This is a genomic window from Promicromonospora sp. NPDC050249 (genome assembly GCF_040656015.1).
GTDB lineage: Bacteria > Actinomycetota > Actinomycetes > Actinomycetales > Cellulomonadaceae > Promicromonospora.
Genome location: NZ_JBFAKY010000002.1, coordinates 172686 through 228401, shown reverse-complemented (window position 1 = coordinate 228401; position 55716 = coordinate 172686). Strand labels below are relative to the sequence as shown.

Sequence of the window (55716 nt, the reverse complement as noted above, 5' to 3'; positions counted from 1 at the left end):
TCGCGCGGCGTCGCTGTCACCGGGCGTCGTGGGAAGCGCGGCGACAGAGAGGTAGCCCTTGCCGGAGAGGTTGCTGCTCAGCACGCTGCCGGACGTCGTCCAGGACGACCCGGTCGGAGCGAACGCGACATAGTCCGCGCCACCCGTGCTGAACCCGATGCGGGCGCCGTCGCGGAGCCACACGCGGAGGTCCGACGCGCCGGTGAGGCGCGCGTCACCGCCCGTCATCTCGAACCAGGCGAGGGGGAGTCCGTGCCCGATCGTCGCCTTCATGGAGCGCGCTCCGTCGCTCCACGACGGGGTGACGGTCCAGTCGCTCCAGTCGGCGACCTCGACGACGGACGCGTTCAGTCCCGCGACGCCGACGACGAGGTCCTGGCTGTACGGGTAGTGAAACTCCCCGATACCACCGGGTGTCCCGTAGAGGGTGGGCTGCTGGGTGTACGAGAGCCCGAGGCCCCCGGGCGACGGCTTGTACGACACGGGGTGCGCGTGCAGCGGTTCGCTCATCGAGCAGTCGAACTTCTTGAAGCTCAGGGAGGACCACCAGTCGTTCGTCGGCACTGCCCCTTCGGGGGCCGAGTCGGTGATGAACGCGCGAGCGTCGGTCGCGAGCGGGGCGCATCCCTCAGGTGCCGGGCCGACCTGGTCGGTCGTGTAGCTCCCCGCACCAACGGGCGTCGGTTCGGCCGCCATCGCCGGGAAGGCGCTGATCGTGGAGAGCGTGATCACGACTGCTGCGAGCACCGCGGTGCGCGAACGTCGTCCCCGCCGGCGCGGACGGGATGTGAGCAGGTCGCCGCCGGGCGGTCGCCCTGTCCTGTCGGAATGAGCCGCCGAGCCTGTCCTGGCAGAAGGATGGAACATCGTCGTCCTCTCGGAGCCGCCCCGACATCGGGTGCTCGGCTCATCTCGTTCCCGCGTCATCGAGGGTGATGAAGGACTTGCGAAATTGCGCAATCACATCGCTTCCGGAGCAAAACAGTGGAAGCGCTCTCACACGTTGGCAGGGTGAAACCCGGTCGTCAACCAATTCTGATAAGACATCGTTTTCGTGGGGATTTGTATCGGTTCATGACGATGGAGGGGGCCGACCGTTCGGCACCGCTGGGACCGGCACGGTCAGAGTCGGTCGAACGAGGCGGCGTAGCGGAACCGTCCCGCGTACTCCGCGCGCCATGCGCTCAGGGTGCGCGCCTGGAAGTAGTCACCCCAGCCGGGGTCGGGCGCCTCGATCCCGAGGCCCCCGGCAGGCACGAACCCGAACCGGGAGTAGAGCGCCGGGTCGCCGAGGAGCACCACCACCGGTTCGCCCATCGCATCGGCCGCGCCGAGGAGCGCATGCATCAAGGCGGAACCGATCCCGCTGCCCTGGTGTGCGGGATCAACGCTGAGCGGCCCGAGCCCGAGTGCGGGCCGCTCCGCGAGGCGTCCGTGGGTGGCGATGACGTGACCGACCACCTCTGCGCCGGACCCTGATCCGGCCTCGGCGACCAGCGACAGCTCCGGCACCCACCCCGGGTCGCCGCGCAGCCATCCGACCAGGGTGGCCTCGCCGGGCACGCCGTCCGGCTCGACCGGTGGCGCGGCGTGGGCGACCCTTGCGAAGGCAGCCGCGGTGACTGCCCGGACGGCCTGGGCGTCGGACGGGCGCTCTTGTCTGATCAGCATCCGCACACTCTCGAAGGACTCCGGCCCGGGGAGCAAGACAAATTCCATGTCATGGGCTGGCCCGCTACCGGGTCCGATCGGGCGGGTGCGCCGAGCAAGCCCCGGCAGGCTGAATGATCTGCCGGTGCTGGACCTAGCTGGGGCCCTCCGGATAGGGATCGCTGACCACCAGGGCGCGCAACAGCGTCTCCGCAACCTCTCGCCGGCTCACGTTGCGGTGCAGGGAGGTGGACTCGAGGATCTTTCTGGCTTCGGACTCGCCGCAGTCGTTGGTCTGCATGATCGCGCCGATGGCGCGCTCGATCGTGATCGTGTCGGACATCTGCTGGTAGTACCCGATGGCGCCGTCCTCGAGCTCGGCAAGGCCCAGGTGCAGCCGCACCATGGCCGCCGTGATCTGCGCGTAGCCGTCGGCGGCGGTGAGCAGCTCGCCCGTCCATGGGTCTGGCGAGCGCGAGTAGAGGTTGAGGGCCACGGCGATGTGGTCGTCCACCACTGCAGGAACCGCCGCCGCCGAGACGAAGCCTTCGTGGGTCGCCTGTTTCCGCCAGGCGTCCCACGTCTCGACGTCGCCGATCATCGGGACCACGCCGGCGGTCAGCTGGTCCATGGCGTCGATGCATGGTCCGCTCCCGGCGAGGGACTCGGCCTGGTCGCACCGTGCGGCAGCGCCCGTGCTGCTGCCCGCGCGCACCGTCAGCCCGTGCTGCCGCACGGTGATGCTGACCTCGAGGTCGGAGCGGAGCACCGCGGCGGCTCGATGGGCGAGCTCGAAGGGGAACATGGAGATGCTCATCGCAAGCCTCGCATCTGAGTCCTTTGCGTTTGGACCCGCCGGATCTTTCGACTTTACGGTCGCGCTTTCCTGCTCGCGCGTGGAGATCTGCTTGACACGTCATCTATCCGGACCTAGGTTGGTTGACATGTCACGCATCGGTGGGCGCTGATAGGTGATGCGTCAACCATCGAGCTGTAGCGTGCGACCGGATCAAGAGGAGAAGACCATGTCCGAGCAGAAGATCATCGCCGTCGTCGGTGCCACGGGTTCCCAGGGGGGTGGGCTCGCCCACGCGATCCTCGCGGACCCTGACTCCGAGTTCACCGTCCGCGCGCTGACCCGGAACCCTGGCTCCGACAAGGCCCAGGAGCTCGCCGAGCTCGGTGCCGAGGTGGTTGCCGCGGATCTCGACGACGAGGCAAGTGTGGTCGCGGCTCTGGACGGCGCCTACGGGGCCTACCTCGTCACCGACTACTGGGCGCACGGCTCACCCGAGCGCGAGTACGCGCAGGCCCGCACCCTCGCCCGGGCGGCGCAGGCCACGGGCATCGAGCACGCGATCTGGTCGACGCTGGAGGACACGCGCAACTTTGTGCCGCTGGACGACGACCGGATGCCCACCCTGATGGGCGAGTACAAGGTCCCGCACTTCGACGTCAAGGGCGAGGCCAACGCCCTGTTCACGGAGGCCGGCGTCCCGACCACGTTCCTGCAGACCACGTTCTACTGGGACAGCTTCCTCGGATTCTTCCCGCCCAAGCGTCAGGAGGACGGCAGCCTCGTCCTCGCCATCGCGATGGCCGACAGCAAGCTCGCCGGGATAGCCGCCGAGGACATCGGCCGCACCGCCCACGGGATCTTCAAGCGCGGTACGGCACTCGCCGGCGAGACCGTGAGCATCGCGGGCGAGCACCTGACGGGTGCCGAGTACGCGGCGGCGTTCGCCGAGCTCCTCGGCGAGCCGGTCCACTACTACCCGGTCCCGTTTGACGGCCTTCGTTCGGCAGGCTTCCCCGGGGCGGACGACCTCGGGAACATGTTCCAGTTCTACGCCGAGTTCGCCGACGAGTTCACCGGACGCCGCGATCTGGCCAAGGTCCGCGAGCTCAACCCGCGGCTCAAGACCTTCTCCGAGTGGCTCACCGAGCACAAGGACGCGTTCGCCGGCCTCTGATGGCATCCGGCGGGACGGCCCGCCGCCTCTGCCGGCACCCGGCCGACCTCGCGAGCCGGCCGGGAGCCGCCGCCGGGTTCACGCTCACCGTGGGGCGCGAACGGTCTCACGGTCCGGTCTCGTCCCCGTGGTCGCCGTCGCCGACGGTGCGGTGCTGGGCCAGGTCCAGGCGTACCGCACGACGAGGGCGAGAACGATGAGCTCCAGGACGACGCCAAGGCCGTAGAAGTACAGCCAGAACCCGCCCGCCACGTTGAATACCGTGACGGGGACGTAGAGCAGGGCCACGACGAGATTCGTGACGCGGTTCGCCCGGGCGGGCAGTGTCATCGACAGCACGACCATGAAGATCGGGATGGCCATGAGGGTCAGTGCCGTGGTCGAGAAGGTCTGGGAGAGGTCGAACTCGAAGACCTTGCCGTCGAGGATGTCCTCGACGATGCCGGGCGTGAAGAAGCCGAGGATGTCCACGTAGGCGTACAGGAACATGAAGCTTGTCCACGCCGCGGCGAGCTTGGCTCGCACCGGGATCGGCTGGTCTTCCAGTGTGCTGGCGGGCTGACGTGTTCTCATGGTGGGCTCCGTTGTCGTGGTGTGGATCGGTGCGTCCACGATCGTCGAGCCCGGCGGCGGGCAGATCCGCCCGGAGGCCGGAGCTGCCAGGCCGATGGCAGGATCTCTCTCGTTCTTTCGGTGGATACGCCACGGCGCGCCGATCTCTAGGCTGGAGCCGTGGTCACCGTCCGGCGCTCCATCTGGCATGAGCCGCGGCCTGCTGACGTCCCACCCATCGGTCGTCTCGACGGGCTGCTGGTGGGCGTGCTTGCCGCCGCCGCGTTGGTCGAGGGCATCGTCCGGCCGGACCTGGTCTGGCGACCCCTGGTGACGGTGCTCGCCCTGGCGCTGATGCCTGCCCTGCTCTGGCGGCGGGACCGGCCGCTGATCGCCGCTCTGGTGGGGTGGGGCGTCGCCGGGCTGCTGTCGGTCGTCCAGCTGACCGCGCAGGCCGGGGACCTCGGCCTCTACTCCATGATGGCCGTGCTGATCCTCCTCTACTCCCTGGTGCGGTGGGGCTCGGGCCGGGAGATGGTCCTGGGGACAGTGTTCGTGACGGTCGTGGTCGTTCTTGGGATGTACGCCTCCTCCGCGGGCTGGGCCGATGCCTTCGGCGGGAGCGTCCTCCTGCTGTTGTTCGTCGCCCTCGCGGCAGTGTTCCGCTACCGCGCTGACCTCTGGCACCGCCAGCAGCGCGAGATCCGCAACGAGGAGCGGGTGGCGCTGGCGCGCGAGCTGCACGACACCGTGGCCCACCATGTCTCGGCCATCGCGGTGCAGGCGCAGGCCGGCGGCGTGGTCGCCGGCGTCCGGCCCGAGAAGGCTGCCGAGGTCCTGGCGGCGATCGAGTCCGAAGCGTCGCGGACCCTGGCGGAGATGAGATCCATGGTGCGGGTGCTGCGTGACGAGGAGGACGTCGCCTACGCACCACAGCTGGGCGTCGCGGACCTGCCGGGTCTGGCGCGCACCGACGCGACGCCCACCGTCGAGGTCTCGCTGGACGGTTCGTCGGTCCGGCTGGCGGGACCCATGGACGCCGCGGTCTACCGGCTCGCGCAGGAGGCCCTGACCAACGCCGTACGGCACGCCCGGAACGCGACCCGCGTGGGGATCGACGTGCGCAGGGAGGGCAAGGCCGTCCGGCTGCGGGTCAGCGACGACGGACAGACCGAGCCGGGGCCGGCCCCGGAGCCCGGGTTCGGCCTGCTGGGCATGTCCGAACGTGCCCAGCTCCTCGGCGGTTCGCTCTCCGCGGGCCCGAGGGCCGAGGGCGGCTGGGTGGTCGAGGCCGTGCTGCCGGTGGAGGCGTGGGCATGAGCATCCGTGTTGTCGTGGCCGACGACCAGGACCTGGTCAGGGCCGGGCTGGTGATGATCCTCGGTGCGCAACCCGACCTCGAGGTCGTGGGGGAGGCGGCGGACGGGCTCGCGGCGCTCGACCTGGCGACCCGGCTGCGTCCCGATGTCCTCCTCGTCGACATCCGGATGCCCGGGCTCGACGGCGTCGAGGTGACGCGGCGCCTGGCCGGGCCGGACGTGACCGACCCGATGGCAGTCGTCGTGATCACCACCTTCGACCTCGACGAGTACGTCCTCGGCGCCCTGCGCGCCGGCGCCCGCGGCTTCCTGCTCAAGGACGCCGGGCCGCAGCTGCTCGTGCAGGCCATCCACGCGGCGGCCGACGGGGAGGCACTGATCGCCCCCAACGTCACGCGCCGGCTGCTGGCGACCTTCGCCGATCAGGTGCCGGTGGTACCGGTCCAGCCCACCGACCCCCTCACCGAGCGCGAGGAAGAGGTGCTCACGCTGGTCGCACGGGGTCGGACCAACGCCGAGATCGCCACCGAGCTCTTCGTCGGCCTGAGCACGGTCAAGACCCACGTCGCGTCGTTGATGTCCAAGCTCGGCGTCCGCAACCGCGTCGAGATCGCGGTGTGGGCATACGGCACCAGACGCGTGAGAGCTGGCTAGCGGGTGCGGACCGGAGCGCTAGTTGATGCGTCAACTACGCGGTAGGCTGGACGCCATGAGCGACGACGTGCCCTGGCTGAGCGCCGAGGAGGAGCGGTCCTGGCGTACCTTCATCCGGCTGCAGCAGAGGCTCCCCAGGCATCTGACCGCGAATCTTCAGGCCCAGTCGGGCCTGTCCGGCGCCGACTTCGAGATCCTGGTCGCGCTCACCGACGTCGCCGACGGGCGCGTGCGGTTCCAGGACCTGGCCGAGGAGATCGACTGGGAGCGGAGCCGCCTGTCGCACCAGGTGGCCAGGATGATCAAGCGTGGGCTCGTGGCCCGCGAGGAGTGCGCCGAGGACGGCCGCGGCGCGTTCGTGGTGATCACCGCGCAGGGTCGCGAGGTCATCGAAGCCGCAGCGCCCAAGCACGTCGTCACGGTCCGGAGGCTGGTCGTCGACGCACTCGACCCCGCCGACCTCGCTGAGCTCGGGCGGATCTCGAGCCGCATCCTCGAACGGCTCGACGCCGAGCAGGGCTGACCGGCGAACGACTCTCAGTCGGTGGCCGCTGACCGGAGCGATCGGATCGCTGCCAGTGAGACGTCCCGCAGGGTCGCCGGGTCCTGGGCGTCGTGCCAGTGGTCGGCAGCGGCCTCCAGGGTCGCGAGGGCGGCCAGTGCATGGACCCGCGCGCGCAACCGGTCCTCGCGCCGAGCGGCGGGAAGTGCGTCGACGAGCTCCTCGGCACGTGCCCGGGCCCGGATGTGCGCGGCGCCGGCGATGGCTGGTACCTCGTTGGCGAGCCTGATCCGGGTCCGGGCATCGCGCTCCGCCTCCTCGGCGGACCCTGTCGGTAGGTGCTCCAGGACGTGCTCCAGCGCCGCCGGGATGTCCAGACCGGTGCGGATCGCCTCGATGATCGCGTTCGTCAGCTCGCTCTCCAGCGGGTCATGGAGGACGAGGTTCTCCTTGGTGACGAAGTACCGGTAGACGGTCGCCACCGAGACGTCCGAAGCGTCCGCCACGTGCTCGATGGTCACGTCGTCGAAGCCGTGCCGGTCGAAGAGGGCAAGGGCTGCCGCCTGGATGCGGCGTTCCGTCTGGCGGCGTTTGCGCGCCCGCAGCCCACCCGGTGGTGCGGTGTCGCCACGCCGTCGTCCTGCACCTACGTCCTCTGTCTTCACACCCCGCATGATACCGGCTATCTTTTGATAGTGACTTTCAGAAAGTTGATCAGCGGCCACTGTGAATCGGGCTTCGGTCCTGTCGCGGACCTGCTCGCGGGCTTCATCGACTCGGGGCGAGAGGTCGGCGCCTCGCTCGGCGTCTACCGGGCGGGGCGCCCGGTCGTGGAGATCTGGGGCGGGCACACCGACCGAGCCCGAACGCGTCCCTGGGAACGGGACACCATGACGCCCATCGCGTCCACCAGCAAGGCGCTCGCCACCTCGGCCGTGCTGCACCTCGTCGACCAGGGCGTGATCGACCTGGAGCGGCCCGTCGCCGACTACTGGCCGGAGTTCGGGCAGCAGGGCAAGGCCGAGATCCCGGTGCATCTGGTGCTCGCGCACCGCTCCGGCCTGGCGGCTCTCGACGCCTCGGTCAGCAACGACGACGCCGTCGCACTCGACGAGGTGCTGCACCGGCTCGAGCGGCAGAAGCTCTGGTGGCGGCCGGGCACGCGGCACGGCTACCACGCCGTCACCTACGGATACATCCTGAGCGGGCTGGTGCGGGCGGTGACCGGACGCACTGTCGGGCGCTACTTCGCGGACGAGATCGCGACCGCCCATGGGCTCGACCTCCACCTCGGTGTGCCCGCCGACCAGCACCACCGGGTCGCACCGATGGTCGGTCCCTCGCAGAGCCAGGCGTTCCGGTCCCTGCTCAACCCGACGTGGCTCCCGTACGCGCTGGGTGTCATGGACCGCCGGTCCGTGTCGTACCGCGCCACGTTCGGCGCCAGCGCCGCGGGCTTCGACGACCACGACGAGCTCGTCCGGTACGACGTCGAGGACGCGTCCGCCGGCGGGGTGGGCAGCGGGATCGCCCTCGCCCGCCTCTTCGCGGCGCTCATCGGGCCGGTGGACGGACGTCGGATCGTCTCCGCCGAGCTCATGAACGCCGCCCGCCAGCCGCAGGCGGTCGGGCGGGACGAGGTGCTGCGCATGCGGACCGACTGGAGCCTCGGCTTCCAGCTCCCGGGTGGCCCGATGTGGCCGAGCGTCGGCGTTCCCGGCCTGTTCGGGCACACGGGTGCGAGCGGTTCCCTCGCGTTCGCCGATCCGGAGCACGAGCTGAGCTTCGGCTACACCCCGAACTACTGGGGCGAGCTCAGCGCGGTCGGCAGGCGGGCCCGGTTCCGGTCCACCGAGCTCACCGAGGCCGTGTACGCCGCCGCCGGCATCAGGCGTTGGCCGGTGCGCTGAGCGTCTCCCGCTCGTTCCCGGAGGTCATCGGCGGCCACGTCCACGGGTGGCGGCGGCCGTTCAGCCACCCGCCGACCCAGGTCGAGCGCACCAGGACGTGGTAGCTCAGTACCAGGACCACGAAGGTGACCACCCAGGTGATGAGGAGCTTGACGACGACGGGCAGGGCCAGGTCGGCGAGCGGGATCTCGATGGCGACCAGCAGCGGCAGGTGCATCAGGTACATCCAGTACGACGCGTCGGCGAGGTACCGCAGGGCGGGCCGTTCGCCGTTCAGGTAACGGACGCACAGCCCGGTGAGCGCGTAGCACCAGGCTGCCGACGCGAGCGCCCCCAGGGGGGCGAGTGCCGCCGGGTTCTCGGTGGGGATCAGGTAGAACACCGCGGCCGACGACGGCACGGCCACCGCCAGGTGGACCCACCGGCCACGGCTCAGGCGGACCAGCGCGTCAGGCCGTGCCTGCAGCGCGTACCCGACGGCGAACGCACCGACGTACGCCACCAGCACCTCGGCCTCCGGCAAGATGCTCAGCGGCATGTGGATGCCCCCGTCCACCGGAGCGCCCTGGAGGAGGACCCCGGCGGCGTACGGCACGGCGGTCAGCAGCACGCCGGCCGGGCCGCTGAACCAGCCGCCGGCCCGCTCGGCGAGCGCGGAGGCGCGCTCGTTGCCGAGGACCCGACGCAGCACGGCTCGCCCGGCCAGGGCGATCACGTAGATCTGCAGCAGGACCACGAGGAACCACATGTGCCCGGGGTCCAGAGCCGCCAGGACGGGGTGGACCGAGCTCGGGGGTGCCTGCGGCGTCTCCTGACCGCGCACGGCAGCGCCGACGACGGCGAGGATCCCGATCGGCAGCACTGCCAACGGCCAGAACACGATCACGGGCAGCCCGATCCGCCGCAGCCGGTCGACGGCGAACGCGCGGAGCCCCTTGCGGTGCAGGATCAGCCGGGCGAAGTAGCCGGCGAGCATCATGAACAGCGACATCCGGAACAGGTGGATCACCACCACGCCCCAGTCGGCGGCCGGGGTGGTGACGCTGTCGGTGATGAGCCAGGGGGCATAGGCCATGAACGGGAGCAGCGAGTGCAGGACGATCCCGAGCAGCAGTGCGCCGCCGCGCAGTGCGTCGAGGCCGTGCACCCTGTTCGCGGATGCTGACGGGGTGGAGGCGGAGGTGGTCGCAGCGGTGGCTGTCATGCCCCGACGTTATGGCTGGGCGCGGGCGGGCCGCGTCGGCCGATCGTCGACCTCGTGGGTCATCCGAACGGATGATCTTCGGCCATCCAGCCTTGAGCGGCCCGCGGACCCGCGCCCCGGTTGCTGCTGCGTGCGGGTGGTCAGCCCCCGTCTCCAGGCCTGAAGGAGGGGCGCACCTCGTGGTCCGGGCGTGTTCACCCGTCGGCCATGGACCGGTCACGCACGTCTCGTAGCCTCGCGCCGCACCGCATTCCGAGCCGGGGAGCACACCGCAGATGTCATCCGTACGAGCACGTACCCTCCGAGGTCTCCTCGCGACCGTCGGGATCGGCGGGATCCTCGCCGGGCTCGCGATCGCACCGTCGGCCTCGGCGGCGGAGCCCGCCCTCACCCTCGACCGGGAGGCGATCGGCACCGACGGGTCGGTCACCGTCACGTTCGACGCCGGCGACGCCGTCCACGAGCGCAACTGGATAGGTATCTACCGCGACGGGGCTGTGCCCGGGGGACCGGCGTCGCTCGACTGGCGGTACGTCCCCGAGGCGACGGGTACGGTCACCTGGGGCCCGGGCGACCGGGACGGCTGGACGCGCAACGCCGCTTCGGTCGGTGCGGGTGACTACGACGTCTACCTGCTCGAGGACGACGGCTACGACGTGCTCGCCGGCCCGGTCGACCTCACCGTCGAGGCCGGCGGGACCGTGCCGCCGGCGGAGCCGAAGCCCGAGGTCGACGGGGTGAGCGAGCTCAACGTGCTCGCCTTCAACGTGTGGCACGGCGGTACGCAGATCGACGACGGTGCCCGGGAGATCGCCGACATCATCCGCGAGACCGACGTCGATGTGACGTTCCTGCCCGAGGTCGGCGATGCTCCGGCTCAGGTCGCCGCGCTGCTCGGGTACGACCACCTCAACGCCACCGACACCGGCATCGTGTCGCGCTACCCCATCCTGGACTCCAGCACCGTGGACCGGTGGTGGACCAAGGCGGTGCTCGACGTGAACGGGACCGAGGTCGTGGCGTACGGCGGGCACCTGGAGTACCGCTGGTACGCCACCTACCTGCCGCGCGGGTACGGGGGCGCGGTCGGGGGCGACTGGCCGGACGGCTGGGACACCTGGAACAAGCTGCCCGCGCCGGTCACCGACGTGGACGACATCCTGGAGGCCAACCGGCAGTCGGGCCGCCCGGTGACCGCCGCCGCTCTGGTCGAGGACATCGCGGCAGAGCGTGCCGCTGGCCGGATCGCCGTCGTCGGCGGTGACTTCAACGAACCGTCGGTGCAGGACTGGACCGAGGCGACCGCCGACCTGCAGGACCACAACGGCGTCGTCATCCCCTGGCAGACGACGCAGACGCTGCTCGACGGGGGACTGGTCGACGCCTTCCGCGAGGTCTACCCCGACCCCGTCGCCAACCCCGGCAGCACCTGGCCGTCGGACAACCCGCTCTTCCCGACGTCGGACCTCACGTGGGCGCCGGAGGCCGACGAGCGGGACCGCATCGACTACGTCTTCGTCACGCCCGACGAGCGCGTCAGCATCGACGACGCCGCCGTCGTCGGCCCGCAGTCGACGATCGTGCGCAACGAGCGCGTCGAGGACGACAGCGCCGACGTGATCCTCACGCCGGACGCGGTCTGGCCGTCCGACCACAAGGCCGTGCTCGCGTCGTTCAGCATCTGCGACGACGGCTGCGCGCCGGCCGCTCCCGTCTGGGACAGGTCGGCGGTCTACACCGCGGGTGAGGAGGTCTCGTACTCGGGCTCGACCTGGCGGGCGGCCTGGTGGGCCAGCGGCACGGAACCCGGCGCGCCCTACGGCCCGTGGCAGGAGATCGTGGAGCGCGACGGCGTCACGCAGTGGACGGCTTCCCGCATCTTCGAGGCCGGCGCGGTGGCCGCCCATGACGGCCGCACCTACGCGGCGAAGTGGTGGACCCGCAACCAGCAGCCCGGCGACCGCCACGGGCCGTGGCGGCTGGTGGACGCCGCCCGTCCCTGACCGGGCCGCCGTTCTGCTGGCGCCCTACGGGCGGCAGAACCAGATCGACGTCGTCCTCCAGCAGGCCTGGGACGACCTCCTCGACCACGGCACCGACGGCCTGCGGCTCCTTCTGAACCTGCTCACGGCGTTTCCGCCCGAGCGGCTGGCCGACGACGGCTTCGTCGCGCAGAGCGACTGGGCCGGGCGGCCCGACCCACGGACGCGACGGCGGTCCGCGGCGTTCATCGCGTCCTACCAGGACCGGCTCGCCCACCTGGCCGACGTCGCCGTCCCGTGCCTGGTCGTGGGGTTCGAGCTCGACACCGACACCTTCGCGGCCCGGGCGCGCGAGGTCGCCGACGCGATTCCCGTCGCGGAGTACCTCGAGCTGCCCGGCCTCGGCCACGCCGCTCCCGCCGCGGAGCCGCACCGGGGCTGGCCGCCCGTCCTCGGTTTTCTCGCGCGGCACCATCCGGCGCGGTGAGCTGCGTCGAGCTGACAGCCACCGGTCGCTTGGCGCGACCACGACAGGTGGCCGCGCCAAGCTCTCACTCCCAGAGGGTGACGGACAGCTGAACGCCGTAGGGATAGCCCTCACTGTCTAGGGGTAACGTGCGCTTGTTTGTCCGCAGCGGCCGAAGCCGTCGTCCGCGCCGCGCTGACCTATGCCCTGTCCGAAACGCTCGCACCAAGAGTGCTGAGAAAGGTGCGTCCGTGGTGACCAGATCCGTCGGAGCGGTCCTCTGGGTGGTCGTCGGCGCCGTCCTGATCCTCGATGCCCTGGTCGTGCTGTTCGTGAGCAGCATGCACACCGGCATCGTCGCGACCTTCGTGATCGGCGCCCTGTACGTGTTCTACGGGCTCTCCCTACCCAGAACCCGGCCGGGCGCTCGGCAGGGGCCGCCCCGGTGGCTTCGGATCTTCGTCCCGAGCCTCACCGCGCTGATGCTCCTCGTCTTCGCGGGCCTTGGGCTCTTCGGCAGGATGGACACGGCCTCGCAGGAGGAGGACGCCGTCGTCGTCCTCGGGACGGCGGTGCAGGACGGCGAGGTGACACCGGCGCTCCGCTCCCGGCTCGACGTCGCCGTCGACCACGCGAGCGCGAACACGGACGCCGTCATCGTGGTCGCCGGAGGTCTGCCGCACGGGGAGACCGTCACCGAGGCGCTCGCGATGGAGCGGTACCTGGTCAGCCGTGGCGTCGCACAGCACCGGATCATCCAGGAGGGGCGGTCGACCAGCACCTTCGAGAACTTCGTCCACGCGAAGGTTCTGCTCGACGCGCGCCTCGGGACGGAGTACACGACGGCCTTCGTCACGAGCGACTACCACGTGTACCGGGCGGCCGGGATCGCCGGGACGGCAGGGGTGCGCGCCACCCACGCGCACGCGGACACGCCGTGGTACGAGGTCCCCGTCGACTACGTGCGGGAAGCTCTGGCCATCACGAAGTTCGTCGTGACGGGGCGCTGACGGCCCGAACGAGGCGGAGGACGGCGCCGGGGACCAGCCCCGGCGCCGTCCTGAGCGCTCAGCACTTGGCGGTCAGTCGCGGTAGTAAGGCTGTACCTCTTTCTTGCTGGCGCCGATCCGCACGTTCCGGAAGTCGGACTGGAACGTCGCGCCCGGCTGGTAGTCCTTGTACATGCCGTACTTGACCCGGAAGGAGTCGTCGTAGTACTCGCCGTCGCACGCGGAATTCGGGCCGTAGCCGAAGTAGTCCTCCCGCTCGAGGATCTTCGTCTCGGTGTAGGTCGCTCCGACCTTCCTGTGCCAGACCTCGATCAGCCCCTTGGGCCCGCCGGGGCTGTAGGGCTCCACGTGGTACTTGATGACGAAGGAGTGCCACTCGCCGGGGACGAGGGGCTTGGTGGCCATCGACGTGTTGTAGTACCCCTCGGACACGCCCGGCTCGTCGCCCCGGCGCACGAACTGGAGGTTGTGACTGTTGCCGGCGCCCGACTGGATGCGCACGCCGCCGATCGGGTTCGCGGTGCACTGCCACAGCTGCATCACGTACGCACCGCTGCCGGTCACGTCGTCGACGCCCTCGGGGATGCGCATGTCGAATCCGACCCACACGTTGGTGTGGAAGGGCAGGGACCCGCGCGGCGTCGCCAGCTCCGTGCGGTCGCGGGCGCCGTCGTGCTCGATGTCCTTGTCCGTGCGGAACGTCAGCGCCCGCGTGTCCGAGGTCTCGCTCCAGGCCCCGGTGATCTGGGGTGGCTCGACCGCTCCCTGACACTTGCCCTCGTACATTCGTCCGTTCTCGAAGAGGTTGCCGCCGTCGCCGATCCCCTCACCACACTCGGTGGCCTTCAGGATCTCCCAGGTCCTACCTGGGATACCCATCGCGTAGCTGGGGACAGGGTCTGCCGCACTGTCTGCCGAGCTGTCTGCCGCGCTGGCGGGTCGTGTGGTCGTCACCGCGGCGAGGCCCAACGAGGCGGTCAGCGTTGCCGCCACGGTGAGGGCTGTCATTCGTCGAGCACGGCTACCGAGGGCCGCTCTCTGTGTCCGCGTCATTTATCCGTTATATCCGGGAACAGGTGCTCGCGGCTCCTAAAGTCCGGGCCGGGTTACTGTCCCGTCAGGCCGCGCAGCATGGACCCGAGGATCCGGGCGAGCCGCGGTTCGACGTCGACCAGGGCGTGCGAGAGCCGGGGGTCGGAGCGGTAGAGAGCGGCGACCTCAGGTCCCGGCGTGGCGATCTGGTGGAACGTGCCGGCCATCGACGTCGCGGCCGCGATCAGGTCGACGCCGTCCCGCTCCGTCAGGCCGGGCAGAGCGGTGCGGACGGCCGGCACGATCAGGCCAAGCCCCTCGCCGGTCGTGAGCTTGAACTCGCGGACCTTCTCGACCGACACGTTCCGCTCCAGGTTCAGCGGCGTCTGCGCGAGCAGGTCGCAGAACATCGGGCGGGCGGCGAGCGTCCCGGCGAAGGCCGCGGCGACGGCGTCCGGCTCGGGCTGCTCGATGGTGCGCAGCCGCTCGGCCAGCGCCGGGGCCCAGTCCCGCCAGCCCTCGGCGGTGAGCCGCAGGAAGATCTCCTCGCGCGTCTCGAAGTACCGCAGCATCGCGGACTTGTGCATGCCGACGGCCTCGGCGATGTCGGTCAGCGTGACCTCCCGGATGCCACGTTCGGCGCCGAGGCGGCGCGCGGCGTCGAGGATGGCGGCCTCGCGGACGAGCTTGGCCTCGGGGGAGCGCGCTCGCTGGAAGTCCCCGGAAGTCGTCATGGTCACATCTTAGCGCAACAGGGTTGCGCAAGTTAGGGCAACAGTGTTTTATTAAAGGCATGCAGCAGACATGGTTCATCACCGGTTCCTCCCGCGGCCTCGGCCGCTCCCTCGCTACCGCCGCGCTCGCCGCCGGCGATCGGGTGGCCGCCACCGCGCGGCGGCCCGAACAGCTCGACGATCTCGTGGCCGAGTACGGCGACCGGGTGCTCCCGCTCCGGCTCGACGTCACCGACCAGGACGCGGCCCGTGCCGCGCTCGCCGAGACCGCGGCTCGCTTCGGCCGGATCGACGTGATCGTCAACAACGCGGGCTACGCCAACGTGTCGCCCATCGAGACCACCGACGACGCCGACTTCCGCACCCAGTTCGAGACCAACTTCTGGGGCGTCTACAACGTCTCCAAGGCGGCGATCCCGCTGCTCCGCGAGCAGGGTGGCGGCCTTGTGATCCAGTTCTCGTCGACGGGCGGACGGGTCGGCGGCTCGCCCGGCATCGCGTCCTACCAGGCCGCGAAGTTCGCCATCGACGGCTTCAGCCGGGTGCTGCGCGTCGAGACGGCGCCGTTCGGCGTCAAGGTGCTCGTCGTCGAGCCGAGCGGGTTCGCCACCGACTGGGCCGGCGCCTCCATGACCGTGCACGACGCCCCTGCCGGGTACGAGTCCACCGTCGGCGCCATGAACGCGCACATGCGCCAGGGCGGTGCCGGTGCGGCCGGCGACCCCGACCGGGCCGCCCAGATCCTCGTCGCGCTGGCCAAGCGGGACGACCTGCCGGCCAACCTGCCGCTCGGTGTGAACGCCACCGAGATGTCCGTCGCGCAGGACCGCCGGCTGCTGGAGTCGGATCTCCGATGGGCTGCCGTGAGCCGCTCGGCGGATTTCGCGGAGCCGTTCCCGGTGGAGCTGCCGGCCTGACGCGGCTCGCGGGCAGGTGTCCGGCAACGCCTCACCATGACACCCGGCTCGTATGAACCACGTCACGGCCTGGAGGCGTCATGCTCCCCGCACCGGTGGACATTGAACGCTGTGTGACTCTCAACCGAAACTCATCAGACCCGTCCGACCGCTCCAACCCGGCCCGGCGCCGCCGTACCGTCTGGAGCACCGCCTCGCGGGGTATCGGCGCCGCGGGCAGCGCGCTCGCCGTCGTGCTGCTGGCCACGGCATGCACGACGGCCAGTGCGGCGGTGCCGGAACCGCCGTCGACCGCGCCGTCTGCTTCCGCCGAGGAAGCGCGCGTGCCGTCGGCTCCCACCGACACCGCTCCCGAGCCTGCGGCTCCGGCGGAGGCGTCGCCGGCTCCGTCCACCCCGATGGACGTCTCGGCCGAGCCGAGCACTGCTCCCGCGCCGGCACCCGCACCGACCATGCGTGACGAGTCGAAGCCGGAGCCCGCCGACCAGACGGAGCCTCGTCCGGTGCCGACGGTTCCCGGGGAGTCGCCGCAGCTGGCCGTCACCGGCTGAGCGACCCTGGAGGGCGGAGCGGCTCCCCGCCTCGACGGCTGGGGGCCGCTCCCACCGCTGAACGGGGCGCCGCGTCGTTGTGCGCCCCCACGGGGCCGTCAGACCACCGGATCACACCGACGGCTGCCCGTCTCGGGGGAGGCTGATCTGTGAAGACGGATCCCGTGCGGGGGTGATCTGCGCCCGCACGTTGCCGCCGTGGGCCTCGACGATCTGTCGGACGATCGCAAGTCCCAGGCTTGTCTCGCCGGTCTCACGGGTACGTGAACTCTGTCATCCGGTGAGGCACCGCTGTCCCGATGGCCAGTGCGGATCACCGTCTGGGCGGGCTTCGACTCTCGGGTCCGTCTGCCGATCGTCCTGGCCGCGACCTTCACGAAGGGCGCGAACACGATGGCCCGGTTCGCGTCACGGATGGGATCCTGTTGTCGCCCAGCATCACGGACAGCGGAGCGGATCGTGAGACACATCCCGTGCAGGAGACGACCTGCCGATCATTGGAGTGTCCGGTGACCCGCCCTCGCACGAAGAGAAGAATGCTTCGGGTCACCGGGGCGCTGATGATCGCCGCATCGATCGCCTCCTGCACGCTCGGCGGCTCTGACGAGCCTGCTCCGGACGGCGATGCTCGGACGGATGGACTCGAGCGCTTCTACGACCAGGATCTGGCCTGGGAAGAGTGTGCGGACTACGCCACGACCACGGGGGAGTCGATCATCTTCAGGCGGGCGTCCGACGCGCAGTGCGCCCGGCTCGCGGTGCCGTTGGACTACGCGAACCCAGCAGGCGAGGTGGCCTCCGTGGCGGTCGTGCGAGTCGCCGCACGCGGCGACGCGATCGGCTCCCTGGTGTTCAATCCTGGTGGTCCGGGAATGTCCGGCCTGACCGGTGGGCTCGCACTGTCTCAGGGGCTGGCGGACAGCCGGATCACTGAACGGTTCGACATCGTCGGCTTCGATCCGCGCGGGGTGGGGGCGACCCAGCCAGCGGTGGACTGCTACACCGAGGGCGGTGACGCGGACGGTGACGAGGCCTTCGAAGAGCTCGGCCGGCTCGTTCCACAGCTGACCGAGCCGGAGACCCGGGCAATCGTCGAACGCTGTGCCGACGGTTCCGGCGGGATGCACGCCCTGGCGCAGCTCGGAACGCGGACCACCGCGAAGGACATGGACGTGCTGCGGGCTGTGCTGGGGGAGGAGAAGCTCACCTTCCTGGGCCAGAGCTACGGCACGCGCCTCGGCGCTGTCTATGCCGAGGAGTTCCCTGATCGTGTTCGTGCCATGGTGCTGGACGGCGGGATCGACCCGGCCCAGGGCAAGGTAGAGCGATCGCTGGCTGCCTACGAGGGTTTCCAGGTGGCGTTCGAGGCGATGGCGGCATCCTGCGCGGACCAGGATGACTGCCCGCTCGGCACGGACCCGGCCGGATGGACCGCGGCGTTCCGGGCGATCGTCTATCCGTTGCGCGAGGACCCCGTGCCGGCGCTGGACCAGGAGCTGGGACCCGACGAAGCGATCTGGGCAGTCTCGACCGGGCTGAGAAGGCCGACGGCGTGGCCGCGCATCATCGACGGTCTCGCGGAGGTTCGCCGAGGTCGAGGTGATGAGCTCATGCAGTTGGTCTACGACTACGGCACGCGTGACGCCGACGGCACTACGCCGAATGCCCTTGAGGCGCAGGTCGCCATCAGCTGCATGGACGAGGAGCGTCTGACACCGGAAGAGGGTGCGGAACTGCGTGAGGCCGGGTACGAGCGGGCGCCTTTCCTGGATCCCGGTGTCGACGTGACCCGGGGTGTACGTGACCCGTGCGAGCACTGGCCGGTCGAGCCGGACCTCGGCATCCCGTACGCCCAGGATGTGGACGGGCTTCCGGCCACACTGGTCGTGTCGATCACGGGTGATCCGACCACACCTCACGAGGGAGCGGTCAACCTCGCCCGCACGTTGGGGAGCGCGCTGCTGACCGTGGAGGGCGATGGGCACACGGTCGTCGGCACCGGGCGAAGCCCCTGTGTGGATGAACTCGCGGCCGCGTACCTCATCGACCTGACGGTGCCTGACGACGGGGCGACCTGCACTCTGTGACCGTGAGCATAGGGGAGTCAGGCGAGGACGCAGCGGAGGTAAGAACGCCGCTGCCCGGTGGTGCCGCGCTTCATCAGGAGGCGGGCGGCCGGGGTCCATCGCCGCCGTCGTTCGCCACGCGAGCCTCGGCAAGGCTCAGGGAACGGCTTGCCGTCCGGATCCGGGGGTCATGCACCGGCAGGATCCGGCTGCCTCGAGCCAGCAACCCCTGCGCCAGCGGGATCGCCTTATCCGGGTCGTCGCTCATGGCGTGCGCGTAGGCCACACCCGCCTGGGCTGCGAACGTGTCCGGGTGGTCTGGACCAAGGGTGTGACCTCGGGCAGCCGCCACCGACTCGTAGAGCGAGACGGCTCGGGTCGTGTCTCCCGCCAGCACCAGCACGTTGGCGAGGTTATACCGCCAGGTCAGTGTCTCGGGGTGGTCGGGGCCGAGCGTGGCCTGATGATCGGCGAGTCGTGCGGTGTACGTGGTGAGCGCCCGCGTCAGCACCTGTGGTGCGATGTTGAACGACTTGTCGCCGAGCGTCGTTTCCGGCGTGAACCATTCCGGCGCCGGGCCTTGCTTGTGCCGGTAGGTCTCGATCCCGGCCACTCCGACGATGCCAAGGGCGGCCAGCCCGACCGCTACATGGGCGAGCGCACGTCGCACGGTGGTCTCGGTGACCATCTGCTCGTACGAGTCGCCCTCGGCGAAAGGCAGACCGCAGGTCTGCCCAGGGCTCATGGTGGCGCCGTCGCAGACGGCTTCGCCGGGTACGAACAGGATCCAGCCAAGGACGAGCGTCGCAGGTATCCCGGCGATCAGGGCGAGATAGGAGACGACACGGACGAGGTTCTCGGTCCGGCTCATGGGCGCGACGATAGGGGACGCGCCACGGCGCAACAAGGTCGCCCTCGCCGTGAGCGCGAACTATCGGGGCTCCAGGACGAGGACCGGGATCGTGCGGCTGGTCCTGGTCTGGTAGTCGGCGTACTGCGGGTAGGTCTCGACGGCGCGGTCCCACCACTCGGCTCGCTCTCTGCCGTGCACCTCGCGGGCGACGAAGGTTCGGGTCTCGGTGCCGTCCTGGAGCTGGATCTCGGGATGTGCCTTGATGTTGTGGTACCAGATGGGATGTTCCGCAGCTCCGCTCTTGGAGGCGACGATCGCGTAGTGCCCGTCGCGCTCGACACGCATGACCGGCGTGCGGCGCTCCTTCCCGGACTTCGCGCCGCGCATCGTGAGCAGCACGATCGGCCTGCCCTGCACGTCGATGCCCTCGGTCGTGCCTGTCTTCAGGATCTGCTCGACCTGGGTCCTGGCCCAGCCGTTGGGGTCGGACCAGGAGCTCTGTTCGGTCATTGCCGCCTCCGCATCGTTCGGTGAACCAAGGTGGTCACCGTGGGAACTCGTGTGACCACCCTCGCTCCGGATGCGACAGGATCAGTAGCCAGACGGTCGATGGTGCGTGAAACAGGCAATAATGGCTCCTGGATGACGGAAAGCGTCAGGTCGACGTGCGGTCCGGCCACAGCAGCGACACGACCGGGAGCGTCATGCGGAACAAACCAATCCAGTTCGACGAGCTCGACCGTGCGCTGGTGCATGGTCTGATCGTCGACGGGCGCGTGCCGTTCGCGCGGCTCGGATACGTGCTGGGCGTATCGGAACGAACCGTCGCGCGTCGCTACGCGAGGCTGCGCGAGGCCGGCGTCGTTCGGGTGGTGGGTTCGGTGAACCCGGTTGCGCTCGGCGGAGCGAGCTGGGTCGTGCGGGTGCGTTGCCGGCCCGGTGCGGCGAGCGAGGTGGCCCGTGCTCTCGCCCGCCGCGAGGACACCCAATGGGTACACCTGGTCTCCGGGGGCACAGAGATCACGGCGAGTCTGCACTCCTGGTCCGCCGAGGAGAGTGACGAACTCATCCTGGAGCGGCTGCAGCGCACAGCGCCCGTCGTATCGGTGACCGCGCACAACGTCTTGCACGTGTTCAGCAGCAACGGGAGCGGGTTCCGAACCTTGCACGTCCTGGATGACGAGCAAGCCGTCACCTTGAGCGCCGGCGTGCCTCGGGGTGGGGAAGCCAGCGCGGTCAGTGATGCCGACCGCCCGTTGCTGGAGGCGCTGTCCCGTGAGGGGAGGGCCTCGTACCCGGTCCTCGCTGCTGCCACCGGTTGGTCGGAATCGACGGTTGCGCGCCGGCTCGAAGCGTTGCGCGCAGGGGGTGTCCTCTTTTTTGACGTCGATCTGAACGAAAGAGCGCTGGGCTTTCACGCGCAAGCGCGACTGTGGGCCGCTGTGGCGCCGTCGCACCTGGCTGAGGTCGGCGCGGCGATCTCCGCACATCCGGAGGTCGCGTTCTGCGCGGCCACCACCGGTACGACCAACGTCCTCGCCGCTGTCGTGTGCCGGGACGGGCCAGATCTGTACCGCTACCTCACCGAGCGGGTCGGCGCACTGCCGCTGATCCGCGAGATAGAAACTGCCCCGCTCATGAGGACGATCAAACGAGCCGGGGCACTTCCCTGATCCGCTTTCAGGTCAGGGCAGGCAGCATGATCTGCTGAGGCGATGCTCACGAGTCGGCAGCCGTATGTTCCTTGTCGCCTGCTTCCAGGAGTACCCGGGCGGTTCCGACCAGGAGCGCGAGACCGGTGCCGCTGACCAGGTCGCCGCTTGACCTCGCCGGACTGCCATCACCCCAGAAGTCACACGGAGAAGTACTTCGCCTCCGGGTGGTGGAACACGAACGCATCCGTCGACTGCTCCGGATGCAGCTGCAGTTCCTCGGAAAGAGTGACCCCGACCCGCTCCGGCCGCAGCAGCTCCACCACCTTGTGCCGGTCCTCCATCTCGGGACACGCGGGATACCCCAGCGAGAACCGCGCCCCGCGGTACTCCAGCTTGAACATCCCCTCGACCCCGGCAGGTTCCTCGGCAGCGAACCCGAGCTCCGACCGCACCCGCGCATGCCAGAACTCGGCCAGCGCCTCGGTCAGCTGCACGGACAGTCCGTGCAGCTCCATGTACTCCCGGTACTTGTTGGCCTCAAAGAGCCGGCCGGTGTGCGCAGCAACGGAGTCCCCGACGGTCACCAGCTGCACCGGCAGCACATCGAACCGCCCGGTCTCCTCGACCCACTCACGTGGCCGAACAAAGTCAGCAAGACACAGGTGCCGGTCCCGACGCTGTCGCGGGAAGTGGAACCGCAGCCGTTCAGCCCCGACAGCACCACCGGACCCGCCGTCGGGCGCCCCGATCCCGGAGAGCTCCCCGTGGTGCGCCACCACGACGTCGTTCCCCTCCGACCACACCGGGAAGTACCCGTACACCACCGTCGGGTCCATGATCTGGTCCGTCAGGATGCGGTCCATCCACTCCGCGAGCCGTGGCCGCCCCTCGGTCTCGACAAGCTCTTCGTACGACGCACCGTCCGAGGACCGCCCCGGCTTGAGCCCCCACTGCCCCATGAACGTGGCCCGCTCGTCCAGGAACGCGGCGTACTCGGAGAGCTGCACGCCCTTGACGATCCGCGTGCCCCAGAACGGCGGGTCGGGCACCGGGTTGTCCGCCGCGACGTCAGACCGCGCAGGCAGCGACTCCACAGGGGTCTGCGTCACCGTCACCACCGCGTGCCGCCGCTTCTTCAGCGCCGGCAGCCCGACGTCGTCGGGCGCAGCCCCACGCGCAACGCGCACCAGGGGCTCCATGAGCCGCAGCCCCTCGAACGCGTCCTTCGCGTACCGCACGACACCAGGGAAGGCCCCGGCGAGGTCGTCCTCGACATAGGTCCGCGTCAGCGCGGCGCCGCCCAGCAGCACCGGCCACCGCTTGTCGTACCCGCGTGAGGCCAGCTCCTCCAGGTTCTCCTTCATCACCACCGTCGACTTCACCAGCAGCCCCGACATGCCGATGACGTCGGCGTCGTGCTCGATCGCGGCGTCGATCATGGCGCTCACCGGCTGCTTGATGCCGATGTTCACCACCTTGTAGCCGTTGTTCGTGAGGATGATGTCCACGAGGTTCTTGCCGATGTCGTGCACGTCGCCGCGCACCGTCGCCAGCACGATCGTGCCTTTGGTCTGGTCGCCCTCGACCTTTTCCATGTGCGGCTCCAGCAGCGCGACGGCGGCCTTCATCACCTCCGCCGACTGCAGCACGAACGGCAGCTGCATCTCGCCCTTGCCGAACAGCTCGCCGACCACCTTCATGCCTTCCAGCAGGTGGTCGTTGACGATGTCCAGCGCCTTCATGCCCGCACCGAGCACCTCGTCGAGGTCGGGCTCCAGGCCCTTGCGGGCGCCGTCGATGATGCGCCGCGCGAGCCGCTCGCCCACGGGCAGCCCCGCCAGCTCGGCGGCACGGGCATCCCGGATCGCCCCGGCGTCGACGCCCTCGAACAGGTCGAGCAGCTTCGACAGGGGGTCGTAGGTGAGGTTGCCGTCGTCGTCCCACTCGCGGCGATCCCAGACCAGGTCCAGCGCCGTCTGCCGCTGCTCGTCCGGGATCGAGGACAGCGGCAGGATCTTCGCCGCGTGCACGATCGCCGAGTCCAGCCCAGCCGCCGTCGCCTCGTGCAGGAACACCGAGTTCAGCACGGCGCGCGCCGCCGGGTTGAGCCCGAACGACACGTTGGAGACGCCGAGCGTGGTGTGCACGCCGGGGTACTTCTGGGTGATGCGCCGGATCGCCTCGATGGTCTCGATCCCGTCGCGCCGCGTCTCCTCCTGGCCCGTGGCGATGGGGAAGGTGAGGGCGTCGACGATGATGTCGTCCACGCGCATGCCCCACTCGCCCACGAGGGTGTCGATCAGCCGGGAGGCGATGGCGACCTTGTGGTCGGCGGTGCGCGCCTGTCCCTCCTCGTCGATGGTCAGCGCGACGACGGCGGCGCCGTGCTCCACGACCGCCGGCATGATCCGGCCGAACCGCGACGTCGGCCCCTCGCCGTCCTCGAAGTTCACCGAGTTGACCACACCGCGGCCGCCCAGCAGCTCCAGGCCGGCGCGGATCACCGCCGGCTCGGTGGAGTCGATGACCAGCGGGAGCGTCGAGGCGGAGGCCAGCCGGGACACGACCGCGCGCACGTCCTCCACGCCGTCGCGCCCGACGTAGTCCACGCACACGTCCAGCAGGTGCGCGCCGTCACGCGTCTGCGCCCGGGCGATGTCGACGACGTCGTCCCAGCGGCTCTCGAGCATCGCCTCGCGGAACGCCTTGGAGCCGTTCGCGTTGGTGCGCTCGCCGATCGCGAGGAAGCTCGTCTCCTGGCGCAGGTCCGTCGCGGAGTACAGCGAGGCGACGGCGTTCTCGCGCACCGGCGCGCGCTCCGCCACGGGACGCCCGCCCACGGCCTCGACCACGAGCCGCATGTGCTCCGGCGTCGTGCCGCAGCAGCCGCCCACCAGACCCAGGCCGAACTCGCGCGCGAACTGCGTGTGCGCGGCGGCGAGCTCCTCCGGGGTGAGCGGGTACGACGCGCCGTTCGGCCCCAGCACCGGCAGACCCGCGTTGGGCATGCACGCCACCGGGATCTCCGCGTGCTGCGACAGGTGCCGCAGGTGCTCGCTCATCTGCTCCGGGCCCGTGGCGCAGTTCATGCCGATGGAATCGATGCCCAGCGCCTGCAGCGCCACCAGCGCCGCGCCGATCTCCGAGCCCATGAGCATGGTCCCGGTGGTCTCAACGGTCACCGACACGATGATCGCGACCCGCTGCCCGACGTCGGCCATCGCCTGCCGGGAGCCCGTCACCGCGGCCTTGGCCTGTAGCAGGTCCTGGCTGGTCTCGATCATCAGCGCGTCCGCGCCGCCCTCGATCAGGCCGGCCGCCTGCTCCGCGAACGTGTCCCGGAGGTGCGCGTACGTGGTGTGCCCCAGCGACGGCAGCTTGGTGCCCGGGCCCATGGAGCCCAGCACCCAGCGCGGCTTGTCCGGCGTCGCGTGCGCGTTGGCGCGCTCGCGGGCGATCGCCGCACCCTTGCGGGCCAGCTCGCGGATGCGGTCGTCGATGCCGTAGTCCGACAGGTTCGACCAGTTGGCGCCGAACGTGTTCGACTCGATGGCGTCCACGCCGACCTCGAGGAACGCGTCGTGCACGCCCGCGATGATGTCCGGCCGCGAGACGGTCAGGATCTCGTTGCAGCCCTCCAGGCCCTCGTAGTCCTCAAGGGTCGGGTTCGCCGCCTGGATCATCGTGCCCATGGCGCCGTCGGCCACGACCACGCGCGTGCGCATGGCGTCCAGCAGGGCGGCGGAACGCTCGGCGAGAGCGGGCAGTTCGGCGGGCACAGCGGCGGGGAGTGCGGTCACCTCGGCAGCGTAAGCCTTGGCCCGACGCCGGTGCCGTGCGTGCCCGGCTGGCGGTATGGCGCGGGTATCGTCCCGGCCATGACGACGCACGACTACCTCGCCTCGCTGTTCTCTCTCGAGGGGCGCACCGCCGTCGTGACCGGCGGCAGCTCCGGCATCGGGCGGGCCATCGCCGAGGCCCTCGCACAGGCCGGGGCACGCACGGTGCTCGTGGCCCGCGGCGGCGAGCGGCTCGACGACGTCGCCGCCGGCCTGCGGGAACGCGGCTGCGCCGTCGAGACGGTGATCGCGGACCTCTCCACCCGCGACGGCATCCACGCCGCCGCCGACGGCATCGCCGCGGCCGCGGGGGAGCCCGACATCCTCGTCAACAGCGCTGGCATCAACCTGCGCCCGCACCTGGGCGACGTCGACCAGGAGATCTGGGACGTCACCATGACCGTCAACCTCGAGGCGCCGTTCCTGCTCGGCCAGCGGTTCGCGCCCGGCATGGCGGAGCGTGGCTTCGGCCGGCTCATCCACATCTCCTCGCAGCAGGCGCACCGCTCGTTCGTCGACAGCGGCGCCTACGGCGTCTCCAAGGGCGGCCTCGAATCCCTCGCCCGCTCCCAGTCCGAGGCCTGGTCGTCGCGCGGCGTCACCGCGAACACGCTCGTGCCCGGGTTTGTCCTCACGCCCCTGAACCAGCGCCTGCAGGACGACGCCGAACGGGTGGGGGCGCTCGCCGCCCGCACGACGGTGGGCCGCAACGGCGTGCCCGAGGACTTCGCAGGCGCCGCCGTCTTCCTCGCGAGCGGGGCGTCGGGTTACGTCACGGGCCACTCGCTGTTCGTCGACGGCGGCTTCTCGGTGCACTGAGCTCCGGTTGGCACTGAGCTCTGGCGCGCCTGACGCCCTGTGAGCACGCGGCCGGAGAATGGCTACGCGCTGGGGGTCAGTTGCTCTGAGTAGACAACGTCTACTCAGAGCAACAGACCCCGATCGCGTACGTTCTCCCCGGCCCTTCTCATGCGCAGGCCGCGTATGGCCGCAGGCACTCCTGGGCGGCACGGCTTTCAGTGCGCCGAGTGCCCCCGCCCAGAACAATGGCGGTCGTGACGACGACGCGCGGCAACCAGGCAGGACCTGCAGCACACGGACGACGGCTCGCGCGTGGCCTGGTGGTGCTCGCGCTGCTGGCAGGCGTCGCCGGGTGCGGCGACCCTGGCGGCGACGTCGAGCCGACCGGACCGGCAGAGCCGACGGAGTCGACCGGGCCGACCGAGCCGGTGGAGTCGACGGAGTCCATCCTGGGCGACGCCCTCCCGGCCGGCTCCAGCGGCGCCCTCGTCGCGGGGCGGGGTACGACGATGGACCTGTGCCAGGGCTGGGGTGACCCCGACCCGGGCTCCGGGGAGGCCCCCGGCTGCGACACCGTCTTCGACATCGGGTCGATGACCAAGCAGTTCACCGCGGCGGCGATCGTGCGGCTGGCCATGGACGGCCTGCTCGACGTCTCCGACCCGCTCGCGGACCACCTCCCGGACGTCCCGGCGGACAAGCGGTCCGTCACGATCGAGCAGCTGCTGACCCACTCCTCGGGGTTCCTGGACTCGCTCGGTTCCGACGACGAGCCGCTGACCCGCGACGCCTTCCTGCGCGAGGCGCTGGGCTCCGAGCTGCTGTCCCGGCCCGGGACGACGTACCTGTACTCGAACGTCGGCTACAGCCTGCTGACCGCCGTCGTCGAGGAGGCGTCCGGCCAGGACTACGAGGCGTACCTCGCCGAGCACCTGTTCGTACCGGCGGGCATGAGCCGCACGGGTTACCGGCTGCCGGACTGGTCGAAGGAACAGGTGGCCGCGCAGTACGACGCCGAAGGGAAGTCCCACGGCACACCGCTCGACCAGCCGTGGGCCGACGACGGTCCGTACTGGAACCTCCGGGGCAATGGCGGCCTGCTCTCCACACCCCGGGACATGTTCCGCTGGCACGTCGCGCTGCTCGGTGACGTGGTCCTGGACGAGGACGCCAAGCGGGAGCTGTTCGAGCCGCGCGTGCGCGAGGAGCCCGACGAGACGTACTACGCCTACGGCTGGGTGGTCGACGACCCGGAGGACCCGAGCATCCTGTGGCACAACGGGGGCAACGGCTGGTCCTACGGAGAGATCGCCCGCGACCCGGCGGGCGACACGTTCGTGTTCTGGGTGGCGAACCGCTCAGCGGGGGACGGCTGGGACCTGGGCGAGGACGGCGGCGGCATCACCTCCGCGCTCTTCGAGCGGCTGGCGACGACAGGGGAGACCCCGGCCGGCGGCTAGGCTCGCGCGGTGGACGTCGACCTCCCCGGGCTGGGCACGCTGATCAATGTCGGGACGATTGTCGTCGGGTCGCTGCTGGGCATGGCCGTGGGGCACCGGCTGCCCCAGCGCACCCATGCGGTGGTGACCGACATCCTCGGCCTGGTGACCCTGCTCGTCGCCGCGCTGTCGGCGATGGCGGTCACCGACGCTGCCTTCGTCGCGGCCACGGGCAGCGGCGCCCCCGTGCTGATCGTGCTCGGCTCGCTGCTGATCGGCGGCATCGCGGGCTCGCTGCTGCGGATCGAGACGCGTCTCGAGGCGCTGGCCGGCACCATCCAGGGCTGGCTGGCCCGGCGGTCCGACGGCGCGCGCACGTCCCGGCGTCCGGTGCTCGTCGACGCCACCGAGACCGGCCAGGACCACACCGCGCGCGAGCGGTTCATCGAGGGATGGCTCACCGCGTCACTGCTGTTCTGCGTCGGGCCGCTCGCGATCCTCGGGTCGCTGTCCGACGGCCTCGGCCGCGGCATCGACCAGCTCCTGCTGAAGTCCGTCCTCGACGGCTTCGCGGCGCTCGCGTTCGCGTCGTCGTTCGGTGTCGGGGTGCTGCTGTCCGCTGTGTCGGTGGCCGTCGTGCAGGGGCTGGTGACGCTGGCCGGTGTGCTGCTCGGGTCGGTGCTGCCCGACGCCCACATCGCCGCCCTGACGGCGACGGGCGGCCTGATGCTGGTGGGCATCGGCCTGCGGCTGCTGCACGTCAAGCAGATCCCGGTCGGCGACCTGCTGCCCGCCCTTCTCGTGGCACCCCTGCTGACCCAGCTCGTGATCGTGCTGCGCTGACCACCCGCAAAATCCCGTGCCGGGTGCGGGCCGGTCGCCTAGCGTGGCTGTATGTCCACGAACCCGTCCGGCCTGTCCGCCGTGCCTGACCCGGTGACCGGTCCGACGATCGCCGAACGCGCCGCCGCACCCCGCACCCTGCCCGTCCCGACGGCGGGCGGTCTGACCTGGCGCCCCTGGACGCGCGCGGACGTACCCGCGCTCACGGAGCTCATGAACGCCGTCGAGAAGGCAGACGGCCGCGACTGGTTCATCTCGCCCGGCGAGGTCGAGGAGCTGTTCGACGCGCCCGTGTTCGACGCCGCCGCCGACACCCTCGTGGGCCTGGACGCCGACGGCACGATGCTCGCCCACGGATCCGTCGAGCGGTACCCCACCGCCGGCGTCAGCCTCCTGCGCGCCGCCGTCACCGGGGGAGTGCACCCCACCCGCCGCGGCGAGGGCATCGGCACCGAGCTGCTCGCCTGGGGCACGGGCCGTGCGCGGCAGGCGCTCGCGGCGTCGGGCACCGACCCTGAGCTGGCCGGCCTGCCCGGCCGGATCACCGCGCACGTCTGCGACGTCGACCCGCCCGAGCGGCACGACCTGCTGCGCGCCGCGGGGTACGAGCCGATGCGGTACTACGCCAACCTGCTGCGCGACCTGAGCGCGCCCGTGCCCGCGATCGGGCTGGAGCCGCCGCTGCGGCTGGTGCCGTGGTCCGACGCGCTCGAGGACGCGACCCGGCTGGCCCGCAACGACGCGTTCCGGGACCACTGGGGCAGCCAGCCGCGCACGCCCGAGTCGTGGCGGGCCCACCGCAGCGCGTTCGCGCCGCAGTGGTCGTTCGTCGTGATCGACGAGTCGGTCCGCTACGAGGGGTCCGAGCAGGAGCGGCCCGGCGACACGACGGTGCCGCCGGGCACGCCGTACGTCGTCGGGCTGCACCGGGGCGAGCGGTACGAGCACGACTGGGAGTCGCAGGGCTACACGGCGGGCTACACGGGGCTGCTCGGCGTGCGCCGCGCGTACCGCGGGCGCCGCATCGCCGCCGCCCTGCTCACGCACGCGATGCACGTCTACGCCGCCGACGGCATGCAGCGCGCCGAGCTGGACGTCGACACCGACAACCCGACGGGTGCGCCCGCCCTGTACGCCCGGCTGGGCTACACGAAGAGCGACGGCTCCACCCTGCACACGATCGAACTCTGAGGACCACCATGAGCACCGAGACCCCCACCATCACCCCGATCGCCGAGCGCGCCGCGGCGCCGGCGACCCTGACGATCCCCACGGCAGGCGGCCTGACCTGGCGCGCCGCCACCCGCGAGGACGCCCCCACCTGGCTCGCGCTGCGCAACCTCATCTCCCGGGCCGACGCCGAGCCGTACGTCGAGACCCTGGAGGAGATCGAGGAGATCTTCGAGGGCGCGTGGCGCGACATGACGGCGGACTCGCTGCTCGGGTTCGATCCCGACGGAACCCTCGTCGCCTGGGCCCAGGTGGACAGCCCGCCCGGCGACGTGACGACGGTCCGCGCGTTCTGCTGGGGCGGGGTGCACCCCGACCGCCGCGGTGAGGGCATCGGCCGCGAGCTGCTGGCCTGGGGAACGGGCCGTGCCCGGCAGATGCTCGCGGCGTCGCGCAAGGACGTGCCCGGCCGCATCGGCGTGTTCGCCGAGGACGACGCGCCCGCGTCCAGGCACCGGCTCTACGAGCGGGCCGGGTTCGGCGTGCGCCGCTACTACTCCGACCTGGCGCGCCCGCTCACCGGGCCGGACGCCGCACCAGTGCCCGAGGTCGAGCTGACCGGCTCGCTGCGGCTCGTGCCCTGGTCGGAGGACCTCGCCGAGGCCACCCGCCTGGCGCACAACGACGCGTTCCGCGACCACTGGGGCAGCCAGCCCCAGACCCGGGAGCAGTGGGCGCAGCGCGCCGGCTTCGCTCCGGAGTGGTCGTTCCTGGTCATCGACGAGGCGCCCGACGTCGACGCGCTGCTCGCCGACCCCGACACCGACGCAGACACCGCCGCGGCGCTCCGGGCCGGCGAGCCGCTGGTGGTGGGCTACGAGCTCGCTGCCCGGTACACCGAGGACTTCGAGGTGCGCGGGTACTCGTTCGGGTACACGGACATGCTCGGCGCGCGGCGTGCCTACCGGGGCCGCAAGATCGCCCTCGCGACGCTCGCCGCAGGTATGCGCGCGTTCGCCGCCGAGGGTATGCAGTACGCGGCGCTCGACGTCGACACGGCCAACCCGAGCGGCGCTCACGGGCTGTACGCGAGCCTCGGCTACGTCAAGACGACGGGCTCCCGCATGTACTCGATAGAGCTCTGAGGCACCCCGCCCGCTGGTGGAGCCCACCGGTGGGCGGGGCAGGCAGGTTACTTCGCCAGGCGTTGGCGGCGGGTCTCGTAGAGGATCACCGTCGCCGCGTTCGCCGCGTTGAGCGAGCTCGCCGAGCCCGTCATCGGGATGCTCAGCGTCACGTCCGCTGCGTCGAGCCAGGCGCGGGTCAGGCCGTCGTTCTCGCTGCCGACCAGGAGCAGGACCGGCTGGGTGAGGTCGTACGCGGACACGTCGGCGTCGCCGTGCTCGTCGGTGGCTACCACCACCAGGGGCAGGCCTGCGGCGCGCCGCGCGGTCACCCACTCCATGACCTCGGCGGACGACGGCGCCCGCACCACGGGCGTCGCGAAGAACGAGCCGGTCGTGGCCCGCACCGACTTGGGGTCGTAGGCGTCGGCGGCGTGCCCGGTGGTGATGACGCAGTCGGCCCCGAACGCGTCGGCCGACCGGATCACCGCGCCGATGTTGCCCGGCTGGGTGGGGCGGTCGAACACGACGCCGAGGAAGTCGGGCCCGGCCACTATCCGGTCCAGGTCGTCGGGCCGCATCGCGACGACGGCGAGCAGCTCGACCTCGTCCTTCTCGGCGAGCTCGGCGAGCAGGTCCGGTGCCATCTTGACGTGCTCGACGTGGGGGTGGGCCGCGAGCACGCCCCGGGCCCACTGCGAGAGGTGGCGCTCGGCGTCGTACAGGAGGGAGCGGACCTCCCAGCCGTGCTCGACGGCCATGGTGATGGGCCGCACGCCCTGCACGATGAACTCGGCGGCGCGGTGCCGCTTGTTGCGGTTGGTGAGCAGCGTCTGCAGCTGCTGGAAGCGTGCGTTGCGCGAGGAGATCCGTATGGCCACGCCCCCATCCAACACTGTTTCCCGGTCAGCGCCGCAGCAGCCGCCCCATCGCGGCCCGCCCGCGCTCGGAGCTGAACAGCTGCGCGGACGTCGTCACGGCACGATCCACGTTCGCGTCGAACCGGGTGAGCACGTCCGCGTTGAGCAGCTCCTTGGTGGCGGTGAGCCCCTGCGGGTCGGCGGCCGCGAGCTCGGCGAGCACCGTGTCGACCTCCCGGTCCAGCGCGTCCAGCGGCACGGACTCGGTCACCAGGCCCCAGGCGGCGGCCTCTGCGGCGGTGAACGGCGCGCCGGTCAGGAACGTGCGCGACGCCGCCCGCGGCGTCATCCGCGGCAGCACCGCCAGCGAGATGACGGCGGGCGCCAGCGCGAGGCGGGCCTCGGTGAAGGCGTAGGTGATGTGGTCGGCGCTGATCGCGACGTCGCACGCGGCGACCAGCCCGATCCCGCCCGCCCGTACGGGCCCGTGCACGCGCGCCACCACGGGTTTCGGCAGCGCGAGGATCGTGCGCAGCAGCTCGGCGAGCCGCCGCGCGGAGTCGGTCATGCCGTCGCGCAGGGCCTCGGTGAGGTCGGCGCCCGAGCAGAACGCGGGGCCCTCGGCGGCCAGGACCACCGCGTGGACGTCGTCGTACGCGGCGCGGTTCAGGGCGGCCCGGAGCTGGTCGAGCAGGGCGTGCGAGAGGGCGTTGCGGCGCTCCTGGCTGTCGAGCGTGATCCGGGCGTAGGACGCGGTCCGGTCGTCCGGCAGGTCGAGCGCTACGACGTCGTAGGTGACCTGGCTCTGGTCGGGCATAGGAAGTCCTCCGGTGGGCCTGGCGCGATGAGGTTAATGGTGGTTAACCTCTGTGGCATGCCTAACATGCATACCTCACCAGAGAACCCGGGGCACACCAAGCTCCGGGACGCGGTACGGGAGTTCGCCGACCGCGAGATCGCGCCCCACATCGGCCGATGGGACAGGGAGAGTCGCCTGCCCGTCGAGCTGGTGCACCAGATGGGACAGCTGGGCCTGTTCGGCCTGACCGCCCCTGAGGAATACGGCGGGTCCGACCTCGGGCTCACCGGGCTCAGCATCGCCGTCGAGGAGATCGGCCGCGTGGACCAGTCTGTAGGCATCACGCTCGGGGCCGGGGTCGGCCTCGGGGTGGGATCGCTGCTGGCCTACGGCACCGACGAGCAGAAGAACAGGTGGCTGCCCGACCTCGTGGCCGGCCGCACCCTCGGCGCCTTCGGCCTCACCGAACCCGGCGCGGGCAGCGACGCCAACGCCATGTCCACGACCGCCGAGCTCACGGGCGGCGAGTGGGTCGTCAACGGCGCCAAGCAGTTCATCACCAACTCCGGCACCCCGATCACCAGCGTCTGCACCGTCGCGGCGCGCACGGGCACCCTGCCCGACGGCCGGCCGGAGCTCAGCGCCATCATCGTCCCCACCGACACCCCGGGATTCGTCGTCGAACCCCTGCACGACAAGATGAGCTGGCGCGCCGTCGACACCCACGCCCTGCGGTTCGAGGACGTGCGCGTCCCGGAGGCCTACCTGCTCGGCGAGCGGGGCAACGGCTTCAAGCAGCTCATGATCTGCCTCAACACGGGCCGGGTCGCCGTCGCGGCCCTGGCCACCGGCTGCATCCAGGCCATGCTGGACCTCACGGTGGAGCACGCCGGTGTGCGCCCCACGTTCGGTGGTCCGATCGGCCGCAAGCAGGGCGTCGCCTTCCAGATCGCGGACATCGAGGTGATGCTCCAGGCGAGCCGGGCGCTCACGTACCGGGCCGCCGCGCTCAAGGACGAGGGTGCGCCGCTCGACGAGTTCCGGCGGGCGTCGTCCGTCGCCAAGCTCTACGCCACGGAGTCCGCCGTGACGGCCACGCGCATCGCGGCGCAGGTGTTCGGCGGCTACGGCGTCATGGAGGACGGCCCGATCGCCCGCTTCTACCGCGACGCCAAGGTCCTGGAGATCGGCGAGGGCACGTCAGAGCTCCAGCGCATGCTCATAGCGAGAGGCCTGGGCCTCCCGGTCGAGTAACCCGTCCGAGGAGACCGCTGAGTGCTGGATGTCTGCCCTCTCGAACCGTACGAGAGGGCAGACATCCAGCACTCAACGGTCCCGGAGGAGGGCCGAGCGGGCCATGCTCGTGAGGAGAGCGTGCATGGCCGGCCGCCCTATGCGGGCGCTGTGCGGGGTCGAGTTGAGGAGGCCGAACGCCGCCTGGACCGCCGCCCGTGCCTGCGGGGCCGACAGGTCCGGACGCAGCGGCGTCAGCGCGTCGCACCACACGTCGACGTAGGCGAGCTGCCGCTTGCGGACCTGGGCCTGCGCCTCCGCCCCGAGCGCGGCCCACTCCCGCTCCTGCACGACGATCAGCGCCGGGTTGTCGAGCGCGAAGTCCGCGTGCCGGGCGATCAGGGCCTCCAGCGCGGCCTCGGCCGCCGCGGCCCCGCCCCCCGCTGCCTCGGCAGCCCCGGGCTCGACGGGCCGGGCCCCGGCAACCCCCGGTTGCCCGACGGCGGAGCGCGCCCCGCCGTCGGACAGCAGCTCACGCGCGCCCGCCAGCAGCTGGTCGGAAGCGTGCAGCAGGCACTGCCCGAGGATGTCCTCCTTGCCCGCGAAATGCTTGTACAGGGCGGGCCCGGAGACGCCGACGGCCGCGCCGATGTCCCCCATGGAGACGCCGTGGAAGCCACGGGCGGCGAACAGGTCGGCTGCCGTCCTCAGGATCTGCTGCCTGCGCGGGGTCACGGGAGGCAGTCTATGAGCGGGCCCCCGCGAGCTGTTCCGTCAGAGCGGCCGGCAGCAGCGCCGCATGCGCGGCGAGCAGCTCGTCGGTCATCTCGCGGATCTGCTCCAGCGTGCAGTGCGCGGACGTGAGCGGGTCCAGCGCGACGGCGTGGTGCACGTGCTCGACGTCGCCGGTCAGCGCCGCGCGGACCGCGAGCGTCTGCACGTTGGTGTTCGTGCGGTTGATCGCCGCGAGCTGGGGCGGCAGGTCGCCGAACGACGTCGGCTGCACGCCGCTGGCGTCGACCAGGCAGGCGACCTCGACGCACGCGTCGTCGGGCAGGTTGGTGATGACCCGTCCCGCGTTGGGCACGTTGCCGTACACGACCGCGGGCACCCCCGTGACCACGGCGTTCACGATGGAGGCCCCGTACTCGACGGACGGGCTCAGGTCCGCCTTGAGGCGTTCGAGCTGCTCGTCGACGTCGCCCTGCTCGTCGTGCGCGGCGCAGATCTCGAAGTAGTCCCACCGCTCCGGGATGTACTCCTTGATGGTGGCGGCGTCCTTGCGGAAGTACGGCACGTACTCCGACGCGTGGTGGCTGGACTCCGTCTCGAAGTACCCGAAGTGGTTCATCAGCGAGGTGCGTACCTGCTCGTTGCCGCCCTCGTAGTTGCTGGCGGCCAGCGCCGCCTCGGAGTGGTCGCCGTCGTCGGACAGCAGGTCGGACGCCGCGCGGGCGCGCTGGTGGCGCTCCTTCATCACCTCGCGCAGGCGCGGGTAGAGGTCCTCGGTGCCGTGCCGGAAGTCGACGATCCACGCCTGGTGGTTGATGCCGGCGCAGCGGAAGGACACCTCGTCGTACGGCACGCCCAGCGTGCGCGCGAGCATCCTGGTGGTGCCCTGCACGCTGTGGCACAGGCCCACGGTGCGCAGCCCGAGCGCGTTGAGGTACGCGGTGGCCATGGCCATCGGGTTGGCGTAGTTGATGAACTGGGCGTCCGGGCACACGTCGAGGGCATCGGCGGCGATGGCCTGGTAGGCGGGCACGGAACGCAGGAACCGGAAGACACCGCCCGGGCCGACGGTGTCCCCGACCGGCTGGTCGACGCCGTAGCGCCGCGGGATCTCGACGTCGTGCCGGTAGGACTCCACGCCGCCCACCTGGAACGTGATGATCACGAAGTCGGCGTCGCGCAGGGCCTCGCGCCGGTCGGTGGTCTGCTCGACCACCGTGGGCAGGCCGTGATGGGCCACGAGCTCCCGGGTGGCGGTCGCCACCCGGTCGAGGCGTCCGGCATCGAGGTCCATGAGGCTGAGGGTGGCGCCGCGCAGCGCCGGGAAGCTGAGCAGGTCGCCGATGAGGCGCAGCGGGAAGACGAAGCCGCCGGCGCCGATGATGGTGATCTTCGGGGAATGAGCCATGCTGCGACGCTAGGTCAGAGGATGGCGGTCAGACCTCCGGCTGCGTGGCCCGGCTCTCCGGGATCCTCCGGTCCGCGCCGCGGTGGTGCGGGGCCCTATGCTCCCGCTCATGGCGCTCGCGGACGACGAGGTGGAGCTGAACGAACCCGCCCTGTGGGTGCAGCGGGGCACGCCGCCGGTGATGATGCGGCCGCACCGGCACGACGACCTGGAGCTCAACCTGGTGCACGCCGGCCGGCTCGAGTACCTCTTCGGCGGCTCGTTCCTGCGGGTCGAGGCGGGCGAGGTGGCGCTGTTCTGGGGTGGGACCCCGCACCAGCTCGTCGAGCCCGGTGCGCCCGCGACCGACGTGTCGTGGGTGCACATCCCGCTCACCGAGGTGCTGAGCTGGGCGCTGCCCACGGAGCAGATGGCGGTCCTGCTGCGGGCGCGGCCCGTCGTCGTGCCGGCGTCTGCCCTGGTGCGGGACGTCGGAGCCCTCTTCGAGAGCTGGCACCTCGACGTCCTGGACAGCGGGTACGGCACCGTCGTCATGCTGGAGGCCCAGGCGTTCGTGCGGCGGGTCCTGACCCGTGCGGCGCAGGACGACGCGGAGGTTCGGACCACGCCGTACACGCCGGACCCACGGGCCGGGGCCGCGGGGCGTGCTGCCGCGATGGCCCAGTTCGTGGCCGAGCACTACCGGTCGCCGATCACCGCTGCCGACGTGGCCCGCGCCGTCCACCTGAGCCCCAGCCACGCGATGACGCTCTTCAAGCGGGTCGTCGGCACGACGGTCGGCACGTACATCGCGCGGTGCCGCGTCGCGGAGGCGCAGCGGCTGCTCATCACGTCGGACCGCACCACCGCCGAGATCGCGCACGCGTCCGGGTTCACCGCGCAGAGCAGCTTCTACGACACCTTCCGGCAGGTGTGCGGCACCGCGCCGGGCGACTACCGCCGCACCTTTCGCTGAGACTTTCACCGAGCGCGTGCCAGCCGATCCGCGCGCCAGGGGTTAACGATCATTAACCAGCGGACTATGCTGCGACACGTGGCCATCAACACCGCCGTTGGAACGGACCTCCGCACCCTCACCGCGCAGCTGCGCGACCGCCTCGCGCGCGTGCGCGAGGGCGGCTCGACCGCGGCGCGCGAGAAGCACACGGCCCGCGGCAAGCTGCTCGCCCGCGACCGGGTGGACCGCCTGCTCGACCCCGGGTCCGCGTTCCTGGAGATCGGGGCGCTCGCGGCCTACGACATGTACGGCGGCGAGTGGGCGGTGCCGAGCGCCGGCATCGTCACCGGGATCGGGCGGGTGGCGGGGCGCGAGTGCGTGATCGTCGCCAACGACGCCACCGTCAAGGGCGGCACGTACTACCCGGTGACGGTGAAGAAGCACCTGCGCGCGCAGCAGATAGCCGCCGAGAACCACCTGCCCTGCATCTATCTGGTGGACTCCGGCGGCGCGTACCTGCCGATGCAGGACGAGGTGTTCCCCGACCGGGAGCACTTCGGGCGCATCTTCTACAACCAGGCGAACCTGTCCGCCCGCGGTATCCCGCAGGTCGCGGCGGTCATGGGCTCGTGCACCGCGGGCGGTGCGTACGTGCCCGCGATGAGCGACGAGGCGGTCATCGTCCGCGACGAGGGCACCATCTTCCTCGGCGGCCCGCCCCTGGTGCAGGCCGCCACGGGCGAGATCGTGACGGCGGAGGAGCTCGGCGGCGGCCTGGTGCACACCACGACGTCTGGCGTCGCGGACCACCTGGCCGACGACGACGCGCACGCCCTGCGCATCGTCCGCGAGATCATCGGCACGACCACCGGCGCGGCACGGGTCCCGAGCCTGGAGCGGGTGGTGCCCGAGGAACCGGAGCTCGACCCCGACGGCCTGTACGACGTGCCCGCCGATCCCCGGACGCCCTACGACGTGCGCGACGTGATCCGCCGCATCGTCGACGGCTCGCAGCTCACCGAGTTCAAGGCCCGGTACGGCGAGACGCTGGTGTGCGCCTTCGCCCGTATCGACGGGTACCAGGTCGGGATCATCGCGAACAACGGCATCCTGTTCTCCGAGTCGGCGCTCAAGGGCGCGCACTTCGTGCAACTCTGCGACCAGCGGCGCATCCCGCTGGTGTTCCTGCAGAACATCGCCGGGTTCATGGTCGGAAAGGAGTACGAGCACCGCGGCATCGCGAAGGACGGCGCCAAGCTCGTCACCGCAGTGGCCTGCACGTCGGTGCCGCGGTTCACCGTGGTGCTCGGCGGCTCGTTCGGCGCCGGGAACTACGGCATGAGCGGCCGCGCCTACGACCCCCGGTTCCTGTGGATGTGGCCCGGCGCCCGCATCTCCGTCATGGGCGGCGAGCAGGCGGCGTCGGTCCTCGCGACCGTGCAGCGCGACCTCGCCGACGCCCCGCCCGAGCAGGTCGAGGCGTTCAAGGACCCGATCCGCGCCCAGTACGAGGCCCAGGGCAACCCCTACTACGCCACCGCCCGCCTCTGGGACGACGGCGTCATCGACCCCGCCGACACCCGCCGCGTCCTCGCGCTCGGCCTGGCCGCCGCCGCGAACGCCCCGATCGCCGAGCCGTCCTACGGCATCTTCCGGATGTGACCGACATGCCCAACACCCTCCTGATCGCCAACCGCGGCGAGATCGCCCTGCGGATCGTCCGCACCGCGCGCCGCCTCGGGCTGCGCACGGTCGCCGTCTACTCCGACGCCGACGCCGCCGCGCCGCACACCCGCGCCGCCGACGTCGCCGTCCGCATCGGCCCGACACCCGCCGCCGAGTCCTACCTGTCCATTCCCGCCCTGCTCGCGGCCGCGAAGGAGACCGGCGCCGACGCCGTCCACCCCGGGTACGGGTTCCTGTCCGAGCAGGCCGAGTTCGCGCGCGCCGTCATCGGTGCCGGGCTGACCTGGGTGGGGCCGCCGCCCGACGCGATGGACGCGATGGGGCGCAAGGACACGGCACGCAGGATCGCGGGGAAGGCGGGGGTGCCGGTCCTGCGCGAGGTCTCGGTCTTCTCGCTCGGGGACGACGGGTTCGCCGTCCCGGTGAACGTCACCTATCCCCTCCTGGTCAAGGCCGCTGCCGGGGGCGGCGGCAAGGGCATGCGCATCGTGCACGGCAGGGACGAGCTCACCTCGTCGATCGCCGCCGCCCGACGCGAGGCCGCCGCGGCGTTCGGCGACGACACCGTGCTCCTGGAGCCGTACGTCGAGCGCGGCAGGCACGTCGAGGTGCAGGTCCTCGCCGACGAGCACGGCAACGTGCTGCACCTGCACGAGCGCGACTGCTCCGCGCAGCGCCGGCACCAGAAGGTGCTGGAGGAGGCCCCCGCGCCCGACCTGGACCCGGCCCTGCGTGACCGGCTGCACGGCTGGGCCGTGGACCTGGCGCGGGAGGTCGGCTACACCGGGGTGGGGACGGCGGAGTTCCTGGTGGATGTCGGGGTCCCGACAGGTTCGGCGGGAGGCGCCTGGTTCCTCGAGATGAACACCCGTCTCCAGGTCGAGCACCCCGTCACCGAGGAGGTCGTCCGCGTCCGCGGCGAACGCCTCGACCTCGTCGAGCAGCAGCTTCGCGTGGCGGCGGGGGAGCCGCTGGGCTTCGCCCAGGACGACGTCGCCGTCACCGGCCACGCGATCGAGGCGCGCATCTACGCCGAGGACGCGTTCGGCGGGTTCCTGCCGCAGGCCGGGACGGCGACGCGGGTGCGGTGGCCGGGGGCTCCGGGCGTACGGGTCGAAGCCGGGATCGAGGACGGCACCGTCGTCCCCGCCGCCTACGACCCCATGGTCGGCAAGGTCATCGCGTTCGGCGCCGACCGCGAGGCAGCCCGGCGCGGCCTCGTCGCGGCCCTCGACGCGACCGCGATCGGCGGCCTGGTCACCAACACCGGGTTCGTGCGGGCGCTCGCGGGCTCCGACGCGTTCCGCGACGGCGAGGTGCACACCGCATGGCTGGACACCCACCCGCTGCCCGCCCCGGACCCGGCGTCCGCCATGGTGGCGGCCGCCTGGACCGTCGCCGCGGCCGCGGCAGCCGACGGCGGAGACGGCTGGCGCCTCGGCGGGCCGCCCGCCGACACCTGGGTCGAGCTGGACGACGCGGTGCTCCGCGTGAGCACCGCCCGGGGCGAGGTGCGCCGTGCGGGCGAGCCGCCGACGTCGTGCCGCTCCGTGGGGGACGGGCTGCTCGCGCTGGACGGCGTGACCGCGCGGTTCACGGTCGACGTGGGCCCGCGCTCGGTCGAGGTGAGCACCCGCGGGCACACGTTCCGGTTCGTCCGGCCGAGCGCTTCGAGCGTCGCGGCGGCCGACCTGTCCGACGGCGTCGTGCTCGCCGCGATGCCCGGCACGCTGGCCCGCGTCGAGGTGCGGGACGGTGACCTGGTGGTCGCCGGGCAGTCGCTCGGCGTGCTGGAGGCGATGAAGATGGAGGTGGCGCTCCTGGCACCGGCGGACGGCGTGGTGCGCGTCCGGGCGGCGGCCGGCGACCAGGTGGCGGCGCGGCAGGTGCTCTTCGAGATGGAGCCTGAGTCGGAGGAGGAGAGCGATGCCTGAGCAGCTCCGGCGTCCCCAGGTGGTGCCCGACCCGAGCCTGCCCGACCGCGTGACCATCTACGAGGTGGGCCCGCGCGACGGCCTGCAGAACGAGAAGGCGGTGGTCCCGGCGGCGGTGAAGGTGGGCCTGGTCGAGCGGCTGCTCGACGCCGGCCTGCCGTACGTCGAGGCCACGAGCCTCGTGCACCCGCGCTGGGTGCCCCAGCTGGCCGACGCAGAGGAGGTGCTCGCCGCGCTGGTGGACCGGCTCGGCGACCGCGCCCGCGACCTGCCCGTCCTGGTGCCCAACGAACGCGGCCTGGAGCGGGCGTACGACCTCGGGCTGCGGCACATAGCGGTCTTCGCCAGCGCGACCGACACCTTCGCCCGGCGGAACCTGAACCGTTCCCTGGACGAGCAGTGGGCGATGTTCGAGCCGGTCATGACGCGGGCGCGTGCTGCTGGGATGCGCGTGCGCGCCTACGTGTCGATGTGCTTCGGCGACCCGTGGGAGGGCGACGTGCCGCTGGACCAGGTGGTCGCTGCGGGCAAGCGGCTCATGGACCTCGGGGCGGAGCAGCTCTCGCTCGGCGACACGATCGGCGTCGGGACGCCGGGGCACGTCGTCGCGCTCCTGGACGCGCTGAACGCCGCCGGGCTGCCCGACGACGTGCTGGCGCTGCACGCCCACGACACCTACGGCCAGGCGCTCGGCAACGTCGCGGCAGCGCTGCGGCACGGCGTGACGACGTTCGACACGTCGGCGGGTGGGCTCGGCGGGTGCCCGTACGCCGAGTCGGCCACGGGGAACCTCGCCACGGAGGACCTGCTCTGGATGCTCGACGGGCTCGGGATCAGCACCGGCGTCTCCATGCCGCGCCTGGTCGAGGCCGGGACCTGGCTGGAGGGGCACCTGGGGCGACCGTCGCCGAGCCGGGTACTGCAGGCCCTGCGGGGTTAGCCCTCAGCCCGCGGTCTCGACCACGTCCCGCACGTAGAACTTGTACCAGAGCCGGACCGGCGTGCCCGGGCCGTCGCCCACGGCCATGCTGGGCTTGATCGACGTGGACACCTCACCGGCCGCGCCGTTGTAGTTGGCATCCGTCCGGGACCGGTTGATGTCGGCGGTCTCGGCCCACTTCGCGGTCTCGGCCCATTCGGCGACCTGGGTGGCGTCGACGCCGAGCAGGCCGGCGTCCGCGGCCATCCGGTCGGCGGCGGCCTGCCCGTCGGCCTCGGTCCAGAACAGGTCGACGGAGTCCACGTAGCCGTGCCGGGTGCTCACCGCCATCTGCTCGGTACGCCCCGACCAGGTTCCGGTGGGGAGCGTCAGGCTGACGGTGGCGTCGTCGGGGACGGCGACCTCCACCCGCTTGTCGTCCGGGAGTCCTAGAGCCTCCGCCTCGAGCGGCCGTGTCAGGTCCCACTGCATGCTGTTCCCCTCTCCGAATAGCTGGGCGCCGTCGTCGTCCCGGCCGCCGCCGACGCTGACGGTGCAGCCGGTCGTCGCCGCGAGGGCGAGGGCCGTGGCCGCCGCGAGGATCACCTGTCGTACGGACATTGGTCCACCCTGTCATGAGGCCAGGCGTCACTGGTCGACATCGACGCCCCAGTCCGTCGCGAGGTCCTCGGCTATGCGGCCGAGCCGGTCCGGGTTGGTGAGCCGGTAGCCCTCGATGCGCTCGGAGACGTCGGTCCGCAGGATCTCCTCGGCGCGAGCCGGGTCGTTCGCGATCAGGTCCTGGTACGCGGGCAGCGTGTCGTTGGAGACGTAGTCCCAGCGCTGCTCGCGATCCGCGATGTTGCCGTCCGGCAGTGGTGTGCTGACCGAGACCGACCCCTGCGTGGGGTTGTCGAAGGAGACGTCGGTGAACGGGATGCCGATGTTCTCGGGCCCGGGGGTCTCCACGGTCACGGTCAGCGGGTTGTACTCGCCGAACGTCTGCGTTCCGGGGATCGACGCCTCGCCGACGAGAGTCATCATGTAGGTCATCGCCTCGCCGGTCACCGGGTGGTTCCGCATCTCGTCGTAGTCGTCGGCGATGATGTGGTTCTGCTCGCGGCCCAGGAACTGGGTGTTGCCCTCGGTGACGCGTGTCGGATCGCCGGAGTCGATGTCCACCCACGAGTCGTACGTCGCCTCGTCGATGGCGCCGGAGTCGTACATCCGCTCGATCTCCGCCAGGCCGCCGTGCTCGTAGGCGGCGTGCATGGAAGCCTGGTCGGCGAAGATCTCCTGCTGCATCTCCAGGAAGGTGGTCTCGTAGAAGCGCAGGTCCTCGTCGGTCATCGCGGCGACCTGCTCGATCAGGACGCCCTGGGGAAGTCCGTTGGGCAGGTGCTGGATCACCTCGCCCCCGATCTCGAAACCCTGTGCGATGTCACGGAACATGGCCAGGTCCTGGAAGCCCGCGGCGAACGAGGGCCCGATCATCGCCGCCATCCCGGCCCACTGCAGGTCCGGGTTCTCGAGGTAGAGCTGGGCGTAGTACTCGTAGACGGCCTCGATGTTCTCGCGGTTGGCCTGCGCGCCCTGGCTGGGGTCCCATGCGAGGAAGTCGATCCCGGCGTCCTGGGCCGCCTGCCGGGTCCAGTGCTCGCTGGCGACGGGGCCGGCGTCCGGTCCCGGGTACAGGCCCTGAGCCTCCATCGCGGCCAGGAGGGCGGCGATCTCCTCGTCGGTGGCGGTCGCCAGCCACTCCTCGCGCTCTGCGGGCGAGAGGTCTGTGTACTCGTCGGGGGTGAGGGGAGTCGTGGCGACCTGGGCACCGGGTCCACCCGGGGCTCCGCCCGGCGCGGAGCCGGTGCCGGTACCGCTCGTGCCGGAGCCGCCCCCGGCGAGCCCGGCGTCCTCGCTGGTCCGCTCCTGGCTGTCGGCGTTCCGGTCCAGCGTGTCGCCGGCCTCGGTGAGCGTGTCGATCGCCGCGGACATGTTGGCGCGGTGCACGCTGGACCACTCGGCGCGGAACTCCTCGCCGCTCGGGCCGAACCAGTCCACGTCGTCCATCAGCGCGTCCACCTGGGCGCGTGCGGTCTCGAGGGTCTGCGTGTTGTTCCGCACGGCGGTGGCGAGAGCCCTCAGCTGGGCGACGTCCGCGCCCCACAGCTCGCCCATGGGTACCCCGCTCCGCCGGTCCGCCGCTCACCGGTGATCCGGTGGGCCCTTGGCCGGTTGCCCCCGGCAGCCCGAACGTAGCCGGACACGGTCAGGGGCGCCATGGGTAGACCTACCCACCGGCCGCCGTCAGCCGGTGCAGCAGCGCCAGCGCGGCCTCGACCGGGCGCGTGGTGCGCGGCCGGCAGACGGACCGGAGCGAGAACGGGATGCTCACGTCGAGGGGCCGCGTCACGGCACCCGGTGCGGGCTGCAGCACGAACGTCGGTACGACGGCGACGCCGAGCCCGGCGGCGACGAACCGCGAGACGAGCCCCATGTCCGGGCTCTCGACGACGACGTCCCGGTGCAGCCCGCGCGCGGCCAGCAGCCGTTCGAGGACCACCCGGTGGCCGAACCCCGGCGGGCCGTCGACGAACGGCTCGGCGACGAGCTCGTCGAGCGAGAGCGTGTCGCGCCGCGCCAGCTCGTGGGCCTCGGGCACCACCGCCACGAGCTCGTCCACGAGGATCTCGTGCGTGCGCAGACCGTCGAGGTCGGCGAGCGGCAGCCCGGTGATCGCGAGGTCGAGGCGGCCGGCGCGGACGTCCTCCGCGAGGCCCGTCGAGCCGGTGGGAGACGCCACGACGCTGAGCGTGACGCCCGGGTAGAGCTCGTGGAACCGCCCGGCGAAGGCGGGGGCGTCGACCACGTCGGAGTTGGGGAAGACACCGAGGCGCAGCCGCCCCCGCAGCCCGCTCTCGGCTGCGGTCACGACGTCGAAGACGCGGTCCACGGACTCGACGGCGGCGCGCGCCTCGGGCAGCAGAACACGACCGGCGTCGGACAGCTCGACCCGCCGGGTGGAGCGCACGAAGAGCGTGGCGCGGACCTCGCGCTCGAGCGTGCGCACGCCCGCTGACACCGCCGACTGGACGGTCTGCAGCCGCTGCGCGGCGCGCGTGAAGCTGCCCTCTTCCGCGACGGCGATGAAGTACTCCAGGTGCCGGGTGTCCATCCGTCGAGTATCGGTCATATATCGCACCTGGCGATAAGTGCGATCGGAATGATTCGCTTGTGTGGATTAATGGGACGGTCGCAGACTGCGGAGGTGATCACCGCGCGCTCTGTCCCCGCACCCGCCGCTCGACCCGCCTCCGCCGGTGCACGCCGCCACGGCGCCGGGTTCTGGCTCACCGGCCTCACGTTCCTGCTGCTCATGGCGTTCGCGGCGGTGCCGAGCCCGCTCTACACGCTCTACGCGGCCCGGGACGGGTACGGCCCGTTCACGGTCACGGTGGTCTTCGCGGCGTATGCCGTGGGGGTCATCGCCAGCCTGTTCTTCGTGGGGCATCTGAGCGACCGGGTGGGCCGCCGCCCGCTGATCCTGCTGGCGGTGACGCTGGAGCTCCTGGCCGCCGTGGGCTTCCTGGTCCGGGACGACCTGGCGGGCCTCCTCGTGGCCCGCGTGGTCTCGGGCGTCGGCATCGGAGCGCTGACCGCCACGGCCACCGCCTACCTCTCGGAGCTCGACGGCGCCCGTTCCCGGCCCGCGCCGGGACGCGCCGCCGTCGTCGCCACGGTGGCGAACCTGGGCGGGATCGGCCTGGGGCCGGTCCTGTCCGGGCTGCTCGCGGCGCCGTCCGCCCACCCGCTGGTGGTGCCGTACGCGGTGTTCGGGGTGGCGATGGCCGTGCTCCTGGTCGCCACGCCGTTCGTGCCCGAGACCGTGCCGCACCGGCCGGGGCTGCGGCCCTACCGGCCGCAGCGAGCGGCGATCGGCAGCGAGGTGCGCGGCCGGTTCGTGGCCGGCGCCGTCGGCGCGTTCACCGGGTTCGCCGTCCTCGGTCTGTTCAGCTCGGTGGCGGCGTCGTTCGTCCGCGACGAGCTGGGGCAGCCGTCCCTGATCGTCGCGGGCGCCGTCGCGGGCGCGCCGTTCCTGGCCGGCGCGCTCGGCCAGTCCCTCCTGGCCGCCGCCACGCAGCGGGTCCAGCTCCGCTGGGCGGCGGTCCTCATCGTCGCGGGCCCCGCCGCGCTGTTCGGCGGCGTCGTGCTGGCCTCGGTGTGGCTCTTCGTGGCGGGCGGCCTGCTGGCCGGCGGGGGCGCGGGGCTGCTGTTCAAGGCCGCCCTCGGCCGGACGGCGGCCATGGTGGCGCCCGAGGAGCGGGCGGAGGCGCTGGCGCTCGTCTTCCTCGTCGCCTACGCCGGGCTGGTGGTCCCGGTGCTCGCGGTCGGCGTCGGCCTGGTGTACCTGCCCGCGCCGATGGTCCTCGGCGTCTTCGCGGTGCTCGTCGCGCTGGCCGGCGGGTGGTCGGCGTCGGCGATGAGGCGTTCCTGATCGGGGGCTGACCAGGTCGGATGTGACGTGCGCGACGCGGGGGTTCACCGGACGGCGATCGAGCGTAGGGTCTCAGATGTGACTCTGAAGATTGGGTACAAGGCGTCCGCCGAGCAGTTCGGGCCGCGCGAGCTGGTTGAGCTCGCAGTACGCGCCGAGGAGGTGGGACTGGACAGCGCGATGGTCTCCGACCACTTCCTGCCGTGGCGGCACGAGGGTGGCCATGCGCCGTCGGCCCTCGCCTGGCTCGCCGCCGCGGGGGAGCGCACCTCGCGCATCCAGCTCGGCACGAGCGTGCTGACCCCGACGTTCCGCTACAACCCCGCCGTCATCGCCCAGACGTTCGCGAGCCTGGCGCTGCTGACCGAGAACCGCGTGATCCTCGGCGTCGGGACGGGCGAGGCCCTGAACGAGATCGCGGTCTCGGGCCGCGAGTGGCCCGAGTTCAAGGAGCGGTTCGCGCGGCTGCGCGAGGCCGTGCAGCTCATGCGGGCGCTCTGGACCGAGGACAGCGTGGACTTCAAGGGCGACTACTACGAGCTGGTCGGGGCCCAGATCTACGACCGGCCCGAGAACCCGGTGCCCGTCTACGTCGCGGCGGGCGGCCCGCTCGTGGCCAAGTACGCCGGGCGCGCGGGCGACGGCTTCATCTGCACCTCCGGCAAGGGGATGGATCTGTACACGGAGAAGCTGCTGCCCGCGGTCGCTGAGGGCGCGGCCAAGGCGGAGCGCGACGTCGCGCAGGTCGACAAGATGATCGAGATCAAGATCTCGTACGACCGCGACGCCGCCACCGCGCTGGAGAACACCCGGTTCTGGGCGCCGCTGTCGCTCACGCCCGAGCAGAAGCACAGCGTCCACTCGGCGACCGAGATGGAGCGCCTGGCGGACGAGCTGCCGATCGAGCAGGTGGCGAAGCGCTGGATCGTCGCGTCCGACCCGGAGCAGGCGGTCGAGCAGATCAAGCCCTACGTCGACGCCGGTCTGAACCACCTCGTGGTGCACGGCCCCGGCCAGGACCAGGAGCGGTTCCTCACCCAGTTCAGCGAGGACGTGCTGCCGCGCCTCAAGGCGCTGTGATCCAGAGACTCTGAACCCGGCCTGACCGAGCGGGGCTCGTGCGGCTCACGGCTGCACGAGCCCCGTCTCGTAGGCGAGGATCACCAGCGCCGCCCGGTCCCGCGCGCCGAGCTTGGCGAGCAGCCGGCTCACGTAGGTGCGTGCGGTGGCCGGGCTGAGGTAGAGCTCGCGGGCGATCTCGTCGTTCGTCAGCCCGCGGCCCAGCTGCTGCAGCACCTCGCGCTCGCGTTCGGTGAGCCCGGCGAGCCGGCGGTCGTCGGGCCGGAGCGCCGGGGCGGCGGCGACCGCGCGCAGCACGGTGGCCGTCACCCCCGGGTCGAGCAGCGACTCGCCCGCCGCGACCACGCGGACGGCGCGGCGCAGCTCGGCCGGTGCGACGTCCTTGAGCAGGTAGCCGGCCGCGCCTGACCGGATCGCCTCGAAGACGTGCTCGTCCTCGTCGAACGTGGTCAGGATCAGCACCCGCACGTCCGCCAGTGCGGGGTCTGCGACGATCTCCCGGGTCGCGGCCAGCCCGTCCAGGCGCGGCATCCGGATGTCCATGAGCACGACGTCGGGCCGCAGCTCCCGCACCCGGGACACCCCGGCCTGCCCGTCGGCGGCCTCCCCGACGACGGTGATGTCGCCCTCGCTCTCCGCCAGGGCGCGCAGCCCCGCGCGCACGAGCTCCTGGTCGTCCACCAGGACTATGCGAATCATGCTTCTCCTGTCTCCAGCCGGAGGGGCAGGTCGGCCGCCACGACGAACCCGCCGCCGGGTGCGTCGCCCGCGGTCAGGGTTCCGCCGAGCAGGGCCACGCGTTCGCGCATGCCCGAGATCCCGGTGCCGGGCACGAGGCCCGGGCCGGCGCCGCGGCCGTCGTCGGCCACCCGGAGGGCCAGGCGGCCGTCAGTTGCCTCCCCGGAGACCACGACGCGGCCGGCCCCGGCGTGGCGCAGCACGTTGGTGAGCGACTCCTGGACGACCCGGTAGGCGGCGGCGTCGATGGCCCCGTCGAGGGTTCCGGCGGGCACGTCGAGCTCGACGTCGACCACGAGCCCGGCCGCACGCGCCGAGGCGGCAAGGGTGTCGACGCCGGCCAGGCCGGTCGGCGCGGAGTCAGGGCCGCCTGCCGGACCGCGCAGCAGCCGGACCGTCGACCGCAGCTCGTGCAGCGTGCCCGACGTCGCCTCGCGCACGTGCCCGAGTGCACGCCGGGCCGCGTCGTCGTCCCGGCCGACGGCCTCGGCGGCCACGCCGGAGTGCAGGGCGATCACCGACAGGTTGTGCCCGACGACGTCGTGCAGGTCCCGGGCGATGCGCAGGCGCTCCGCCTGCAGCCGCTGCTCGGCGGCGCGCGCCTCGTGCTCGCGTGCCTCCCTGGACAGGCGCACGGCCACGCCGAGTGCCACCGCCGCCGCGACCAGTGCCACGTCCGTGACGAGCTCGTACGGCGCCAGGGCCTCCTCGGGGGTGTTCCCGACGGTTCGGTAGTACGTCGCGACGGCCACCAGCGTGGCGCCCGCGCCGATCGCCCAGCCCGTACGCCGTAGCTCCGCCGCCGAGTAGATCGCCGCGACCGCGGGCAGCGCCGTACCGATGGGCGCGAACTGGAGCGCGTAGTAGGTGAACACGCCCAGCACCGTCAGCACGAGCATGGTGCGCGGCGCCCTGCGCCGCAGCAGGACCAGCGCCCCGAAACCCACCGCGAACAGGTACGCCCCCGGGCCGGCGTGCCGCACGGCATCAGGGTCCGCGGCGATGACCACGGCGACCACCAGGGCCATGGCGAGCGCCAGGACGACGTCGGTGACGCGCGGGTCGACGGCTCGCGGGGTGGCGCTCGGTTCGGACACACCGTCACCCTACGGACGGGTCGGCCCTGAGGCATCGTCCCGGAGCCCTCCGGCCGCGAAGTCAGGGTTCCTGTCGCCTCCGGGCGACACCGGGAGACGATCCAGGGCCGATGTGGGACGGGTACCCCGGCGGGCACCGTCGAGGCATGACATCTCAGCACCTTCCCCCTCAGCCCTCGCCCCGGCCGCAGCCCGCGCCGAACGCGCCCGCCGTCCCGTGGGCGGTGGTCGCCGGCCTCTCCGCGCTGGCCCTGCTCTGGCCGCTGACCGGCCTCACCGGCGTGCTCGGCACGGGCGCGCCCCGGGCGTTCGCTGTCATCGGCATCATCGCCGCCGTATGGATCGGCGTCGTCGGCCTGGGCCGCGTGCCCCGGCCCGTGCTCACCCTCACGCTGACCGGCCTGGCCTACGGGCTCGTCGGCGTCGTGCTCGGGCAGCTCGTCCCGGCGCTCGCCGGCTTCGGCGGCCCCGGCGGCGCGGGCGTCGAGCCCGCGTGGACGATCATCCCGGCGCTGCTCATCGACTCTTTCGTGGGTCTGCTCGCGGGTCTGGTCGCGGCCGGCGTGCAGCGTCTGCGCGGGGCCGGCCGATGAGGCGGGCCGGAGCCCAGGCGGCCGGTCCTGCCGCCCTCGCGCTCGCCCTCGCCCTTGCGGGCTGCGGCGCGATCCCCGGCTCGGTCACACCTGTCGACGAGACCGGGTTCACGAACGAGCTCGCCATCCCGCCGCTGGCGCCGTCGCGGGTGGTGGACGGCACGCGGGTCTTCGAGCTCACCGCGCAGGAGGGGACCACCGAGTTCCGGCCGGGAGTCCAGACCGAGACGTGGGGCTTCAACGGCTCCTATCTCGGGCCGACGCTGCGTGCCGAACGCGGTGAGCGGGTCGCCGTCGACTTCACGAACGAGCTCGGTGAACCGACCAGCGTGCACTGGCACGGCATGCACCTGCCCGCCGCCATGGACGGCGGACCGCACCAGGAGGTCGGACCGGGTGCCACGTGGCGCCCCACCTGGGAGATCGACCAGCCGGCGGCCAGCCTCTGGTACCACCCGCACCCGCACGGCGTCACGGAGGAGCACGTGTACCGCGGCCTCGCGGGCATGTTCCTCCTGGACGACGACGCCTCACGCGCCGCCGCCCTGCCGCAGGAGTACGGCGTCGACGACGTCCCGGTGATCGTGCAGGACAAGGTGTTCGACGACGACGGGCAGCTCGAGCTCGAGGACAACGGCAGCGAGCCCGGCACGCTCGGCGGGACCGTCCTGGCCAACGGCACCGCGGGTGCTTACCACGAGGTCACCACCGAGCGGGTGCGGCTGCGCCTGCTCAACGGGTCGACCGCACGGACCTACCAGCTCGGCTTCCAGGACCGGGACCTGGAGCTCGTCGCGACCGACGGCGGGCTGCTCGACGCGCCCGTGACCCTCGAGCAGGTACGGCTAGCCCCCGGGGAGCGCGCCGAGGTCGTCGTCGAGATGGAGCCGGGCGAGACCACACGCCTGCACTCGTTCGAGGCCGACCTGGGCGGCGTCGTCGTACCGTTCGCGATGGGCGGCAACGACGCGTTCGACGTGCTGGAGCTCCGGGCCGCCGACGAGCTCACGCCGTCACCGGAGCCGGCCTGGGAGCCGTCGGTCCACGCCGCGCAGGACGCGCTGCACGAGGACTCCGCCGCGGTGACGCGCACGTTCGCGCTCGACGACCGCCAGATCAACGGGCGCCGGATGGACATGGGCCGCATCGACGAGGTCGTCACCGAGGGCGACACGGAGATCTGGGAGGTGCGCAGCGTCGTGCCGATGCCCCACAGCTTCCACGTGCACGACGTGCAGTTCCGCGTCCTGTCCGTCGACGGCGACGCACCACCGCCCGAGCTGGCCGGCCCCAAGGACACCGTGTACCTCGAACCGAACCGCACCTACCGGCTGCTCATGCGGTTCGACGACTACACGGACCCCGACGTGCCCTACATGTTCCACTGCCACATGCTGCTGCACGAGGACGAGGGGATGATGGGGCAGTTCGTCGTCGTCGGACCGGGGCAGGAGGCGGGGACGCCGCCCGGTGGACACGGAGGCGGGCACGGGGACGGGCACGGTGATGCGCACGGCGGCGCCGCGGACGCCCACACGGGGCACCACTGAACGTGTGGCACGCTCGGGACGTGACCCTCTCCCTTCCTCGCCGCATCACGCACGTCCTGCTCGACCTCGACGGCACCCTCACCGACTCGGCCCCCGGCATCATCGCGTCCCTGCGCGTCGGGTTCGCCGACGCCGGAATCGACGTCCCCACCGACGCCGTCCTGCAGACCTTCGTCGGCCCGCCGCTGGGGGCGAGCATGACCGCCATCGGGCTGTCCGACGCCGACGCCGACGCAGCGATCACCGCCTACCGCCGCGACTACGAGAAGCACGGCCTGTTCGACAACTCGGTCGTCCCCGGCTTCCCGGAGGCGCTCGCGGAGCTGGGCGAGGCGGGGGTGACGCTCCTGGTCGCCACCGCCAAGCCGGAGCACTACGCGCGGCAGGTCGTGGAGCACTTCGGGCTCGACCAGTACCTGGAGGGCGGCCTCGACGGCGTCCACGGCGCGTCCGGGGAAGCGGCAGGCCTGGTGGAGGGCAAGGAGGTGGTCGTGGAGCGCGCGCTGGCCCACGCGGTGGCCCTCGGCGCCGACGCCGGGCAGACGGTGATGGTGGGCGACCGCGAGCACGACGTGCACGCGGCCGCCCACCACGGCGTCCCGACCGTCGGCGTGACCTGGGGCTACGCGGCGCCCGGCGAGCTGGAGGCGGCCGGGGCCGCGGCGCTCGCCGCGACGCCGGCGGAGCTGGCCAAGCTGCTCACGAGCTGACTCGCCCGCCGCCTAGATGTGCGCCGGCGGGATGTTGTGGCCGCGGCCGAAGACGTTCCCGGGGTCGTACCGGCGCTTGGCAGCGGCCAGCCGGGCATAGGTCTGGGGCGGGTAGGCGGTCGCGACGTCGGCGGGTGTGTCCGAACCCTGGAAGTTGAGGTAGACGCCGGTCCCGTGCCGGGCGACGTCGGGCCACGCGGCCAGGGCGGTCTCCTCGTCGGCCGCCGTGGCGTCCTCGGGGAGGAAGGCGGCGCAGACGATCATCGCCTCCGCGTCGCGGTGCGCGAACGCGGTGGCCTCGGCGGGCACCCGGCCGAAGGCGCCGCCGAGGCTGCGGAGCACCGTCGCGCTGCCGCCGCGGTGGACGGCCACGGCGGCGGCCATGACGTCGTCGTCCAGGCGGGGGACGAGCGCGTTGCGGGACAGCAGGCGACCGCCCGGCGGCCGGTGCGCGGTCGCGAGGACGTCGGCGTACCGCATCACGCGCACGTCGTCGGCCAGCACCTCGCCGATGGCCCGGAGCGGTCCGACCGACCGCAGGGGGCCGGCGGCGTCGTCCGCGTAGCAGAGCGTCACCGTCGCCGATGCCGGGGCGCCGAACATCGGCGGCATCAGCGCGAGGGTGCTGGTCAGGGACTCGGGGGCGGTGCGCATGTGGTCGCGCCAGGCGGCGACGAGCCGTGCGGGGTCGTCGGCGCGGTAGGTGAGGGTGCCGAAGTGTACGAGGGGCACCGGCTCGGCGACGAAGTCGAAGCTGACGACCACGCCGAAGTTGCCGCCACCGCCGCGGATCGCCCAGAACAGGTCGGCGTGCGCGTCCGCGGTGGCTTGGAGCACGCGGCCGTCGGCCGTGACGACCCGGGCCGCCATGAGGTGGTCGATCGCCAGGCCGTGCTTGCGGACCAGCCAGCCGATGCCGCCGCCGAGCGTGAGCCCGCCGACCCCGACGCCCGCGGTGTCCCCGGCGGTGAGGCCGAGCCCGTGCGGGTCGAGCGTCCGCATGACGTGGCCCCAGCAGGCGCCGGCGTCCACGCGGACCAGGGTCCTGTCGGGGTGCGTGTTGTCGGGGTCGGCAGCGTCGGGGGCGAGGAGCTCGACGGAGTCGAGGTGGGCCAGGTCCAGGACCAGCCCGCCGTCGTTGGTGGCGGCCCCGAGGAGGCCGTGGCCCCCGGAACGGACGGAGAGGGCGAGTCCCTCCCGCTGCGCGTACCGGATCGCGGACGCGACGCCCGCGGCGTCGCGCGGCCGGACGACGAGCGCGGGCTTCCCGCTCGCGAAGAAGGTGGTCGCCGCGTCGGCGTACCCGTCGTCGTCGGGCAGCAGGACGTCGCCGCGCAGCCCGTTCGTGCCGCGCAGCTCGTTCGTCAGGTGCTGGTGGGTCACCGGTCACTCCTCGGTGGTGGGTTCGGGTGGTGGTCCTCCGATCCTTCGCCGGACGCCCCCGGAACTCGTCGTCCAGCGGGCTACACCTGCGGCTGTCGGCCAGGCCGTAGCGCGGCCCCCGGGCTGCTCCCCGGGGAGTAGCGCTGGAGTACTCCCTGCGGGGGATGCGTGCGGCGGCCGCCCCGCCATAGGCTCGACGACCATGCGCACCGATCAGGGCTGGCAGCGGTTCTACGCCGCGGGCTGGCTCGCCACCGCCGGCGTCGCCACCGTCGCGTTCGTGCTCTGGCGTGCGCACCTGCGCGAGGTCGAGGAGCGCGCGGACGAGGCGGAGCGCACGCGCGAGGAGGTCGCCCGCCGACGCGCCGCCGAGATGCGGCTCCACATCGCGCGCGAGCTCCACGACTCGCTGACGCACAGCATCTCGGTGATCAACGTGCAGGTAGGGGTCGCGGCCCACCTCGCCCGCAAGCGCGGTGAGGAGCCTGCCGCGGCGCTGCTCGCCATCCAGGAGGCGAGCACCGACGCGGCCCGGGAGCTCCGGTCCACCCTCGACACGCTGCGCCGCGACGACGACGGGGCAGGCGCCGGCCTCGACCGGCTGCCCGCGCTGATCGACCGCGCGCGCTCGTCCGGTGTGCCGATCACCGTCGCCGTCGAGGGGACGGCGCGGCAGCTGCCGCCCCACGTCGACCAGACGGCGTACCGCGTCGTCCAGGAGGCGCTGACCAATGTCAGCCGGCACGCCGGCGAGGCGACGGCGACAGTCCGCCTCGCCTACGGCCCCGGCCTGCTGACCGTGCAGGTCGACGACGACGGCTCCGCGGCCCGGAGGCCGCCGGTGCCCGGCCACGGGCTGATCGGCATGCGGGAGCGGGTCGCGGCCCTGGGCGGGCGCCTGCACGCCGGACCCGGGCCGACGACGGGGTTCTCGGTGGTGGCCGAGTTGCCGACGGGGCCTTCGGCGGGGGGCCGCGCATGATCTCGGTGGTGCTCGTGGACGACCAGCACCTCATCCGCTCCGGGATCCGCGCGCTGCTGGACAGCGAGGACGACCTGACCGTCCTCGCCGAGGCGGGCAACGGCGAGGAGGGGGTCGCTGCCGCCGTCGAGCACCGGCCCGACATCGTGCTGATGGACGTGCAGATGCCCGTGCTGGACGGCATCGAGGCGACGCGCCGCATCGTCCAGGACGACCGGCTCTGCGACGTCCGGGTCGTGATGCTCACCAACTACGGTCTGGACGAGCACGTGTTCCGCGCCCTCCGCGCCGGGGCCGCGGGGTTTCTGCTCAAGGACGCCGACCCGGCGAGCCTCCTGCAGGCGCTGCGGGTCGTCACGCGCGGGGACGCGCTGCTGTCGCCGTCGGTCACCCGGCAGCTGATCAGCGAGTTCGTGGCCCGGCCGCCCGACCTGCTCTCCTCACCGGACCTCGATCTGCTCACCAACCGGGAGCGTGAGGTGGTGGCGCTGGTCGCGCACGGGCTCAGCAACGACGAGATCGCGGAGCGGATGGTGCTCAGCCCGACGACCGCGAAGACCCATGTGAGCCGCGCGATGACAAAGCTGCACGCCCGCGACCGCGCCCAGCTCGTGGTGCTCGCGTACCGGTCGGGGCTCGTCTCGCCGCGGGTGCGGCAGCCCTGACGAGCGGACATGACCGGCGGACCCGGCCGGACGGCGCCCGCGTGCGTCAGGTTGTCGTCATGCCGCACCGAGCGCCTCGTCGAACACGTCCCGCAACCGCTCGTCGAGCACCACGAACCGCACGTCCTGGGGACTGGCCTCCGGATGCTCGGCGAGCCAGCCGCGACAGGTCATGACGGCGACGCGTGCGACGTCGGTGGCGGGCCAGCCGTAGGCACCCGCACTCACCGCCGGGAAGGCGACAGTCCGCACGTCCAGCTCGGCGGCGACGTCGAGCGAGCGGGCGAAGCACGACGCGAGCAGGGCCGGATCGTCCTGGCCGCGGTGCAGGTTCGGCCCGACGGTGTGGATCACCCACGAGGCCGGCAGGTCGAACGCCGGGGTGGCGACGGCGTCGCCCACGTCCAGGCCGTCCCGGTGGGTGGTGTTGCGCAGTCGCCGGCACGCCTCGAGCAGGCGCGGCCCGGCCGCGGCGTGGATGGCGCCGTCGACCCCGCCGCCACCCAGGAGCAAGGAGTTCGCGGCATTGACGATCGCATCGGCCTCCACGCGGGTCAGGTCACCGATCTCGACGGACAGTGTCATGCGTGTGCTCCTGACGACGGGCTGGCTGCTGTGCTGACAGGCGTGCTGGTCGGTGTGCCGGCCGGGGTGCTCGCTCCGCGGCCCGGGCGTTCCATCCAGGTGTACTGCGGGTCGACCGGTGCCCAGCCGAACTGTACGTAGAGGCCGCTGGCGTCAGCGGTCGCGAGCAGCGTGCGGCGCAGGCCGAGCGGCTCCAGCTCCGCGACCACGCCCGCGATCAGGAGCTTGCCGACGCCCTGGCCGCGCACGGCCGGGTCGACGACGACGTCGGCGAGCCAGGCGAACGTCACGCCGTCGGTCACGACGCGCGCGAACGCGACCTGCTCGCCCGTGTCGCGGCGGAAGACGCCGTAGGGCCGGGAGCCCGCTATGGCGGCGTCCATGACCTCGCGCGAGCGGCCCGTTCCCCAGTAGGTGTCGGTGATGAGCTCGTGCACACGGACGGGATCGACGCGGGCAGGGTCGGTGGAGAACTCGTAGGTCGAGTCGTCGTTCATGGAACGGAAGTCAACCACCGGTCACTGACACCGGCCGAGCGGAATTTCCGGGCAGGGGCCTTGTCGATCGCCTCGCCTGGGTTCCGTGCAAGCGACCGAACTCAGCGACTTCGGTCGCTTGCTCTGAGATCGGTCAGTCAACCGACCGATCTCAGAGCAACCGACCGATCTCAGAGCAACCGACCGATCTCAGCGTGCCGGTGCTGCAACAGACCGAACTCGCCCGCAGCAGGAACCGACGTCCGGCGCCTATCGGGCGTGCCTGCGGCAGAACTCGCGCAGCGGGCCGGCCGGGATCACGTCCAGCAGCTCGCGGTAGCGAGCGGCCGCCTCGTCGCTCCGGCCGGAGTGACGGGCGAGGTCCGCGAGGGCGAGGCTCGCATCCCGGGCGGCGTACGGCGGCCCGTCGGCGACCAGCTCCTCGAGCTCGCGCTCGATCGCGCCGATCCTGTCACCAGCACCAGCCCCAGCCCCAGCATCAGGCCCAACCCCAGCACGAGCCCCAACCCCAGCCTCAGCCCCAACCCCAGCCCCAGCCCCAACATCAGCCCCACCGTCGCGCAGAGCGATCCGGCCCAGCACCACGAGGC

General features: G+C 71.9%; 53 protein-coding genes and 1 pseudogene (2 of these 54 running past the window's edge). 29 read left to right on the top strand and 25 right to left on the bottom strand.

Annotation, left to right across the window (positions count from 1 at the left end):
• The 3 genes from AB0I32_RS02635 to AB0I32_RS02625 all read right to left on the bottom strand — a co-directional run.
• Nucleotides 1-747 carry the start of a glycosyl hydrolase gene (locus AB0I32_RS02635; RefSeq protein WP_357502542.1) on the bottom strand. The gene continues 2127 nt to the left of window position 1, outside the view, so the window shows 747 of its 2874 coding nt (coding positions 1-747); the start codon lies at nt 745-747; its stop codon lies off the left edge, out of view.
• Between the two features lie 375 nt (nt 748-1122).
• The gene (locus AB0I32_RS02630; RefSeq protein WP_357502540.1) at nt 1123-1671 is read right to left on the bottom strand and encodes an N-acetyltransferase; all 549 of its coding nucleotides are present in this window, start codon (nt 1669-1671) and stop codon (nt 1123-1125) included.
• Nucleotides 1672-1804: 133 nt separating this feature from the next.
• Complete coding sequence (locus tag AB0I32_RS02625) at nt 1805-2467, bottom strand: ANTAR domain-containing protein (protein WP_357502538.1); 663 nt, start codon at nt 2465-2467, stop codon at nt 1805-1807.
• 208 nt (nt 2468-2675) lie between these two features.
• Here AB0I32_RS02625 and AB0I32_RS02620 point away from each other — a divergent pair, with 208 nt between their 5' ends.
• Complete coding sequence (locus AB0I32_RS02620) at nt 2676-3623, top strand: NmrA/HSCARG family protein (protein WP_357502536.1); 948 nt, start codon at nt 2676-2678, stop codon at nt 3621-3623.
• An 84-nt stretch (nt 3624-3707) separates the two neighbouring features.
• On the opposite strand, the gene AB0I32_RS02615 is transcribed toward AB0I32_RS02620, so the two are convergent.
• Nucleotides 3708-4196 (bottom strand): DUF6326 family protein, encoded by a 489-nt coding sequence (locus tag AB0I32_RS02615; RefSeq protein WP_357502534.1) that lies wholly within the window; start codon nt 4194-4196, stop codon nt 3708-3710.
• 159 nt (nt 4197-4355) lie between these two features.
• Here AB0I32_RS02615 and AB0I32_RS02610 point away from each other — a divergent pair, with 159 nt between their 5' ends.
• Genes AB0I32_RS02610 through AB0I32_RS02600 form a run of 3 tightly spaced genes read left to right on the top strand, consistent with a single transcriptional unit; the run spans nt 4356 to nt 6671 of the window.
• Entirely contained in the window at nt 4356-5495 is a 1140-nt protein-coding gene (locus AB0I32_RS02610; RefSeq protein WP_357502532.1) for a sensor histidine kinase, read from the top strand.
• Nucleotides 5492-6148 (top strand): response regulator transcription factor, encoded by a 657-nt coding sequence (locus AB0I32_RS02605; protein WP_357502530.1) that lies wholly within the window; start codon nt 5492-5494, stop codon nt 6146-6148. Before AB0I32_RS02610 ends, AB0I32_RS02605 begins: the two co-directional genes overlap by 4 nt.
• A 55-nt stretch (nt 6149-6203) precedes the next feature.
• The gene (locus AB0I32_RS02600; protein ID WP_357502528.1) at nt 6204-6671 is read left to right on the top strand and encodes a MarR family winged helix-turn-helix transcriptional regulator; all 468 of its coding nucleotides are present in this window, start codon (nt 6204-6206) and stop codon (nt 6669-6671) included.
• A 14-nt stretch (nt 6672-6685) separates the two neighbouring features.
• Here AB0I32_RS02600 and AB0I32_RS02595 read toward each other — a convergent pair whose 3' ends face one another.
• Nucleotides 6686-7315, bottom strand: coding sequence for a TetR family transcriptional regulator (locus AB0I32_RS02595; protein ID WP_357502526.1), 630 nt, complete (start codon nt 7313-7315; stop codon nt 6686-6688).
• Between the two features lie 30 nt (nt 7316-7345).
• On the opposite strand from AB0I32_RS02595, the gene AB0I32_RS02590 reads away from it, so the two are divergent.
• Complete coding sequence (locus tag AB0I32_RS02590; protein WP_357502524.1) at nt 7346-8560, top strand: serine hydrolase domain-containing protein; 1215 nt, start codon at nt 7346-7348, stop codon at nt 8558-8560.
• Here the strand turns inward: AB0I32_RS02590 and AB0I32_RS02585 are convergent.
• Nucleotides 8538-9764, bottom strand: coding sequence for an acyltransferase family protein (locus tag AB0I32_RS02585; RefSeq protein WP_357502521.1), 1227 nt, complete (start codon nt 9762-9764; stop codon nt 8538-8540). The genes AB0I32_RS02590 and AB0I32_RS02585 overlap by 23 nt on opposite strands.
• 275 nt (nt 9765-10039) lie before the next feature.
• On the opposite strand from AB0I32_RS02585, the gene AB0I32_RS02580 reads away from it, so the two are divergent.
• From AB0I32_RS02580 to AB0I32_RS02570, 3 genes are all read left to right on the top strand, one after another.
• On the top strand, nt 10040-11767 hold the full coding sequence (locus tag AB0I32_RS02580) for an endonuclease/exonuclease/phosphatase family protein (protein WP_357502519.1): 1728 nt from the start codon (nt 10040-10042) through the stop codon (nt 11765-11767).
• Nucleotides 11670-12233, top strand: a complete 564-nt coding sequence (locus AB0I32_RS02575; protein ID WP_357502517.1) for a hypothetical protein — start codon at nt 11670-11672, stop codon at nt 12231-12233. Before AB0I32_RS02580 ends, AB0I32_RS02575 begins: the two co-directional genes overlap by 98 nt.
• 230 nt (nt 12234-12463) lie before the next feature.
• A complete protein-coding gene (locus AB0I32_RS02570; protein ID WP_357502515.1) occupies nt 12464-13222 on the top strand; it encodes a YdcF family protein in 759 nt (252 codons plus the stop codon).
• A 72-nt stretch (nt 13223-13294) separates the two neighbouring features.
• Here the strand turns inward: AB0I32_RS02570 and AB0I32_RS02565 are convergent, their stop codons facing one another.
• Together AB0I32_RS02565 and AB0I32_RS02560 are read right to left on the bottom strand one after the other, a co-directional pair.
• Nucleotides 13295-14230, bottom strand: coding sequence for a heparin lyase I family protein (locus tag AB0I32_RS02565; protein WP_357502513.1), 936 nt, complete (start codon nt 14228-14230; stop codon nt 13295-13297).
• Between the two features lie 98 nt (nt 14231-14328).
• Entirely contained in the window at nt 14329-14988 is a 660-nt protein-coding gene (locus AB0I32_RS02560) for a TetR family transcriptional regulator (protein ID WP_357502511.1), read from the bottom strand.
• Nucleotides 14989-15047: 59 nt separating this feature from the next.
• Here AB0I32_RS02560 and AB0I32_RS02555 point away from each other — a divergent pair, with 59 nt between their 5' ends.
• Together AB0I32_RS02555 and AB0I32_RS02550 are read left to right on the top strand one after the other, a co-directional pair.
• Nucleotides 15048-15905 carry an SDR family NAD(P)-dependent oxidoreductase gene (locus AB0I32_RS02555; protein ID WP_357502509.1) on the top strand — a complete coding sequence of 286 codons (858 nt, stop codon included), beginning with the start codon at nt 15048-15050 and terminating at the stop codon, nt 15903-15905.
• A gap of 113 nt (nt 15906-16018) precedes the next feature.
• Nucleotides 16019-16456 (top strand): hypothetical protein, encoded by a 438-nt coding sequence (locus AB0I32_RS02550; RefSeq protein ID WP_357502507.1) that lies wholly within the window; start codon nt 16019-16021, stop codon nt 16454-16456.
• 111 nt (nt 16457-16567) lie between these two features.
• Here AB0I32_RS02550 and AB0I32_RS02545 read toward each other — a convergent pair.
• Nucleotides 16568-16714, bottom strand: a pseudogene (locus tag AB0I32_RS02545) (two-component sensor histidine kinase); the annotation flags it as partial.
• A gap of 278 nt (nt 16715-16992) precedes the next feature.
• On the opposite strand from AB0I32_RS02545, the gene AB0I32_RS02540 reads away from it, so the two are divergent.
• Nucleotides 16993-18543 (top strand): alpha/beta hydrolase, encoded by a 1551-nt coding sequence (locus AB0I32_RS02540; protein ID WP_357502505.1) that lies wholly within the window; start codon nt 16993-16995, stop codon nt 18541-18543.
• Between the two features lie 73 nt (nt 18544-18616).
• On the opposite strand, the gene AB0I32_RS02535 is transcribed toward AB0I32_RS02540, so the two are convergent.
• On the bottom strand, nt 18617-19393 hold the full coding sequence (locus tag AB0I32_RS02535; RefSeq protein WP_357502503.1) for a tetratricopeptide repeat protein: 777 nt from the start codon (nt 19391-19393) through the stop codon (nt 18617-18619).
• 60 nt (nt 19394-19453) lie between these two features.
• Nucleotides 19454-19885 (bottom strand): nitroreductase family deazaflavin-dependent oxidoreductase, encoded by a 432-nt coding sequence (locus AB0I32_RS02530; protein ID WP_357502500.1) that lies wholly within the window; start codon nt 19883-19885, stop codon nt 19454-19456.
• A gap of 194 nt (nt 19886-20079) precedes the next feature.
• On the opposite strand from AB0I32_RS02530, the gene AB0I32_RS02525 reads away from it, so the two are divergent.
• Entirely contained in the window at nt 20080-21048 is a 969-nt protein-coding gene (locus AB0I32_RS02525) for an Lrp/AsnC family transcriptional regulator (RefSeq protein ID WP_357502498.1), read from the top strand.
• 179 nt (nt 21049-21227) lie between these two features.
• Here the strand turns inward: AB0I32_RS02525 and metH are convergent, their stop codons facing one another.
• Nucleotides 21228-24755, bottom strand: coding sequence for a methionine synthase (metH, locus tag AB0I32_RS02520; protein WP_357502701.1), 3528 nt, complete (start codon nt 24753-24755; stop codon nt 21228-21230).
• Between the two features lie 153 nt (nt 24756-24908).
• Between metH and AB0I32_RS02515 the strand changes: the two genes are divergently transcribed.
• From AB0I32_RS02515 to AB0I32_RS02495, 5 genes are all read left to right on the top strand, one after another.
• Complete coding sequence (locus AB0I32_RS02515) at nt 24909-25688, top strand: SDR family oxidoreductase (protein ID WP_357502496.1); 780 nt, start codon at nt 24909-24911, stop codon at nt 25686-25688.
• A 236-nt stretch (nt 25689-25924) separates the two neighbouring features.
• Nucleotides 25925-27130 carry a serine hydrolase domain-containing protein gene (locus tag AB0I32_RS02510; RefSeq protein ID WP_357502494.1) on the top strand — a complete coding sequence of 402 codons (1206 nt, stop codon included), beginning with the start codon at nt 25925-25927 and terminating at the stop codon, nt 27128-27130.
• Nucleotides 27131-27139: 9 nt separating this feature from the next.
• Entirely contained in the window at nt 27140-27952 is an 813-nt protein-coding gene (locus AB0I32_RS02505; protein WP_357502492.1) for a DUF554 domain-containing protein, read from the top strand.
• Nucleotides 27953-28003: 51 nt separating this feature from the next.
• The gene (locus AB0I32_RS02500) at nt 28004-29143 is read left to right on the top strand and encodes a GNAT family N-acetyltransferase (protein WP_357502490.1); all 1140 of its coding nucleotides are present in this window, start codon (nt 28004-28006) and stop codon (nt 29141-29143) included.
• A gap of 8 nt (nt 29144-29151) precedes the next feature.
• Nucleotides 29152-30267 carry a GNAT family N-acetyltransferase gene (locus AB0I32_RS02495; RefSeq protein ID WP_357502488.1) on the top strand — a complete coding sequence of 372 codons (1116 nt, stop codon included), beginning with the start codon at nt 29152-29154 and terminating at the stop codon, nt 30265-30267.
• Between the two features lie 47 nt (nt 30268-30314).
• Here AB0I32_RS02495 and AB0I32_RS02490 read toward each other — a convergent pair whose 3' ends face one another.
• Nucleotides 30315-31127 (bottom strand): TrmH family RNA methyltransferase, encoded by an 813-nt coding sequence (locus AB0I32_RS02490; protein WP_357502486.1) that lies wholly within the window; start codon nt 31125-31127, stop codon nt 30315-30317.
• A 25-nt stretch (nt 31128-31152) separates the two neighbouring features.
• Entirely contained in the window at nt 31153-31923 is a 771-nt protein-coding gene (locus tag AB0I32_RS02485) for an enoyl-CoA hydratase-related protein (RefSeq protein ID WP_357502484.1), read from the bottom strand.
• A gap of 66 nt (nt 31924-31989) precedes the next feature.
• On the opposite strand from AB0I32_RS02485, the gene AB0I32_RS02480 reads away from it, so the two are divergent.
• Nucleotides 31990-33159 (top strand): acyl-CoA dehydrogenase family protein, encoded by a 1170-nt coding sequence (locus AB0I32_RS02480; protein WP_357502699.1) that lies wholly within the window; start codon nt 31990-31992, stop codon nt 33157-33159.
• Nucleotides 33160-33231: 72 nt separating this feature from the next.
• Here AB0I32_RS02480 and AB0I32_RS02475 read toward each other — a convergent pair whose 3' ends face one another.
• Both AB0I32_RS02475 and melA read right to left on the bottom strand, forming a co-directional pair.
• On the bottom strand, nt 33232-33873 hold the full coding sequence (locus tag AB0I32_RS02475) for a TetR/AcrR family transcriptional regulator (protein WP_357502482.1): 642 nt from the start codon (nt 33871-33873) through the stop codon (nt 33232-33234).
• Nucleotides 33874-33883: 10 nt separating this feature from the next.
• Nucleotides 33884-35278 carry an alpha-galactosidase gene (gene melA, locus AB0I32_RS02470; RefSeq protein ID WP_357502480.1) on the bottom strand — a complete coding sequence of 465 codons (1395 nt, stop codon included), beginning with the start codon at nt 35276-35278 and terminating at the stop codon, nt 33884-33886.
• A gap of 109 nt (nt 35279-35387) precedes the next feature.
• Between melA and AB0I32_RS02465 the strand changes: the two genes are divergently transcribed.
• The 4 genes from AB0I32_RS02465 (at nt 35388) to AB0I32_RS02450 (ending at nt 40775) form a co-directional block, all read left to right on the top strand.
• Nucleotides 35388-36233 (top strand): helix-turn-helix domain-containing protein, encoded by an 846-nt coding sequence (locus AB0I32_RS02465; RefSeq protein ID WP_357502478.1) that lies wholly within the window; start codon nt 35388-35390, stop codon nt 36231-36233.
• A gap of 66 nt (nt 36234-36299) precedes the next feature.
• Entirely contained in the window at nt 36300-37877 is a 1578-nt protein-coding gene (locus AB0I32_RS02460; protein ID WP_357502476.1) for a carboxyl transferase domain-containing protein, read from the top strand.
• A gap of 5 nt (nt 37878-37882) precedes the next feature.
• The gene (locus AB0I32_RS02455; protein ID WP_357502474.1) at nt 37883-39835 is read left to right on the top strand and encodes a biotin carboxylase N-terminal domain-containing protein; all 1953 of its coding nucleotides are present in this window, start codon (nt 37883-37885) and stop codon (nt 39833-39835) included.
• Nucleotides 39828-40775 carry a hydroxymethylglutaryl-CoA lyase gene (locus tag AB0I32_RS02450; RefSeq protein WP_357502472.1) on the top strand — a complete coding sequence of 316 codons (948 nt, stop codon included), beginning with the start codon at nt 39828-39830 and terminating at the stop codon, nt 40773-40775. The genes AB0I32_RS02455 and AB0I32_RS02450 overlap by 8 nt, the downstream gene beginning before the upstream one ends.
• Before the next feature lie 3 nt (nt 40776-40778).
• Here the strand turns inward: AB0I32_RS02450 and AB0I32_RS02445 are convergent, their stop codons facing one another.
• From AB0I32_RS02445 to AB0I32_RS02435, 3 genes are all read right to left on the bottom strand, one after another.
• On the bottom strand, nt 40779-41375 hold the full coding sequence (locus AB0I32_RS02445; RefSeq protein ID WP_357502470.1) for a hypothetical protein: 597 nt from the start codon (nt 41373-41375) through the stop codon (nt 40779-40781).
• Between the two features lie 27 nt (nt 41376-41402).
• Entirely contained in the window at nt 41403-42929 is a 1527-nt protein-coding gene (locus AB0I32_RS02440; RefSeq protein WP_357502468.1) for a WXG100 family type VII secretion target, read from the bottom strand.
• A 112-nt stretch (nt 42930-43041) separates the two neighbouring features.
• Nucleotides 43042-43944 (bottom strand): LysR family transcriptional regulator, encoded by a 903-nt coding sequence (locus tag AB0I32_RS02435; protein ID WP_357502466.1) that lies wholly within the window; start codon nt 43942-43944, stop codon nt 43042-43044.
• Between the two features lie 75 nt (nt 43945-44019).
• On the opposite strand from AB0I32_RS02435, the gene AB0I32_RS02430 reads away from it, so the two are divergent.
• Both AB0I32_RS02430 and fgd read left to right on the top strand, forming a co-directional pair.
• Nucleotides 44020-45246, top strand: coding sequence for an MFS transporter (locus tag AB0I32_RS02430; protein ID WP_357502463.1), 1227 nt, complete (start codon nt 44020-44022; stop codon nt 45244-45246).
• A 78-nt stretch (nt 45247-45324) separates the two neighbouring features.
• A complete protein-coding gene (fgd, locus tag AB0I32_RS02425) occupies nt 45325-46326 on the top strand; it encodes a glucose-6-phosphate dehydrogenase (coenzyme-F420) (protein ID WP_357502461.1) in 1002 nt (333 codons plus the stop codon).
• A gap of 45 nt (nt 46327-46371) precedes the next feature.
• On the opposite strand, the gene AB0I32_RS02420 is transcribed toward fgd, so the two are convergent.
• A complete protein-coding gene (locus AB0I32_RS02420; protein WP_357502459.1) occupies nt 46372-47025 on the bottom strand; it encodes a response regulator transcription factor in 654 nt (217 codons plus the stop codon).
• On the bottom strand, nt 47022-48161 hold the full coding sequence (locus tag AB0I32_RS02415; protein WP_357502457.1) for a sensor histidine kinase: 1140 nt from the start codon (nt 48159-48161) through the stop codon (nt 47022-47024). The genes AB0I32_RS02420 and AB0I32_RS02415 overlap by 4 nt, the downstream gene beginning before the upstream one ends.
• 146 nt (nt 48162-48307) lie before the next feature.
• On the opposite strand from AB0I32_RS02415, the gene AB0I32_RS02410 reads away from it, so the two are divergent.
• The 3 genes from AB0I32_RS02410 to AB0I32_RS02400 are packed head-to-tail and all read left to right on the top strand — an operon-like array spanning nt 48308 to nt 51014.
• Complete coding sequence (locus tag AB0I32_RS02410; protein ID WP_357502455.1) at nt 48308-48754, top strand: hypothetical protein; 447 nt, start codon at nt 48308-48310, stop codon at nt 48752-48754.
• Nucleotides 48751-50304, top strand: coding sequence for a multicopper oxidase domain-containing protein (locus AB0I32_RS02405; protein WP_357502453.1), 1554 nt, complete (start codon nt 48751-48753; stop codon nt 50302-50304). Before AB0I32_RS02410 ends, AB0I32_RS02405 begins: the two co-directional genes overlap by 4 nt.
• 20 nt (nt 50305-50324) lie before the next feature.
• A complete protein-coding gene (locus AB0I32_RS02400; RefSeq protein ID WP_357502451.1) occupies nt 50325-51014 on the top strand; it encodes an HAD hydrolase-like protein in 690 nt (229 codons plus the stop codon).
• Nucleotides 51015-51026: 12 nt separating this feature from the next.
• Here AB0I32_RS02400 and AB0I32_RS02395 read toward each other — a convergent pair whose 3' ends face one another.
• On the bottom strand, nt 51027-52397 hold the full coding sequence (locus AB0I32_RS02395; protein ID WP_357502449.1) for an FAD-binding oxidoreductase: 1371 nt from the start codon (nt 52395-52397) through the stop codon (nt 51027-51029).
• Between the two features lie 202 nt (nt 52398-52599).
• Here AB0I32_RS02395 and AB0I32_RS02390 point away from each other — a divergent pair, with 202 nt between their 5' ends.
• Nucleotides 52600-53379, top strand: a complete 780-nt coding sequence (locus tag AB0I32_RS02390; protein WP_357502447.1) for a sensor histidine kinase — start codon at nt 52600-52602, stop codon at nt 53377-53379.
• On the top strand, nt 53376-54044 hold the full coding sequence (locus AB0I32_RS02385; protein WP_357502445.1) for a response regulator transcription factor: 669 nt from the start codon (nt 53376-53378) through the stop codon (nt 54042-54044). The genes AB0I32_RS02390 and AB0I32_RS02385 overlap by 4 nt, the downstream gene beginning before the upstream one ends.
• A gap of 57 nt (nt 54045-54101) precedes the next feature.
• Here the strand turns inward: AB0I32_RS02385 and AB0I32_RS02380 are convergent, their stop codons facing one another.
• The 3 genes from AB0I32_RS02380 to AB0I32_RS02370 form a co-directional block, all read right to left on the bottom strand.
• Nucleotides 54102-54629: an O-acetyl-ADP-ribose deacetylase gene (locus tag AB0I32_RS02380; protein WP_357502443.1), complete on the bottom strand. Its 528-nt coding sequence runs from the start codon at nt 54627-54629 to the stop codon at nt 54102-54104.
• Nucleotides 54626-55126: a GNAT family N-acetyltransferase gene (locus tag AB0I32_RS02375; protein WP_357502440.1), complete on the bottom strand. Its 501-nt coding sequence runs from the start codon at nt 55124-55126 to the stop codon at nt 54626-54628. The genes AB0I32_RS02380 and AB0I32_RS02375 overlap by 4 nt, the downstream gene beginning before the upstream one ends.
• Nucleotides 55127-55375: 249 nt before the next feature.
• Nucleotides 55376-55716 carry the 3' portion of a DUF6596 domain-containing protein gene (locus AB0I32_RS02370; RefSeq protein WP_357502438.1) on the bottom strand. Its footprint extends 1000 nt past the window's final position, so only the last 341 of its 1341 coding nucleotides appear in the window; its start codon lies off the right edge, out of view — the gene reads right to left on this strand; it ends in the stop codon at nt 55376-55378.

Excerpts from the sequence above, each read along its gene's own strand:
- AB0I32_RS02630 (WP_357502540.1), bottom strand. The coding sequence starts at position 1,671 with ATGCTGATCAGACAAGAGCGCCCGTCCGACGCCCAGGCCGTCCGGGCA.
- AB0I32_RS02625 (WP_357502538.1), bottom strand. The coding sequence starts at position 2,467 with ATGAGCATCTCCATGTTCCCCTTCGAGCTCGCCCATCGAGCCGCCGCG.
- AB0I32_RS02620 (WP_357502536.1), top strand. The coding sequence starts at position 2,676 with ATGTCCGAGCAGAAGATCATCGCCGTCGTCGGTGCCACGGGTTCCCAG.
- AB0I32_RS02615 (WP_357502534.1), bottom strand. The coding sequence starts at position 4,196 with ATGAGAACACGTCAGCCCGCCAGCACACTGGAAGACCAGCCGATCCCG.
- AB0I32_RS02605 (WP_357502530.1), top strand. The coding sequence starts at position 5,492 with ATGAGCATCCGTGTTGTCGTGGCCGACGACCAGGACCTGGTCAGGGCC.
- AB0I32_RS02600 (WP_357502528.1), top strand. The coding sequence starts at position 6,204 with ATGAGCGACGACGTGCCCTGGCTGAGCGCCGAGGAGGAGCGGTCCTGG.
- AB0I32_RS02585 (WP_357502521.1), bottom strand. The coding sequence starts at position 9,764 with ATGACAGCCACCGCTGCGACCACCTCCGCCTCCACCCCGTCAGCATCC.
- AB0I32_RS02580 (WP_357502519.1), top strand. The coding sequence starts at position 10,040 with ATGTCATCCGTACGAGCACGTACCCTCCGAGGTCTCCTCGCGACCGTC.
- AB0I32_RS02575 (WP_357502517.1), top strand. The coding sequence starts at position 11,670 with ATGACGGCCGCACCTACGCGGCGAAGTGGTGGACCCGCAACCAGCAGC.
- AB0I32_RS02565 (WP_357502513.1), bottom strand. The coding sequence starts at position 14,230 with ATGACAGCCCTCACCGTGGCGGCAACGCTGACCGCCTCGTTGGGCCTC.
- AB0I32_RS02560 (WP_357502511.1), bottom strand. The coding sequence starts at position 14,988 with ATGACGACTTCCGGGGACTTCCAGCGAGCGCGCTCCCCCGAGGCCAAG.
- AB0I32_RS02555 (WP_357502509.1), top strand. The coding sequence starts at position 15,048 with ATGCAGCAGACATGGTTCATCACCGGTTCCTCCCGCGGCCTCGGCCGC.
- AB0I32_RS02540 (WP_357502505.1), top strand. The coding sequence starts at position 16,993 with ATGCTTCGGGTCACCGGGGCGCTGATGATCGCCGCATCGATCGCCTCC.
- AB0I32_RS02535 (WP_357502503.1), bottom strand. The coding sequence starts at position 19,393 with ATGAGCCGGACCGAGAACCTCGTCCGTGTCGTCTCCTATCTCGCCCTG.
- AB0I32_RS02530 (WP_357502500.1), bottom strand. The coding sequence starts at position 19,885 with ATGACCGAACAGAGCTCCTGGTCCGACCCCAACGGCTGGGCCAGGACC.
- AB0I32_RS02525 (WP_357502498.1), top strand. The coding sequence starts at position 20,080 with ATGCGGAACAAACCAATCCAGTTCGACGAGCTCGACCGTGCGCTGGTG.
- metH (WP_357502701.1), bottom strand. The coding sequence starts at position 24,755 with ATGCGCACGCGCGTGGTCGTGGCCGACGGCGCCATGGGCACGATGATC.
- AB0I32_RS02515 (WP_357502496.1), top strand. The coding sequence starts at position 24,909 with ATGACGACGCACGACTACCTCGCCTCGCTGTTCTCTCTCGAGGGGCGC.
- AB0I32_RS02500 (WP_357502490.1), top strand. The coding sequence starts at position 28,004 with ATGTCCACGAACCCGTCCGGCCTGTCCGCCGTGCCTGACCCGGTGACC.
- AB0I32_RS02495 (WP_357502488.1), top strand. The coding sequence starts at position 29,152 with ATGAGCACCGAGACCCCCACCATCACCCCGATCGCCGAGCGCGCCGCG.
- AB0I32_RS02485 (WP_357502484.1), bottom strand. The coding sequence starts at position 31,923 with ATGCCCGACCAGAGCCAGGTCACCTACGACGTCGTAGCGCTCGACCTG.
- AB0I32_RS02480 (WP_357502699.1), top strand. The coding sequence starts at position 31,990 with ATGCATACCTCACCAGAGAACCCGGGGCACACCAAGCTCCGGGACGCG.
- melA (WP_357502480.1), bottom strand. The coding sequence starts at position 35,278 with ATGGCTCATTCCCCGAAGATCACCATCATCGGCGCCGGCGGCTTCGTC.
- AB0I32_RS02465 (WP_357502478.1), top strand. The coding sequence starts at position 35,388 with ATGGCGCTCGCGGACGACGAGGTGGAGCTGAACGAACCCGCCCTGTGG.
- AB0I32_RS02460 (WP_357502476.1), top strand. The coding sequence starts at position 36,300 with ATGCTGCGACACGTGGCCATCAACACCGCCGTTGGAACGGACCTCCGC.
- AB0I32_RS02455 (WP_357502474.1), top strand. The coding sequence starts at position 37,883 with ATGCCCAACACCCTCCTGATCGCCAACCGCGGCGAGATCGCCCTGCGG.
- AB0I32_RS02450 (WP_357502472.1), top strand. The coding sequence starts at position 39,828 with ATGCCTGAGCAGCTCCGGCGTCCCCAGGTGGTGCCCGACCCGAGCCTG.
- AB0I32_RS02445 (WP_357502470.1), bottom strand. The coding sequence starts at position 41,375 with ATGTCCGTACGACAGGTGATCCTCGCGGCGGCCACGGCCCTCGCCCTC.
- AB0I32_RS02440 (WP_357502468.1), bottom strand. The coding sequence starts at position 42,929 with ATGGGCGAGCTGTGGGGCGCGGACGTCGCCCAGCTGAGGGCTCTCGCC.
- AB0I32_RS02435 (WP_357502466.1), bottom strand. The coding sequence starts at position 43,944 with ATGACCGATACTCGACGGATGGACACCCGGCACCTGGAGTACTTCATC.
- AB0I32_RS02420 (WP_357502459.1), bottom strand. The coding sequence starts at position 47,025 with ATGATTCGCATAGTCCTGGTGGACGACCAGGAGCTCGTGCGCGCGGGG.
- AB0I32_RS02410 (WP_357502455.1), top strand. The coding sequence starts at position 48,308 with ATGACATCTCAGCACCTTCCCCCTCAGCCCTCGCCCCGGCCGCAGCCC.
- AB0I32_RS02405 (WP_357502453.1), top strand. The coding sequence starts at position 48,751 with ATGAGGCGGGCCGGAGCCCAGGCGGCCGGTCCTGCCGCCCTCGCGCTC.
- AB0I32_RS02390 (WP_357502447.1), top strand. The coding sequence starts at position 52,600 with ATGCGCACCGATCAGGGCTGGCAGCGGTTCTACGCCGCGGGCTGGCTC.
- AB0I32_RS02385 (WP_357502445.1), top strand. The coding sequence starts at position 53,376 with ATGATCTCGGTGGTGCTCGTGGACGACCAGCACCTCATCCGCTCCGGG.
- AB0I32_RS02380 (WP_357502443.1), bottom strand. The coding sequence starts at position 54,629 with ATGACACTGTCCGTCGAGATCGGTGACCTGACCCGCGTGGAGGCCGAT.
- AB0I32_RS02375 (WP_357502440.1), bottom strand. The coding sequence starts at position 55,126 with ATGAACGACGACTCGACCTACGAGTTCTCCACCGACCCTGCCCGCGTC.